The 57671-nt window shown below is 32.6% G+C and carries 57 protein-coding genes (2 of these 57 cut by a window edge); 36 read left to right on the top strand and 21 right to left on the bottom strand.

The window, feature by feature from the left end:
- From ACXAFS_RS13760 to ACXAFS_RS13750, 3 genes are all read right to left on the bottom strand, one after another.
- Nucleotides 1-140: the start of an SPFH domain-containing protein gene (locus ACXAFS_RS13760; RefSeq protein WP_475307657.1), read on the bottom strand. Its footprint begins 721 nt before the window's first position; only the first 140 of its 861 coding nucleotides appear in the window; the start codon lies at nt 138-140; its stop codon lies off the left edge, out of view.
- Between the two features lie 292 nt (nt 141-432).
- Nucleotides 433-1359, bottom strand: a complete 927-nt coding sequence (locus tag ACXAFS_RS13755) for an alpha/beta hydrolase family protein (RefSeq protein ID WP_475307656.1) — start codon at nt 1357-1359, stop codon at nt 433-435.
- A 376-nt stretch (nt 1360-1735) separates the two neighbouring features.
- Nucleotides 1736-2341 (bottom strand): alpha-ketoglutarate-dependent dioxygenase AlkB family protein, encoded by a 606-nt coding sequence (locus ACXAFS_RS13750; protein ID WP_475307655.1) that lies wholly within the window; start codon nt 2339-2341, stop codon nt 1736-1738.
- Between the two features lie 32 nt (nt 2342-2373).
- On the opposite strand from ACXAFS_RS13750, the gene ACXAFS_RS13745 reads away from it, so the two are divergent.
- On the top strand, nt 2374-3054 hold the full coding sequence (locus tag ACXAFS_RS13745) for a M15 family metallopeptidase (RefSeq protein ID WP_475307653.1): 681 nt from the start codon (nt 2374-2376) through the stop codon (nt 3052-3054).
- Here the strand turns inward: ACXAFS_RS13745 and ACXAFS_RS13740 are convergent, their stop codons facing one another.
- From ACXAFS_RS13740 to ACXAFS_RS13725, 4 genes are all read right to left on the bottom strand, one after another.
- Nucleotides 3055-3417: a DoxX family protein gene (locus tag ACXAFS_RS13740; protein ID WP_475307652.1), complete on the bottom strand. Its 363-nt coding sequence runs from the start codon at nt 3415-3417 to the stop codon at nt 3055-3057.
- Nucleotides 3410-4387: a peptidase associated/transthyretin-like domain-containing protein gene (locus tag ACXAFS_RS13735; RefSeq protein ID WP_475307651.1), complete on the bottom strand. Its 978-nt coding sequence runs from the start codon at nt 4385-4387 to the stop codon at nt 3410-3412. Before ACXAFS_RS13735 ends, ACXAFS_RS13740 begins: the two co-directional genes overlap by 8 nt.
- Before the next feature lie 48 nt (nt 4388-4435).
- Nucleotides 4436-4993 (bottom strand): hypothetical protein, encoded by a 558-nt coding sequence (locus ACXAFS_RS13730; RefSeq protein ID WP_475307649.1) that lies wholly within the window; start codon nt 4991-4993, stop codon nt 4436-4438.
- A 62-nt stretch (nt 4994-5055) separates the two neighbouring features.
- Nucleotides 5056-5403 carry a DUF6249 domain-containing protein gene (locus ACXAFS_RS13725; protein WP_076617054.1) on the bottom strand — a complete coding sequence of 116 codons (348 nt, stop codon included), beginning with the start codon at nt 5401-5403 and terminating at the stop codon, nt 5056-5058.
- A gap of 140 nt (nt 5404-5543) precedes the next feature.
- On the opposite strand from ACXAFS_RS13725, the gene ACXAFS_RS13720 reads away from it, so the two are divergent.
- Both ACXAFS_RS13720 and ACXAFS_RS13715 read left to right on the top strand, forming a co-directional pair.
- Complete coding sequence (locus ACXAFS_RS13720; RefSeq protein ID WP_475307648.1) at nt 5544-6110, top strand: RNA polymerase sigma factor; 567 nt, start codon at nt 5544-5546, stop codon at nt 6108-6110.
- The gene (locus ACXAFS_RS13715) at nt 6111-6518 is read left to right on the top strand and encodes a hypothetical protein (RefSeq protein ID WP_475307646.1); all 408 of its coding nucleotides are present in this window, start codon (nt 6111-6113) and stop codon (nt 6516-6518) included.
- Here the strand turns inward: ACXAFS_RS13715 and ACXAFS_RS13710 are convergent.
- The gene (locus ACXAFS_RS13710) at nt 6515-7831 is read right to left on the bottom strand and encodes a hypothetical protein (protein WP_475307645.1); all 1317 of its coding nucleotides are present in this window, start codon (nt 7829-7831) and stop codon (nt 6515-6517) included. The genes ACXAFS_RS13715 and ACXAFS_RS13710 overlap by 4 nt on opposite strands.
- Before the next feature lie 128 nt (nt 7832-7959).
- On the opposite strand from ACXAFS_RS13710, the gene ACXAFS_RS13705 reads away from it, so the two are divergent.
- From ACXAFS_RS13705 to ACXAFS_RS13695, 3 genes are read left to right on the top strand one after another with little or no spacing between them, the layout of a single operon-like run.
- Entirely contained in the window at nt 7960-8508 is a 549-nt protein-coding gene (locus ACXAFS_RS13705) for an RNA polymerase sigma factor (RefSeq protein ID WP_475307644.1), read from the top strand.
- Nucleotides 8492-9004: a hypothetical protein gene (locus tag ACXAFS_RS13700; protein WP_475307642.1), complete on the top strand. Its 513-nt coding sequence runs from the start codon at nt 8492-8494 to the stop codon at nt 9002-9004. Before ACXAFS_RS13705 ends, ACXAFS_RS13700 begins: the two co-directional genes overlap by 17 nt.
- The gene (locus tag ACXAFS_RS13695; protein ID WP_475307641.1) at nt 8988-10145 is read left to right on the top strand and encodes a hypothetical protein; all 1158 of its coding nucleotides are present in this window, start codon (nt 8988-8990) and stop codon (nt 10143-10145) included. Before ACXAFS_RS13700 ends, ACXAFS_RS13695 begins: the two co-directional genes overlap by 17 nt.
- Before the next feature lie 29 nt (nt 10146-10174).
- Here the strand turns inward: ACXAFS_RS13695 and ACXAFS_RS13690 are convergent, their stop codons facing one another.
- The 4 genes from ACXAFS_RS13690 to htpG form a co-directional block, all read right to left on the bottom strand.
- On the bottom strand, nt 10175-11341 hold the full coding sequence (locus ACXAFS_RS13690) for an NAD-dependent epimerase/dehydratase family protein (RefSeq protein WP_475307639.1): 1167 nt from the start codon (nt 11339-11341) through the stop codon (nt 10175-10177).
- Between the two features lie 166 nt (nt 11342-11507).
- Complete coding sequence (locus ACXAFS_RS13685) at nt 11508-12083, bottom strand: Crp/Fnr family transcriptional regulator (protein WP_475307638.1); 576 nt, start codon at nt 12081-12083, stop codon at nt 11508-11510.
- Between the two features lie 157 nt (nt 12084-12240).
- Nucleotides 12241-13893, bottom strand: coding sequence for a serine hydrolase (locus ACXAFS_RS13680; RefSeq protein ID WP_475307637.1), 1653 nt, complete (start codon nt 13891-13893; stop codon nt 12241-12243).
- Nucleotides 13894-14021: 128 nt separating this feature from the next.
- A complete protein-coding gene (gene htpG / locus ACXAFS_RS13675) occupies nt 14022-15929 on the bottom strand; it encodes a molecular chaperone HtpG (RefSeq protein ID WP_475307635.1) in 1908 nt (635 codons plus the stop codon).
- A gap of 247 nt (nt 15930-16176) precedes the next feature.
- Between htpG and ACXAFS_RS13670 the strand changes: the two genes are divergently transcribed.
- From ACXAFS_RS13670 to ACXAFS_RS13655, 4 genes are all read left to right on the top strand, one after another.
- A complete protein-coding gene (locus ACXAFS_RS13670; RefSeq protein WP_475307634.1) occupies nt 16177-17187 on the top strand; it encodes a 3-oxoacyl-ACP synthase III family protein in 1011 nt (336 codons plus the stop codon).
- Between the two features lie 16 nt (nt 17188-17203).
- Nucleotides 17204-18490: a serine hydrolase domain-containing protein gene (locus ACXAFS_RS13665; protein WP_475307632.1), complete on the top strand. Its 1287-nt coding sequence runs from the start codon at nt 17204-17206 to the stop codon at nt 18488-18490.
- Nucleotides 18491-18626: 136 nt separating this feature from the next.
- Nucleotides 18627-19241: a hypothetical protein gene (locus ACXAFS_RS13660; protein WP_475307631.1), complete on the top strand. Its 615-nt coding sequence runs from the start codon at nt 18627-18629 to the stop codon at nt 19239-19241.
- A gap of 52 nt (nt 19242-19293) precedes the next feature.
- On the top strand, nt 19294-19749 hold the full coding sequence (locus ACXAFS_RS13655; RefSeq protein WP_475307629.1) for a hypothetical protein: 456 nt from the start codon (nt 19294-19296) through the stop codon (nt 19747-19749).
- A gap of 383 nt (nt 19750-20132) precedes the next feature.
- Here ACXAFS_RS13655 and ACXAFS_RS13650 read toward each other — a convergent pair whose 3' ends face one another.
- Complete coding sequence (locus ACXAFS_RS13650; protein ID WP_475307628.1) at nt 20133-22577, bottom strand: TonB-dependent receptor; 2445 nt, start codon at nt 22575-22577, stop codon at nt 20133-20135.
- 101 nt (nt 22578-22678) lie between these two features.
- On the opposite strand from ACXAFS_RS13650, the gene ACXAFS_RS13645 reads away from it, so the two are divergent.
- Nucleotides 22679-23041 carry a CoA-binding protein gene (locus tag ACXAFS_RS13645; RefSeq protein ID WP_475307626.1) on the top strand — a complete coding sequence of 121 codons (363 nt, stop codon included), beginning with the start codon at nt 22679-22681 and terminating at the stop codon, nt 23039-23041.
- Here the strand turns inward: ACXAFS_RS13645 and ACXAFS_RS13640 are convergent, their stop codons facing one another.
- The 3 genes from ACXAFS_RS13640 to ACXAFS_RS13630 form a co-directional block, all read right to left on the bottom strand.
- Nucleotides 23042-24370: a vanadium-dependent haloperoxidase gene (locus ACXAFS_RS13640; RefSeq protein WP_475307625.1), complete on the bottom strand. Its 1329-nt coding sequence runs from the start codon at nt 24368-24370 to the stop codon at nt 23042-23044.
- A 3-nt stretch (nt 24371-24373) separates the two neighbouring features.
- On the bottom strand, nt 24374-27631 hold the full coding sequence (locus tag ACXAFS_RS13635; RefSeq protein WP_475307623.1) for a VCBS repeat-containing protein: 3258 nt from the start codon (nt 27629-27631) through the stop codon (nt 24374-24376).
- A gap of 96 nt (nt 27632-27727) precedes the next feature.
- Nucleotides 27728-29173 (bottom strand): sodium:solute symporter, encoded by a 1446-nt coding sequence (locus tag ACXAFS_RS13630; protein WP_475307621.1) that lies wholly within the window; start codon nt 29171-29173, stop codon nt 27728-27730.
- A 75-nt stretch (nt 29174-29248) separates the two neighbouring features.
- Between ACXAFS_RS13630 and ACXAFS_RS13625 the strand changes: the two genes are divergently transcribed.
- From ACXAFS_RS13625 to ACXAFS_RS13610, 4 genes are all read left to right on the top strand, one after another.
- Complete coding sequence (locus ACXAFS_RS13625) at nt 29249-31783, top strand: T9SS type A sorting domain-containing protein (protein ID WP_475307620.1); 2535 nt, start codon at nt 29249-29251, stop codon at nt 31781-31783.
- 83 nt (nt 31784-31866) lie between these two features.
- Nucleotides 31867-32484 carry a recombination mediator RecR gene (recR, locus tag ACXAFS_RS13620; protein WP_475307619.1) on the top strand — a complete coding sequence of 206 codons (618 nt, stop codon included), beginning with the start codon at nt 31867-31869 and terminating at the stop codon, nt 32482-32484.
- Between the two features lie 7 nt (nt 32485-32491).
- The gene (locus tag ACXAFS_RS13615; protein WP_475307617.1) at nt 32492-33589 is read left to right on the top strand and encodes a glycosyltransferase family 2 protein; all 1098 of its coding nucleotides are present in this window, start codon (nt 32492-32494) and stop codon (nt 33587-33589) included.
- Between the two features lie 86 nt (nt 33590-33675).
- On the top strand, nt 33676-35025 hold the full coding sequence (locus ACXAFS_RS13610; protein WP_475307616.1) for a dihydrolipoamide acetyltransferase family protein: 1350 nt from the start codon (nt 33676-33678) through the stop codon (nt 35023-35025).
- A 254-nt stretch (nt 35026-35279) separates the two neighbouring features.
- On the opposite strand, the gene ACXAFS_RS13605 is transcribed toward ACXAFS_RS13610, so the two are convergent.
- The gene (locus ACXAFS_RS13605) at nt 35280-36203 is read right to left on the bottom strand and encodes a hypothetical protein (RefSeq protein ID WP_475307615.1); all 924 of its coding nucleotides are present in this window, start codon (nt 36201-36203) and stop codon (nt 35280-35282) included.
- Between the two features lie 280 nt (nt 36204-36483).
- On the opposite strand from ACXAFS_RS13605, the gene ACXAFS_RS13600 reads away from it, so the two are divergent.
- The 10 genes from ACXAFS_RS13600 to ACXAFS_RS13555 all read left to right on the top strand — a co-directional run bounded on the left by ACXAFS_RS13600 (nt 36484) and on the right by ACXAFS_RS13555 (nt 44434).
- A complete protein-coding gene (locus ACXAFS_RS13600) occupies nt 36484-37260 on the top strand; it encodes an exonuclease domain-containing protein (protein ID WP_475307613.1) in 777 nt (258 codons plus the stop codon).
- 124 nt (nt 37261-37384) lie between these two features.
- Nucleotides 37385-38305, top strand: coding sequence for a carboxypeptidase-like regulatory domain-containing protein (locus ACXAFS_RS13595; RefSeq protein ID WP_475307612.1), 921 nt, complete (start codon nt 37385-37387; stop codon nt 38303-38305).
- Between the two features lie 31 nt (nt 38306-38336).
- A complete protein-coding gene (locus ACXAFS_RS13590) occupies nt 38337-38948 on the top strand; it encodes a fumarylacetoacetate hydrolase family protein (protein ID WP_475307610.1) in 612 nt (203 codons plus the stop codon).
- Nucleotides 38949-39290 carry an Hpt domain-containing protein gene (locus ACXAFS_RS13585; RefSeq protein WP_475307609.1) on the top strand — a complete coding sequence of 114 codons (342 nt, stop codon included), beginning with the start codon at nt 38949-38951 and terminating at the stop codon, nt 39288-39290. It begins immediately after the preceding gene.
- Nucleotides 39291-40538, top strand: a complete 1248-nt coding sequence (locus tag ACXAFS_RS13580; protein WP_475307608.1) for a competence/damage-inducible protein A — start codon at nt 39291-39293, stop codon at nt 40536-40538.
- A gap of 79 nt (nt 40539-40617) precedes the next feature.
- On the top strand, nt 40618-40854 hold the full coding sequence (rpmB, locus tag ACXAFS_RS13575) for a 50S ribosomal protein L28 (protein ID WP_138434594.1): 237 nt from the start codon (nt 40618-40620) through the stop codon (nt 40852-40854).
- A gap of 25 nt (nt 40855-40879) precedes the next feature.
- Nucleotides 40880-41062: a 50S ribosomal protein L33 gene (rpmG, locus tag ACXAFS_RS13570; protein WP_076616981.1), complete on the top strand. Its 183-nt coding sequence runs from the start codon at nt 40880-40882 to the stop codon at nt 41060-41062.
- Nucleotides 41063-41068: 6 nt separating this feature from the next.
- Nucleotides 41069-41221 carry a DUF4295 domain-containing protein gene (locus ACXAFS_RS13565; RefSeq protein ID WP_008271041.1) on the top strand — a complete coding sequence of 51 codons (153 nt, stop codon included), beginning with the start codon at nt 41069-41071 and terminating at the stop codon, nt 41219-41221.
- Between the two features lie 141 nt (nt 41222-41362).
- Nucleotides 41363-42337 carry a signal recognition particle-docking protein FtsY gene (ftsY, locus tag ACXAFS_RS13560; RefSeq protein ID WP_475307606.1) on the top strand — a complete coding sequence of 325 codons (975 nt, stop codon included), beginning with the start codon at nt 41363-41365 and terminating at the stop codon, nt 42335-42337.
- 414 nt (nt 42338-42751) lie between these two features.
- Nucleotides 42752-44434, top strand: a complete 1683-nt coding sequence (locus ACXAFS_RS13555) for an amidase family protein (protein ID WP_475307605.1) — start codon at nt 42752-42754, stop codon at nt 44432-44434.
- Here the strand turns inward: ACXAFS_RS13555 and ACXAFS_RS13550 are convergent.
- Nucleotides 44431-45510 (bottom strand): serine hydrolase domain-containing protein, encoded by a 1080-nt coding sequence (locus ACXAFS_RS13550; protein ID WP_475307604.1) that lies wholly within the window; start codon nt 45508-45510, stop codon nt 44431-44433. The two genes, ACXAFS_RS13555 and ACXAFS_RS13550, sit on opposite strands and share 4 nt — an antisense overlap.
- Nucleotides 45511-45592: 82 nt before the next feature.
- Between ACXAFS_RS13550 and rimO the strand changes: the two genes are divergently transcribed.
- The 11 genes from rimO (at nt 45593) to ACXAFS_RS13495 (ending at nt 56303) form a co-directional block, all read left to right on the top strand.
- On the top strand, nt 45593-46897 hold the full coding sequence (gene rimO, locus ACXAFS_RS13545; RefSeq protein WP_475307602.1) for a 30S ribosomal protein S12 methylthiotransferase RimO: 1305 nt from the start codon (nt 45593-45595) through the stop codon (nt 46895-46897).
- Nucleotides 46898-47313: 416 nt separating this feature from the next.
- A complete protein-coding gene (locus ACXAFS_RS13540; RefSeq protein WP_475307601.1) occupies nt 47314-49500 on the top strand; it encodes a tetratricopeptide repeat-containing sensor histidine kinase in 2187 nt (728 codons plus the stop codon).
- Complete coding sequence (locus ACXAFS_RS13535) at nt 49500-50237, top strand: LytR/AlgR family response regulator transcription factor (RefSeq protein WP_475307600.1); 738 nt, start codon at nt 49500-49502, stop codon at nt 50235-50237. Before ACXAFS_RS13540 ends, ACXAFS_RS13535 begins: the two co-directional genes overlap by 1 nt.
- 242 nt (nt 50238-50479) lie before the next feature.
- Nucleotides 50480-51070: a hypothetical protein gene (locus ACXAFS_RS13530; RefSeq protein WP_475307598.1), complete on the top strand. Its 591-nt coding sequence runs from the start codon at nt 50480-50482 to the stop codon at nt 51068-51070.
- 40 nt (nt 51071-51110) lie between these two features.
- On the top strand, nt 51111-53036 hold the full coding sequence (locus ACXAFS_RS13525; protein WP_475307597.1) for a leucine-rich repeat protein: 1926 nt from the start codon (nt 51111-51113) through the stop codon (nt 53034-53036).
- Between the two features lie 234 nt (nt 53037-53270).
- Complete coding sequence (locus ACXAFS_RS13520; RefSeq protein WP_475307596.1) at nt 53271-53609, top strand: avidin-fold protein; 339 nt, start codon at nt 53271-53273, stop codon at nt 53607-53609.
- 12 nt (nt 53610-53621) lie between these two features.
- The gene (locus ACXAFS_RS13515; protein ID WP_475307594.1) at nt 53622-54086 is read left to right on the top strand and encodes a GNAT family N-acetyltransferase; all 465 of its coding nucleotides are present in this window, start codon (nt 53622-53624) and stop codon (nt 54084-54086) included.
- Nucleotides 54087-54134: 48 nt separating this feature from the next.
- Nucleotides 54135-54542 carry a GNAT family N-acetyltransferase gene (locus tag ACXAFS_RS13510; RefSeq protein ID WP_475307593.1) on the top strand — a complete coding sequence of 136 codons (408 nt, stop codon included), beginning with the start codon at nt 54135-54137 and terminating at the stop codon, nt 54540-54542.
- Nucleotides 54542-54961 carry a GNAT family N-acetyltransferase gene (locus ACXAFS_RS13505; RefSeq protein WP_475307592.1) on the top strand — a complete coding sequence of 140 codons (420 nt, stop codon included), beginning with the start codon at nt 54542-54544 and terminating at the stop codon, nt 54959-54961. Before ACXAFS_RS13510 ends, ACXAFS_RS13505 begins: the two co-directional genes overlap by 1 nt.
- A 13-nt stretch (nt 54962-54974) precedes the next feature.
- Nucleotides 54975-55316, top strand: a complete 342-nt coding sequence (locus ACXAFS_RS13500) for a hypothetical protein (protein ID WP_475307590.1) — start codon at nt 54975-54977, stop codon at nt 55314-55316.
- A 6-nt stretch (nt 55317-55322) separates the two neighbouring features.
- The gene (locus tag ACXAFS_RS13495; protein WP_475307676.1) at nt 55323-56303 is read left to right on the top strand and encodes a gliding motility protein GldB-related protein; all 981 of its coding nucleotides are present in this window, start codon (nt 55323-55325) and stop codon (nt 56301-56303) included.
- 274 nt (nt 56304-56577) lie between these two features.
- Here ACXAFS_RS13495 and ACXAFS_RS13490 read toward each other — a convergent pair whose 3' ends face one another.
- From ACXAFS_RS13490 to ACXAFS_RS13480, 3 genes are all read right to left on the bottom strand, one after another.
- Entirely contained in the window at nt 56578-56904 is a 327-nt protein-coding gene (locus ACXAFS_RS13490) for a hypothetical protein (protein ID WP_475307589.1), read from the bottom strand.
- Between the two features lie 163 nt (nt 56905-57067).
- Nucleotides 57068-57439, bottom strand: a complete 372-nt coding sequence (locus tag ACXAFS_RS13485; RefSeq protein WP_475307588.1) for a VOC family protein — start codon at nt 57437-57439, stop codon at nt 57068-57070.
- 14 nt (nt 57440-57453) lie between these two features.
- Nucleotides 57454-57671 carry the final stretch of a M16 family metallopeptidase gene (locus tag ACXAFS_RS13480; RefSeq protein WP_475307586.1) on the bottom strand. 2626 nt of this gene lie beyond the right edge of the window, so only the last 218 of its 2844 coding nucleotides appear in the window; its start codon lies beyond the right edge, outside the window; its stop codon occupies nt 57454-57456.

Below are 57671 nucleotides of genomic sequence, written 5' to 3'. Positions count from 1 at the left end.
ACTAGTGATGCTACAATTGTAACAATTGGCCAAGGTGTTTTTAAAATAATCATAGTAGCTATGCTTCCAAAAAATAACACTAAAAAGACAAATAACATAAAGTAGCCATTTGCTGGAATGATAATCTTCTCTTCTTTCATAATTAAAAATTTAATTGGTTAATCATTTAAAATTCAATATGATATTAAAATGATATCATAAAGATATATAATGTTAGTGTGTTAAACCAAATATTTGTTACAATATTTATGAAAAAAAATAAAAATTTGAGTTTGGCACGCGGTTTGTTATATACTAAGTGTAATGGTTACAGCGATAGTTACAATCGTAACAACACTACAAAATCGCGACATTACATTTTGGTTGGTTAGTTAGTAAAAAAGCATCTCAATTTTGAGATGCTTTTTTAATTTTGTTATGTTATAAAAGTTTTCAGGAACCTATAAACTCTACAATACTCTCAACAAGTTCAGTTGAAATTTCTCTGAAAGCTTCATTGTAAGATTTTGAATTTTCTAAATCATCACCTTTAATTTCGAAGAAGACATGGTTCATGTTTTCAATAATCTGTAATTGAGCTTTTTCGTTTGCTTCTTTAAGTAGTTTTGCCTCATCTTCTGATACTTGAAGATCTTTAGTACCATTAACAATAAGTACAGGAATCTTTAATTCGTTAATAACTTCGGTAGGATTGTATTGCATCCAATTCATCATAAATGGTTGAATATCTATGCTGAAAACCGAAGCTAGTGCTTGTGGATACTCAGTAGTGGTTTCCCCTTTTTTTAGTTTATCGACTACTTTTTGCGCTTCTTCACCAAGTTTGGGTGCCATGTTTGTAACCTGATCTACGATAACATCTCCAATGTTTTGGCCTGCGCCAGCTAATGATATAAAGCCGTCTGTATTCTCCTTTGCAGCTAGCATACCAACTAAGCTTCCTTGACTATGACCAATAACATAGATTTTAGAGTATGTTTCTTTCTCCTTAAAATAATTTATGACATCTTTTGCATCATTCACAAAATCATCAAACATCATATCTTTATCTACATTACCTTGACGTATTTGTTTCACCACACGCTTGTCGTATCTAAAAGTGGCTATACCGTTGTTAGTTAAATTCTCAGCAAGTTTTTTAAGCGAATTATTTTTTAAAAAGTTCTGATTTCCATTTCTGTCTGTAGGGCCAGAACCAGCTATGATAATAGCTAAAGCTGATTTTTGGTTATCATTTGGGATTAGTAAAGTCCCATCAATAAATTTAGAAACAGAAACTTCTTCTTCTGTATATTTTTTTTCTTGGCTAAAAGAAATGCAAGAAATCAATATAAAAACTATTGCTATATAATGCTTCATTGTTAACAAGGTTTTGTGTTGTAAAGTTAACGGATAATGTTTTTAATAATTTTGTTTTTCAACTTTTTTGCAATCATTTTATTATAATTTTCTATACAATTTTATTTTTTACAATCGTGCATTTTATCGACGAAATGCACGTTTTTGTCTTTAAATGTTAAAATTAAATGCATTTCATCGATTAATAGTGTTTTTAAGCGACAAAATTAAAACCTAATTATATATTTGAAGTGTACTAAAATTTAGTTTTTAGTTCAATGGATTAATTAATTAATATTTGCATTATGTTATGTTGACTTAGAGACCCTAAATCTACTTGCATAATAAAAAAAGCAAATTAGAAAAACCGGGTTTGAGGGAACCCGGTTTTTTGTTTTTACACTTGTACAAGTCTTCTAAATGTTAAGTTTATTCTTGGTTGTATTTGTCGTTTAGTTTTGGCAATTTGATGCAACCAATAATGTTGCATTTCGCCTTTCATTAGTAGTAAACTACCATGTTCTAATTGTAATTTATGCCGTTCGGTCTTTATGGTTCTATGTTTAAAGTGAAATGGTCGTTCTTCACCAAAACTAACAGACGCAATGATTGGATTTTTTCCTAATTCTTTTTCGTTATCTGCATGCCAACCATTACTGTCACTACCATCACGATACAAATTGATTAACAACGTATTGAATTTTTCATCTGAGAATTTTTCAACCTTAGATTTAATATCCAATAGATCTTTAGTAAAAGCTTCAGGATGCATGGTTATGTTAGAGTAACTGTAGGTTTGGTTTGTTTCGCCAAAAAGTGCTGTTAACCTAGGCTGTTCATACGTTTTTCCAAAAACTGTAATATCATCGTGTTGCCAGTTGGTTTGGTCTTTTATAATTCTATAATAGTTGTCGGCTTCCTGAGAATTGAAAAATTCTGGTACATAGATAAGCTCAGCGTTAGGTAAAATAAAATGTTGTTTCTCTGAAGAAAACAAGTTCATAGCATAATTTTTCTCTAAATTAGTGCATCGTCATGAAAAATAAAATTCTCATATCAATAATTGCTTTGGGTCTTTTGTGCTTTGGTTTTTACCAGAAGCAAGAGTTACCAGAAGGGTTTGTGTACGTTAAGTCTGTAATACCAGATTTAGATGTAAAGTTAAAGTACTACACAACAAACAACTTTGTTGGTGATACTATTGATGGATATAAGTCTAATACACTCATACTTACCAAAGCTGCTGCTGAAAAATTAAAGTTAGTGCAAGAAGAACTGCAAGAACAAAATTTATGTTTGCTGGTTCATGATGGTTACAGACCACAGCGTGCTGTAAACCATTTTGTGCGTTGGGCAAGAGTGTTGAATGACACAGTGAATAAGTCTATTTTTTATCCTGATGTAAAAAAGCGGAATTTATTTAAGGCTGGTTACATAGCTTCTAAATCTGGACATAGCAGAGGAAGCACAATTGATCTTACTGTTATAGATGGCAATACTGGTAAACCCTTAGATATGGGAAGTCCTTTTGATTTTTTTGGTGAACAGTCTTGGGTAGATTATCCTAATATTACAGAGCAACAGAAAAAGAATCGTCAGATACTACAACGTGTAATGTTAAAACATAATTTTAGAAATTACCCTAAAGAGTGGTGGCATTTTACCTTGCGTTGGGAGCCTTTCCCGAAAACTTATTTTGATTTTGAGGTTGAGTGATTAGTGGTACTCTAAATAAACCCAAGCCCAATACATCAAGAAAAATTGAAGTGGAATTCTTAAAATTAATATCCATTTAGGGATGCCAGCAGAAGCTTTTTCACCTGATAGCATATAAAAGTGAACTAAAAGAAAAACTACTAACATGGTAATAATACCATAAATAGCAAATGCTTTTGTTTCAGGAAATAATAGAGCAATTCCCAAAATAACTTCGGCAATACCACTCAGTAGCACAAGAAATTTGTGGTTTGGTAAATACCTTGGCATAATGCGCATATACATTTTGGGTTTAACAAAGTGCATAAGGCCTGCTAAAATATACATGCCAGCCATTATATATAATCCAATAGGGTTACTCATCCTTAAATGTTTTATAGGTTATCCCAACACCATAATTAAAGAGGTTCTTGTCTAATAAGCTAGATTTAAAGCCGTTGCCTTTATCAAACTTCACCCAATTATTACCACTTATAAAAATACGTTTTATGTAAGTGTTTTTACTTTCAATCTCATCAGTAAAGGGTAGAAGTGGTCTAAAGTTAGTTGGGATTTTTACTATACCAGTTTTAGTTTTTATTTCCTTGTATTTTTTGTTAGGTAGAAGCTTGCCTTCTTTATTGGTGTAGCCCATCACTTGAATTGACACAAAAAAACCACCTTCAGGAATATAAATATCATAGTCTTCAACATTCAACTCATAAGCATCTCCGTTTTTTTCTGTAGCTCTAAAAACTATGGTTTCATAAGTAAGTACTTTACCAGGTTTGCCATTGTCATTGGCATAAAATTGTACTTTAAATAAGGTTGAAAATTTCTTTTTATCGCTATTAGCACGTTTTCGCTTTTTCCAATCTTTAGACTCCAAAGCAATAGGAAACGTAACACTAGTTAATTTTTGATCTTGCTCTGAAGATTTAGAGAAATAAACTGCAATTTCAGATTCTATAGTTGGTAACCAACAGTTGTAATAATCATCATCGAGATATGGTTTTAAAGCCTCTTCTTTAAATTTTCGATTTAGTTTAGTGCTAAGCACTACTTCATCTAAGGCATCTGCTTGAGGCTGTAATAATAACTGGTTAGGTAAATTTTCTGCAGAAATGTTAAGGTTTTTAAAACCTATTGCAGAAATATATAGTGAGTCTACATCTGGATATATTTTTTTGTTGAAATAAAACATACCGTCATCATCTGCAAAAATACCTTGTCCATTTCCAAACGATACCGTTGCATAGCTAACAGGAGTTTGTGAAATACTATCTAAGACTTTGATTTGAGAAAAAGAAAATTGAAAAAAAATTAATACTAGTAAAACTAAAACAGATCGCATATTTATTCCAAAAAATTAAAGATACGATTTAAAAGACATAGATTTTTATTAATGACCTAAAAAGAAAATACACAATTGTTCTACACCAAAAATTGTTGCCATTATTAAAGACACTACTAATGCGGTTAAACCAAATTCTTTGAGCTTGTAATTCCTGATATTTTTGAAGTTTGTAAGTTCTTTAACTGCTTTTGTAATTTGCTTTTTATTAAAAATCATTATAATCAACAATAGTAAAAAGTATATCATAGCACTAGCTAGAGCACCATAAGTTTCAAAAAAAATAGCATCAAAAACGATAATATTAATTAAGATAGGTACGAGAATTAAAACACCTAATAGTTTGGTTTTGTTGAATAATAAAAACCATGCGCCAATAACCTGAGATAGACCAATAAATAAAATATAAGAATACGAGTATCCCATAAAAGTCCAGGCTAAATCAAAACCATTTACTTCACCAAGTGTTTGTTGTGCAATTTCTTTTGGTAATTCACTTCGCTTGTAAAATTGGCCTCCAGCTATTTTGCCTAAACCATATATGTTCAACATCAAGAATACATGACATCTAGCTGCTAACTCCAAATATTTTTTGTGATTTTTCATAGTGTACAATAATAAAAAACGTCTCATATGAGACGTTTTGAGTTTTGCTGATTAAAATGTTTTTATTCCGAATCCAGTGCTTTCTTGGTTTGTGTATAGCCTACATACAAACCAATACCTGCCATTAAGAATATCATTGAAGGATATACTGCATCATCATCTAGCACTGTATATGTGTCTAAAATGTTGGCAATAAACACGCCTAAACCTATACCCATTAATAGAAATGCTAAGTTTAGTACTATAACTTTCCATGAAGATCCAGAGCGTTTACCAATATTAAATATACTGGCATCTGCACCTTTTTCAATAAGGGCTAGACGTTCTTTGTTTCTGGTAGAAAAGTATAAGTATACCATTCCAAAGATTGCTGCAAAAAGACTGATAGGTATTAATATTTCTTCGTCCATGTTGTTTGTTTTTTAATTGATTAATTTTATTTGTTTTAAGCTTATGACGACATGTTTTTGATTTAGGTTACAGTTTTTCAAAAAATTTTTTTCAAAAACAAGTGTAACCTATTTTATCTAAGTGTCGTCTTAATTACAAAATGACCACCAACGACGAAAACATATTAATTGCTGCTATTAAAAATGGCGATACTAAGGCATATGCACAATTAGTAGATCGTTATAAGGATTTGGTGTACACTTTAGCTTTTCGTATGCTAAAGCACAGGGAAGAGGCTGAAGAAGTTGCACAAGATACGTTCATTAAAGTGTTTAAGTCTTTAGACAAGTTTAAAGGAGATTCAAAATTCTCTACATGGATATATAGAGTTGCCTATAATACCTGTTTAGATACTATTAAAAAGAATAAAAAGCATCTTAATAATGTTGCCATAGACGAGTTTACATTTAATAAGTTAGATACTATAGATAATGCATTAGACAATATTATTAAAGAGGAAAAAAACGATTTAATTAAAAAATGCATTAACAAATTGCCAGAGGACAGTAGCGCCTTATTAACGTTATTTTATTTTGAAGAGTTATCTTTAGAAGAAATATCAAAAATTATAAATATTGAATCCAATACGGTAAAAGTGAAGCTTTTTAGAGCTCGAAAGAAATTAGCCGTAATTTTAGAACAGTATTTTCAACCCAAAACAGCTTGAATGATGGAAAATGAAGATAAAAGAATAGAAGATTTAGTCAATAAATTAATGGAGAATGATAGTTTAGAAAAAGCTCCGGCTAATTTCACCAATGATGTAATGTCTAAAATTGAAATGCTTTCAGAAACTAAAACTATTGCTTATAAACCATTAATTCCTAAATATGTTTGGTGGTTATTAGGCTTAGGTTTTGTGGCTTTAATTTTCAATATAATTTTTAATAAACCTAATGATTCATCTAGTCTGTCTGAGCGATATAATTTACCAGAAGTATCATTTGATTTATTTAGTAACCTATCTGTAGATTTTTCAAATACGTTAATGTATGCTACAGTATTATTGGCTTTAATGGTAGCGATTCAAATTCCATTGTTAAAGCAGTATTTTAATCAAAGGTTGACCTATTAATTAGGGTAGTACCAAAACGGTATTCTTTCAAAATAAACATTCATGGTGTCTTGTTTTCTAATCCGTTTTCTTAAAATATTTAGTAAATGTTTTCCTTCGGGTAAATCTTTAAGGCTCACGTAGGTCTCAAATCCTTTTTGGTTTTTAAGACTTTCTCCAAGTATAAATTCGCTTTCAAAATCAGTAGAATCGATACGTACAGTAAAGATATCGTTTAAGGTTTTCATGTAAACACGTCTTATGCTATCGCGTTTATTCCATGATATCTCATTAAAAACAATAATGTCAGAACTTAAGCCTCTAATATCCTTTTCAGGTTTTAAACTTGGCTTAAAAGAGAAAATATAGTCATCAAAATCATCATCAAAGACTAAAAAAACTTTCAAGAAGTTTTTTGTAATAACCTTAGAAGATATTGCAACATCCTTAACAAATTCATCTTCTTCAAGTGCATCTTCATAGTTTTTACTGGCAGCAATAATACTGCTAGAATCAAGATCCTTATCAAAAAAGTTAGAGTTTTTGTATTTAAAACTAGTACTCACCAAAATTGCTATGTAAATAGGTACAAGTATTAAACTAATGCGTCTTCCGAACTTATTGTCTAAAAAATTATAAACCAAAGGACGGTACAAAAAGGCTAATGTAATCTTGCTAAATACCCAATAAATAGGAAAGTATATTTTGCTCAGCCATTTCTTCTTTTTTAGAAAACCTTGGGTTAAAAAATCAATAAATGTGAATAGCATTCCAATAACAATGAATAGGAGTAGAGGTATACCAATAAAAGGACCATAAGAGTTACCAATAGTCTCATTGTCTAGAAATGTTATAATTATTAAAGCAATTGATATAATTGTGAAGGTAAACGCAAGTACATAAAAAATTAAAAGAAAAGATATAGCGAAAATAACACTACAATAATTCTCTAATCTACCGATATACCTATCAAAAGAGCCTACTTTTTTCTTAAGATATTTGGTAAACTTTTGACTGTATTTAAGTTCTTCATAGTCAATGTCTCCAGATACATATCTTAAGCCTAAAGCACCAATCCATAGACCTCTTAAAACAACATGCAACAATAGGTTGAAAATTAAAATAGCGCAAGAAACATAGGCAACAATAAAAATGATGAAAGAGTAAATTTTCTGATCATTTTGAGCCGCTTTTGCTGCAATTTCTATGTGAGGAAACGCAGTAAACAAACCAAATATGGCAAAACCAGATATAAGTAACTCTAACTGCCAGCTTTCTTCTTGTAATTTTTGTAGTAATTTTTTAAACGCAGGATTGTTATAATCTTGACTCATTGGCATTTAGTTGGTGTTAATTGAGTCTAAAGTTAATTATATTCAATTAATTTTTACTTTTTTATCAAAAATTTGAAACCCTTATCAATTTTCTTCGTTTTTAAATACATAGACGCTAACCAATATTAATGCATCAGCAAACAAACAAATTAATACGAGCATGTAAAAAAGGAAATCAAGTTGCACAAATGCAGCTATACGATATGTATTGCGATGCCATGTTTACAGTTGCAAGTAGATATCTTAATAATGATGAAGATGCCAAAGATGCAATGCAAGAAGGGTTTTTAAAAGCCTTTACGAGTTTAGATAATTATAAGCCAGAATACACTTTTGGCGCGTGGTTAAAGCGTATTGTCATCAATCAGTGCTTAGATGTTTTAAAGAAAAGAAAAATTGAATTTTCAGAAGTTGCAGTTTCAGAATTACAAATAACTAATGAAAATGATTGGAATTTTGATAGCAACATCAATAAAAATGACATTCTAAATGCTATAGAACAACTTAATGAAAAACATAAAATAGTCATTAAGCTTTATCTCATTGAAGGATATGACCATACCGAAATTTCAGAGATATTGGATATACCAGTAAAAACATCCAGAACACATCTTAGACGAGGCAAACTAAAATTACAAAAACTCTTAAAACCAAAGTATAATGAAGCAAGATATTAGAGATTTATTTAAGGAGGAAGAGCACTTAAAGACACCTCCACAGAATCACAGAAATGAGTTTTTAGACAAGTTGAAAAAGAAAAACCAATCTAAAAAAGTGGATTACACATGGTTAAAAATAGTAGCAATAGTGATTATAACGTTAGCAGTAGGCTTTACAATACTCTACAGACAGCCAGCAGAAAATGTGTCACCAATAGTAGCACAAGTAGAAGCCGTTGAGGCAGAGTATTTAAAAGAGATAAATGCCGAGTGGAAAAACTTTGTTTCCATAGCAAATGATGAGGTTTTGGTTGAACGCTTCAAGAAAAAACTAGATGAGTTAGATAATGATTATAAAATAATCTCAAAGCAATTCAAAAGTGATGCTAATAACATACAGGTTGTGGAGGCTTTGGTTGAGAACTTGCAAACAAGACTTCAGATATTAAAGGATATACAAGAGCACATCAAAATCTTAAATCAAAAAAACGAACAGTATGAAAAATCAATTTAAAATCTTATTACTGATGCTCATCACATCAACAATAAGTAGCGCACAAGTAAAGGAAATTTTTAAGAAAAGTTATGATATCAAAGATTTAAAATCCATTAATCTTCAACTTAATGGAACTTATGTAGAGTTTTCATTATCTGAGGATAATAAAGTACATTTTGATTACACATTAGAATTTGAAAACTATCCTAAAAAAGAAATGGAAAGTAAGCTTGATGAAATTAAAACCGAAGCAACAATAAAAGATGGTGTGCTGGAGTTTAAAACGAGCGGTAGTGAAGTCAAAAGTGATGTTTCCTATAGTTTAGAAACACTATACGGTATTACTTTTGAAGGCGATTTTATAAATTTTAAGGAAAAGTCAAACCGAGAGTTCAGAAAATCTAAGCAGTATTTTTTAGACATAAATAGTAGCTCTAGAGGTAAGAGCCTTAAGGAATATTTAAAGAATTTACGAGAAGTAGATAAGCAGGGAAACAAGAAAAAAATTAATACTAGAAATGTTAAGATTCTAAAAACTAAGTTTTTTATAAAACTGCCACCGGAAATAATGCTGCGTGTGATGGCAGAAAACTCTAATTTAATCTTTAAAGATGATATAAAAAACCAACTGGTTTTTAATACCAGAACCACAAAACTAAAGTTTCAGAATATCCAAAACTCATTTAATGTCCTAGATGTTGTAAATGGGAGTTTTAGAGCAAATTTTTTAGAAGGCGGAACTTATAAGTTTACACACGTAGATGAAGTGCAAGTAGCTCAGTTAAAAAGGGTAGATGTTGATACAGAGTTTAGTAATATTAAAGTTGGTGAAATAGCCGAAAAAGTGAGAATTGTAGACTTTAATAGTAAGTTTTGGTTTCATAATTTTTCACAAAACTTTAGAGAGTTCCAAATGGCATCAGATTATTCAGAAATTAATTTGTTTTTTCCAGAAAAGTCAGAATATTTAATCGAAACGTTTGGTTACAATACAGTACATTATTGGGCAAAATTGATAACTGAAATTCCACCAAGTCGTAACAAGGAGCATTCAAAAATGATGGTCATTGGAAAAAAAGAAAATCCCAATAAAATAAAAATTCATATTACCAATGGTATAGTAAGGTTTGGTGAAGATTTTATAGAGGTTAAGCCTTAGCTGTAAAAAGGCTTTATGTTTTTGTTAGATCAATCTTGTCGTTTTTTCCACTCAGCAATTACCTCTTTTTCTTTAGAAATCATAGCTTCGAGATTAGTGTTGAATTTTGCTTTTCTATCTACATCAACTTTATCAGATTTCCACCATACTAATAAATCTTTAACAGTGTTTTCTAAAGATCTAAATGATAGTCCAGCTTCGATAGATTTTTTATTTGAAATTCTAGCTGATCCATAATGTTGTTCATCTGGCATAATCCAGGGAATAGAGTAATAAATTTCGTTTTCTTTCAAAAAGTCATAATCATCAATTTCAACAAAAGACGATTTGGAATCAAAAGAACTTGAGGCTTCTTTAATAAACTCTTGCATGGTCTGATTTGTTTTTGGCCCAACACCATTATAAGTACCATGTTGTTTGTTTTCAGCTAATCTAATAAACCATTCTGCAATATCTCTAACGTCTACGTATTGCACCAAATCGGTAGACTTACCAGGAAGTAAATGTTCGCCACCATTTGCCAATCGCACTGGCCAGTGAATAAATCTATCTGTTCGGTCGCCAGGTCCAAGCATGTAAGTTGGTCTAATAACAACAGTTCTGTCTTTACCAAAAGCTTTTATTGCAGCAAGTTCTGAGTTGGCCTTCATAACTCCATAGTCCATTTCGTATTTTTCATTTTCAGTAAGACCTTCGGGTACCTGTAAGGCTACTTTGCTTTCCTCAGTTAAGTTTCCGTTAATGTATGGATAATAAACACCTGTAGAAGAGGTGTACATATACAAGCCAACATTATCTTTCAACAGTTCTGCTGTTGCTTTGGTCCATTCTACCTTACGACCAGAATTATCAATTACTACATCCCATTTTCTGTTTTCTAATGCTTTAAGATTATCTTCTCTGTCACCAATAAGTTGCTCTACTTTATCAAAAAGATTGGCATGTATCCTGGGTTTTGTTTTCCCTCTGGTAAATGTAGTTATAGAATGATTTCTGGAAAGCGCGTAAGCAATTTGATGAGGTCCTAAGTAGCTAGTACCACCCAGAATTAAGATATTTAGTTTCTTATTAGTTAGGTCAGTTTTAGTTTTTGTTTCAGATTTACAGTTTACTAGACTACTACCAAGTAAAGGGAAGGCAATTCCAGCAAAGACACTTTTTTTTATAAAGGATCTTCTTGAGTTTGATTTTTTCATTCTAACTACTTTAGAATCTAAAGTTATAAAAAAAAGCGCAGGTCGATTAAACCTGCGCTTTTTGGCTATTAATCCTTAGGGATCACTTAAAAATAATGTTAGGGTATGCAATAATAGGATTAAAAAAGCAATAAAAAATTGATGTATGTTAATAAATGTTTGGTTTTCACATTTCTTTTCTAATTCTACTTAGACTTTCTGTAGTAATGCCCAAAAATGAAGCAATATGATAATTTTTTAAATGTTTTTCAATATCAGGATAAGTAGCTAAAAAGTTATGATAACGTTCTTTAGCAGATTTAGAAATACCAGCTAATATTCTTTTTTGAAAAGCGGCAAATGCACGCTCTAATTTTATTCTGAAAAAGCGATCTATTTTTGGGATTTCATTGTATAGGTATTCCTTGTCTTGTCTGTTTATTTTATAAATAATGGAATCTTCAAGAGCTTCTACTGTTAATATTGCCTTTTCGCCAGAGAAAAAAGCCGTAAAGTCACTCATCCACCAATCCTTTATCCCAAACTGGATAGTATATTCTTTTCCTTGTTTATCTGTGTGGAAAGCCCTTAAGCAACCTTCTAAAATGTAATATTGTGAGTCAACTTTATCTCCTGGCTGAATAAGAATCTCACCTTTTTTAACAACAACTTTGTGAAAAACAGACTCTATGAACTTTATTTCGTCTTCAGAAAAAGTCAGCCCTTTGAAGATTTCTTTGATTTTAGAATTATCTGATTTCACCTTTTTTTGATTGATAGTTGCATGAAATTAAATAAAAGAATAACTAAAAAATGTAAAATTCGATATTTGAAAAATAAAAGAAGTTAAAACGTTTCTTTCTATAAGAAAAAACCACTTAGATTATTCTAAGTGGTTTGTATTTTACGAAGCGTTATTGCTATTCAATTTTTTTAGCAATGGTTTCTTGTCCGCCTTGATGCAACGTAAAGCTCTCTACTTCTCCTGAGGCATCTTTATTAAATACCACCTTTAAGGCTGTAACTTTTGCATAAAAGGAGGTTTCATTTTCAGCAAAAAGCTGAAATTGTCCTTGTCCTGTAGCTTGTGCATAAATTTCATTTCCTTTTACAGTAATAACAACGTTAAAGTTTGGTGCCAATTCGTAAGTCCCTACATACTTATTTATAATATCTGAAGCTAAGGTTACTACTTCTTTTTCTTTTGGCATTGGTTTATCGGTTTCAATACCTTTGTTTTCATTACCTGCTATAAAAATCGCTTCTTTTTTGCCGTCTTTGTTAATAGAAAATTTGTATTCAATGTTACCTTCTTCAAACATAAAACGGTTTTCAGACAGTGGGAAAATATCAAAAACAGTATTTGTTTCTGATTCTCTCATACTTTTTAATGATCCATCCTTAAAGAATATATGTCTTATGGCACCATCTTCAAACTCATAAGCACCAACCCATTTTTTTAGTTGATCTTCTTTTAGTTGTACTACATCCTTCATCGTAGGGAAAGGTTTGCCAATGGCAGCAGCTGCCAATTGTGTAGTTACTGAGCCTATATCATTACAGCTACAATTACTTAAACCAATAACATAAACATCTTCGTCTATCAAATAAATACCATCTGTTGAGGTGCCAAAAATACCACCACTGTGCGTATAACCTTTAGAACCCTTGAGTGTTAGTTCGCCTAATCCGTAGCCATAATCAATGTGTTCGCCATTATTTAATTTAGAACCATTAATTGCTTTTTGTAATGTAGAAGCTTTTATTAATGTGTTATTTGCTAAGGCATTTTGCCATTTTAGCATATCGTCGATAGTTGAGGTAAGTGCACCTGCAGCATGTGGTAAAGACATGCTAAGGTAACTTGCATTAATGTAACCATTGTCTGTTTCTTCATAAGGCATAGCTCTGTTTTTAATGAGTTTGCTGTGACTACCATATTGTGAAGCTTTCATACCTAAGGGTTGAAAAATGTGATTATCAATAAAATCTGAATAAGGCTCTCCAGACAATACTTCTATAATTTTACCGAGTAATACATAGCCAGAATTATTATAACGATAATCTTCGCCTGGATCAAAATCCATTGGTTCATTTTTAAAGAAATCTATGAGCTCGTCTAAGGTTTTGTCTTGCCTGGCAACATGTCTTAAATCTCCAATACTAGTGTAGCTTTTAATACCAGAGGTGTGGTTAAGAAGGTGATGCACAGTTATGGTTTTGCCTTGGGTAGGATAATCTGGAATAAACTTAGTAATAGGATCGTTTAAGCTCAGCTTTCCTTGTTCTTCTAACATTAAAATAGAAACTGCTGTAAACTGTTTTGTGATAGAAGCCAGCATAAATACGTTTTCTGGAATCATATCTACATCTAGTTCCAAATTAGATTTACCAACAGCCTTTCTATAAATAGCTTTTCCATTTTTTGCAACTAAAACCGTTGCTCCAGGTGCATTAGAATCATTGTAGTATTGGGCTACAATATCATCGAATTGTTGGGTTAAATTTTGATTTTGAGCTGTTGTAAAAAGGAAGCAAAATACAACAACAATTAGTGAAATCTTTGTTTTCATTGAATGTTTTGATTGATTGTTATTTTAATAAGACGACGTCTCAGTTTTAAAGTTACAAAAAAACCACTTAGAAAGTTCTAAGTGGTTTTTGCAATTAATTTTGAGATTCCTGCTTTTGCAGGAATTAATTACTTTATCATCTCGTAGCTACGCTTAATGAAGTTTGTTAACTCTTCACCTTTAAGAAGTCCTTGAGACAAACGTGCTAAGTCTAAACTTTGATTTATTAAACGTTCTTGCTTTTTCTTGGTTTTGGTATTTAAAATTTCACTTACCAAGTCGTGGTTTGTGTTCACCACCAAGTTGTACATTTCTGGCATATTACCCATGCCAAACATGCCACCTCCAGTCTGTTGCATCTCTTTCATACGACGCATAAACTCTGGTTGTGTAATCATAAATGGCGACGCATTGCTGTCCATAGCTTCTAATTGTACCATAAATTTCTCTGAAGGCACAACTTCTTTTAAAAGCTCATCTAACTTAGTTTTTTCGTCTTCAGATAACTTGGAAATTGTAGTGTCGTCTTTTTTGATAAGGTTATCAATATGATCTGCATCTACACGTGCAAAAGAAATATTTTCTTTAGTGGTTTCTAACTTTTGCATTAAGTGACTCACAATTGGTGAATCTAATAATAACACTTCGTAATCTTTATCTTTAGCTGCCTGGATGTAAGCATGCTGTTCATCTTTGTTAGATGCATAAAGAATTACCATTTTATCATCCTTATCAGTCTGCTTAGCTTTAATAGCATTGGTTAATTCTTCAAACGTAAAGTATTTACCATCAACCGTTGGGTATAATGCGAATGCATCTGCCTTTTCAAAGAATTTTTCTTCAGAAAGCATTCCGTATTCAATTACAATTTTAATGTCGTCCCATTTCTTTTCGAAATCTTCACGATTACTATTGAAAAGCGATTTTAACTTATCAGCAACCTTACGTGTAATGTAAGATGAAATCTTTTTCACTGCACCATCAGCCTGTAAGTAACTACGAGAAACGTTTAGCGGAATATCTGGCGAATCGATAACACCTCTTAACATGGTTAAGAATTCAGGAACGATACCTTCAACATTATCGGTTACAAAAACCTGATTTTGATACAGTTGAATTTTGTCTTTTTGAATGTTAAGATCATTCCTCATTTTTGGGAAATACAAGATTCCTGTTAAGTTAAACGGATAATCTACATTAAGATGAATGTGGAAAAGCGGCTCTTCAAACTGCATTGGGTACAGCTCTCTGTAGAAGTTTTTGTAATCTTGGTCCTCTAATTCAGCAGGTTGTTTAGTCCATGCAGGATTAGGGTTATTGATAATATCGTCTACAGTAATTTGTTTGTGAGGCTCGGTGGTTTCTTTCCCGTCTTTATCTTTTGTGGTTTTTGGTGTAAAATCAGGGTCATTTACTTCCTTAGTTCCAAACTTAATTGGAATAGGCATGAACTTGTTGTACTTAGTTAACAACTCACGGATTCTACCTTCTACTAAGAATTCTTCTTCACCTTCAGCTATGTGCAGAATAATCTCGGTACCTCTATCTGTTTTATCTGCTTCTTCTAAAGTAAATTCAGGAGAACCATCGCAAGTCCAATGAGCAGCAGGTGCATCAGTGTGCGATTTTGTTATAATTTCTACTTTATCTGCTACCATAAACGCAGAGTAGAACCCAAGACCAAAATGTCCAATAATACCAGCATCTTTAGCCGAATCTTCGTATTTATTTAAGAATTCTTCAGCACCAGAAAATGCTACTTGGTTAATGTATTTTTCAACCTCTTCGGCTGTCATACCCAAACCTTGATCTATAATATGAAGCTTTTTACCTTCCTTATCAATTTTTACTTCAATTTTTGGCTCACCATATTCAGATTTAGATTCGCCAATGCTAGTTAAGTGCTTTAGTTTTAAAGTTGCATCAGTTGCATTACTGATAAGCTCACGTAAAAAGATTTCGTGATCTGAGTACAAGAATTTTTTAATTAACGGAAAGATATTTTCTACCGATACATTAATACTTCCTTTTGCCATTTTATTAAAAGTTTAATGTCAGTTCAAGTTGAGACGAAGTCGAAGTATCGAGGACTTCTCGATACATTTCGAAACACTCGAAGTGACGTTGTTAGTCAATTTATTTCTTCACAACTTCATTCAAATAAAATACCAATTGAAGAATTGTGACAAGATGACATAACTTAAACTATTATGCATGCATAACGAATTGGAGTTAGTTTCTTTAGAAATGGGTTAAATTTGCAGTTCTAACTATTATATAAACATGTACAATTCGAGAATAACAGGTTTAGGAAAGTACGTTCCTGAGAACGTAGTGACTAATAATGATTTAAAACAATGGATGGATACCAGTGATGAGTGGATACAAGAGCGTACTGGTATAAAAGAACGTCGATGGATAGACCCAAAAACAAGTGATGATACAACATCTTTAATGGGAGCTAAGGCTGCCAAAATAGCTATAGAACGTGCAGGATTAACTAAAGATGATATTGATTTTATCATTTTTGCGACATTAAGTCCAGATATGTACTTTCCTGGTGGTGGAGTACGAGTGCAAGAACTTTTAGAAATGGATACTATTGGTGCTTTAGATGTACGTAATCAATGTTCTGGTTTTATTTATGGATTATCTGTGGCAGACCAATTTATTAAAACTGGTATGTACAAAAATATATTGGTGATTGGTAGTGAAAATCATTCTGGTGGTTTAGAGCGCTCTACACGAGGTAGAGGCGTAACTGTTATTTTTGGTGATGGAGCAGGAGCAGTTGTATTGAGTAGAGAAGAAGATAACACCAAAGGTATTTTATCTACACATTTACATTCTGAAGGTAAGTATGCCAAAGAATTAGCCTTAGAAGGTCCTAGTACTGGCCGTTGGGTAGATACCATAATGGAAGAAAACGACCCAGACGATGTGTCTTATTACCCTTATATGAATGGCCAGTTTGTATTTAAGCATGCAGTGGTACGTTTTAGTGAAGCGATTATTGAAGGCTTAACAACTAACAAATTGCAAAAGGAAGATATAGATATGTTAATTCCGCACCAAGCCAACTTAAGAATCTCTCAGTTTATACAAAAGAAGTTTGGTCTTAGTGACGACCAAGTTTATAATAATATTATGCGCTACGGAAACACCACTGCAGCCTCCATACCAATAGCTCTAACCGAAGCATGGGAAGAAGGTAAAATAAAAGAAGGTGACAATGTAGTCTTGGCAGCATTTGGTAGTGGTTTTACATGGGGAAGCGCAATTATAAAATGGTAAATAAATTTTTGCCAATATGAAGCTAACACTCTCTATTGTCATTACTTTTTGTTTTTTTGTTAGTACTTCGCAAACTAAATCTACAAAGAGATCTTTACCGCTTACAGAAGCTAACGCAGCCAATGTTGGTATGTCTGAAGAACGTTTGGCACGTATAGATTCGGTTTGTCTTGAAGCTATTGAAAAATCCCAGATTCCAGGAGCAGTTGCTTTGGTGGCTAGAAACGGTAAAATAGTTTATCATAAAGCCTTTGGTTATGCTGATAATGATTCAGGTAGAAAACTAAAAAAAGATGATATCTTTAGAATAGCGTCACAAACTAAAGCCATTACATCTACAGCTGTTATGATGCTCTGGGAAGAAGGGAAATTTGGTTTAGATGAACCAATTTCTAAATACATTCCCGAATTTGAAAATGCTCAAGTTTTAGATACATTGTATGCTGATGGCACTTATAAAACCATACCAGCTAAAAATCCAATTACTATAAGACACTTACTGACTCATACATCTGGAATAGGATATGGTGTAATTGATGGTGATGAAAGATTCCGAAAAATATATGAAGACGCAGGTATAACAGATTTATTTACTATTGAGAATATAACAATTGGTGAGAATGTAAAGAAGCTAGCCAAGCTTCCTTTACATCATAATCCTGGTGAAAAATTCACTTACAGTGAAGGTTTGGATGTGTTGGGTTATTTTATAGAAGTAATTTCGGAAAAACCTTTAGACCAGTTTTTTAGAGAGCATATTTTTGATCCCTTAGGAATGGATGACACCTGGTTTTATTTGCCAAAGGAAAAACATGACCGGTTGGTAAGTCTTCAAACCCGAAAGGATGGTAAGTGGACTAACTATGCTGAAGATTTTTATGACTCAAATTATCCAATAAAAGGGGCAAAAACATTTTTTTCGGGAGGAGCAGGTTTATCGAGTACGGCAAAAGACTATGCAACGTTTTTACAGATGTATCTTAATAATGGTGAGTTGAATGGTGTACGTATTTTAAGTAGAACGACAATTGAGAGTATGATGGCTAATCAGATTGGCGATTTATGGAAAGGTTCTGGCGCTTATTACGGATTGGCTTTTGGTGTGCTTAATGAAAACGGACAAGCTAAAGGTGGAAAAGGTAGTGTAGGTACATTTGATTGGGGAGGTTACTTCAATACCCAGTATTTTGCAGACCCAAAAGAGAACATCATCGGTATCATAATGAAACAAACCGCAAACACCAGCGATGACGAAACTGGTTGGAAGTTTAGGCAAGTTGTTGGCCAAGCTGTTGATGATTAATCTTGCGAAAGCAGGATTTTTTTTTGATTAGAATTAAGTAAAATAAAGGTTAGTTTTTGTTATCCTTAAAATATGATGGGATAATGGTTATATTTATTGTCATTTAACAAGTTATCTGCAATAAAAAACGTAACGAATGAAACAAAAACTAATTACTTTATTAATAATCCTAACTTGTAAATTGGGATTTGGTCAAGTAAGTCCAGAAGACATAATTGTAGTTTATGATTCTCTAAATCCAAAAGGCAAAGTTCTATTAAAAAGTGAAATGTCTAAAAATTTAGATTCTATCAATATGTATATTTTGGAAGATACAAGATTGGAATTGTTAACTAAAAAGGACAGTTTATTAATTAATAAAGATATAATCGGAATTTGGAATTTGAACAGTGTTAAAACATCGAATGGAAAACCATACAACTTACAAGTTTTTGAGAAAATTGAAATAACGAATGACGGAAAATTTAACATTTTAGACAACAAAGAGATTATAAGTGGAACATGGGAAATAAACAAAGGAGAACTAACCTTAAATTATGACGAACCTCAATGTCAAATCAAAGACAAAGCTTTATTGAAAATTCTGCCCAAAGATCAAATAGAATCCTTAACATACAGTTCGAACATTATTAGTATTCGAAAAGTTGACAATAAGAATATTGTATTTATGCATTTCTTACCTGAAAATACAGAAAATATTAATGAGATGTTTTATGTTTTAGTATTGTCCAATTATGTAAAAATTGAATAAAAAAGATTGCAGATAACAATGCGTAATCGCAATCAAAAGCCAAACTATTCGAATGAAAAAACTGAATTTACTATCTACAATTTTATTAGGTTTTATGATTTTATCTTGTTCATCTGACAATGATAATGATACTATAGATTTATCTCAATTTCAAGATTATATATTTGATTTTGAGGTTGTAATTTCTGGTGTTAATCAAGTTGAACTATATGAATATCAAGTTACTCTTATTACAACAGATGGTGATGACCAAATAGTTGAAGAAACCGAAACAGTTTCAGGGGAATTAAACGGAACTTTATCAATATTGACAGAAAAACTTGTAAAAGGATATAAAGTTGTTGGAATAAGAGTTGAAGAAGTTACTAATAATATAAACCATTTCATCGTTAGATTATATAATGCATCTGACCAAAATGAAGTTATTAACGTTTTTTCACTTATTCCAAATTCAGCGACAATTACATATGATTTTGAAACTGGAACGGAAACAATTACATCTGAATAAAAACTGTTAGTAACTACTTGTGTAGCTATTGCGACTAAATAACTATAACTAAAAAAGCCCAAACAATCTAAATTGTCTGGGCTTTTCAGCTATTAACCAATTTAACTAACACTCAATTATAAAATTTAAAAAAATCTTATAACAACTATTACTTAAAACTTATCTCACATACTTAGACGTAATAGGCTTATAATTATTTCAGAGATTAACATATTTAACGTGTATTTAACAAAAACCCTGACCAGTATTAAACTGTCAGGGTTTTCTATCTAATAGTTAAACATTAACACTAACCATCAACTATTTATGTAAACTATTAAATTTGTTTTAAGTCTTTCTTTTATAAAGACTATGTGACTTCGGTATTGTGACACTTTTGAGTGTTAAAATATGCCACCACCACTTTGTTTAACATCATTATCTCTTTGCTTACGCGATTTTGCTCTGTACTTACCACCACCAAATCGGTAAGATAATCTACCTGATATTTGTTGACTCTCCCAGTTAAATTGTCCTCTCTGTAAAAAAGGTCGCTGTCCGTTAAATTGCGCAAACATGGTGTCAAAAATATCATTGTAGTTAAGACTAAAGCTGGCTTTACCTTCCATAAAGGTGTAACGCATACCAAGGTTAACCATAAGCATGTCTTCCATTTCAAACTGAATGTTTTTGTTTTTTCCTCTATACATTCCAAAGGCAGAAAAACTTAAACTATTACTCACTTTAAAGTTGTTAAAGGCTCTAAAATTCCAAGCCACGTTATCTACTTCAACCGAGTTTAATACAATATCTCCATTGGTGTCAAACGATTCAGCAATACTTTTTTGCTTTTGTGAAAATAAATCGAAACTAGCATTGATACTCCACCATTTTGTTGGTCTGTAATTAGAGGATAACTCAACTCCGTAAGACGATGTGTTGTCAAAGTTAAGATTGGTAAGTATTAAACGGTTAGTATCTGCTCTGTCTATTAATATGGCTTGTTGTATTTCGTCTTCTATAATTCTGTAAAACACTCCTGCTGTAACACTTCCCTTTTTTAATTGTCTAGTATAGTTTACTTCCATTGAGTTGGTAAACTGAGGTAATAATTCTTGGTTACCAAACTGTGAAATTAAAGCGGTATTAAACTGAGGTAATGGATTTACCTGGCCAATACCTGGTCGGTCAATACGTCTGCTGTAACTTAATTGGTACGAATTTTTTTCTGATGGTGTATACGTAAAGAATGCTGAAGGATACAACTCAAAATAATCGTTCTCAAAAGGAATTTCTAAGTCTGTATTGGCATCTAAGTCTCTTCTAAAAGCATCAGAATCTACAGTAACATTCTCTGCTCTTATGCCTATTTGGTAAGACCATTTTTCTAATTTTTTACCATAAGTAGCATATGCAGAATAGATATCTCTTGAGTAGTCAAAAAGCGTAGTAGTTGGAATATATTGACCAGATTCATTCTGTTCTCGTCCATCTGATTCATAGAAAATACTATTCTCAAACAAGCGTGCTTGTAATCCTAATTCTAATTTTGCAGTTTCAGAAAGTGGATTTACATAATCTAGATTAATAGTAGTACGTGTTCTGTCAGTTTCTGTCTCTTCCATAAAGTTAGGACGCTGAGAACTAAAGAAGGTGTTTTGTGTGCCTCCATTATCTCCAAAAACATTGTGATCTACTTCTAATTCTATATTGTGCCCATCAGCAAAATCGTGCTTATAGTTGAAGTTGTATTGCTGAGAGTCATTTTCGTTTTCTGCAAAAATAGCTTGCGATTCGTCTAATGATGGATCTGCGAGGTAGTTTATAAACGTATTTACATCTACCGTATTATCAAAGGTGTTCTGATTGGTAAATACAGAAATTGTGTTTTTGTCATCTAAGTAAAAATCTAAACCTACCTTAAACAAGTGTGATTGGTTGTCGTCTAGAATATTAAAATCCTGAGTGATTTGCTGTTCAACTCTATTGATACGACCATAGTTGTAATTTTTTATAATTCCATTACTGTAAGAACCATAAAAATTAAACTTTCCGTTTCTGTAATTAGCATCTATAGAACTATTAAATTTTGGTTCTATGTCGTTTGCCAAGCTTATATTTAGGTTGCCATTAAAACCTATCATAGTATTTTTATGAAGTACTATGTTTATAATGCCACTCATACCTTCTGGGTTATACTTAGCAGATGGATTTGTAATAAGCTCTATACTTTTTATAGAAGTAGATGGGATTTGCTTTAATAACTGATCTGCAGGTATGTTAGATAGTTTTCCATCTACCATAACACGCACATTTTGATTTCCACGCAAACTTATAGCACCACTTTGTTGATCTACGCTTACTGATGGTAAATTATTCATAATCTCACTGGCTGTAGCACCAGCAGTTTGTAAATCTTTACCAATTGTAATTACTTTTCTGTCTACTTTTTGTTGAATAGTAGAGGTTTCTGCAACAACTGTAACTTCATCTAGACTTTCAGAATCTTCTTCTAAGAGAATATCTCCCATCTTAATATTATAGTTGCCTTTTCCGATAGTTTCATTTTTTAAGATGGTTTTATATCCTATAAATGTAATCTCTACTTGTATATTACCTTCAGGAATTTTATCGATTGTAAAATTTCCTTCATTATCGGTAATACCTCCTGTAAGAACTTTGCTTGTGGCATCTTTTACAACAATATTTACATAAGGTAATGGCTCATTAAGACTAGCATCTAGTACACGACCAGATATAGAACCATTTTTAATGTCTTTGTTGGAATTGGGTTGGGCGCTTAAAATGGTTGATGAAACCAAAATAAGCATTAATAAGAACTGCTTCATTTTTTGATTGAAATTTGATTGATTGATAGTTTCTTAATGTCTAGACGACTATTTTTACATCATGTTACTTTAATTAACACTACTTAACATTCTTTTAACATATGAGTAAAAAAACATTGGTTCTTGGTACGTCTTTAAAAGCAGACAGATATTCTAATATTGCCGTTAATAGGTTGAGACAGAAAAATCATGATGTTGTGGCATTTGGTTTAAAGCAAGGAGATGTAAGCGATGTTACAATAGACACAGATTTTAAATCTTATGAAGATTTAGATACTATTACTTTATATCTTAATCCTAAACACCAAGAGGCTTATTACGACTATATTTTAGATCTAAAACCTAAGCGCGTAATTTTTAACCCAGGAACTGAAAATCCAGAACTTTATAAAATTCTAAGAGAGAATAATATTGAATTTGAAGTGGCTTGTACTTTGGTTTTATTAGCTACTGATCAGTATTAGTTATTTTAAAAAGCTGAGTTTGTCGTTTACTAATGTGCCTACTTTAATCCCTTGATCAATTCCGATCTCTACAGCAGCTCTGTAGTGAATGCTGCCGTACATTCTGCTTATGGCTGCTTCTTGTGCTGCTAATCTAAAGGATTTAAATTGACGCATGGGTAATCCGTATGGAAGTTCGGTTGTGTCATCAAAAGCAAAGTTATCACTGAAAATTGATGTTAATACTTCAGAAGAAGCACCTGATACTACTGAATGTCCACTAGTGTATTCAGGAAAAGGAGGTGTTTGTAAAACTGGAGTCCATTCGGTATCGATGTATTTGTTTATCAGTGTTTCGGGTCTAATAAGATTACTCCTGTATTTTTCGTCCCAACAACTTATAAAAGCATCAGCGATAGCAATAGATGTTTTGGTGTATGCATATACTGTTTTTTCGAAGTCTGCGTTGGTTTGTTTGCAAGCAATTTTACAGATGCCTATCCAATGTGCACCTGGTGTTATTTTTTTCTCAGCAAACATAAAATGACCCTTGTTTACAGAAACGAAAGGATTGCAATCCCAAAAACGAGCAATTTGAATTTCTTCACTTTCATCCCCTTTTTCTCTTATATCATTAGTGATGTTATAGACTTCCATTAACTCGTTATGAAACGCTGAACCTTCTTCTAGAGAAAATTCTGGGTGTGGTATGGGTATAAACTGATCTGCTGAGTCTAGTACGAATGTTCTAAGCTTGTTCCAATGTGGCTCTATACCTTTCATATAGGCAGGTGGAGTAGGTTCCCATTGCGAAGGGTCTTTTGTATAGATATTGTAATCTGGCATTGTGCGTGTTTCAGCATAATTATCAGAGTTCATCCAAGTAATTATCTGGTCTGAGATTGCAATACCGTAATCTTTTGCATTATTAAACTCTTTAGGATTTTTAGTTTCCCAAATCGTATATAAACTGTCTCTATATGTTGTGATTTTTTCTCTTGTAAACACTAACTCTTTGGCTACATTAATGTATGCGATAATAGCAGATAATCTTAAGTTAGAACTTTCAGCTTTTTTAGATTCTATATGGTCTAATCCATTTAGTTGATTAACAAGTGAATTATAGGTTTTATTGTTCTGGTTTAAGGTTTCATAAGCTGCTATATTTGGGTACACATATATTCTACTCGCAACTGGTGGTGAAAATATATCGTGCACCATTACTTCAGTAAGTTTGTCTATTGTAGTATGGTAATCTTCACTAGAAATAGCAATAGGAGTCTCTTCTTGTTGACATGAAAAAAAACAAGAAAACAAGACGATTAATAAGGGAAGCAGTTTAATTTTCATAATTTACTTCTGATATGAATAAACTTTTAAAGCATCATTGTTTGAAACTATTATAACCAGATTTTTAGTTTTCATTTCTACAGTTTCAATGTGTTTAATTTGACCATTAAATGGATCTATGCCATAATCTGAAATACTACCATAATTGGTTTCATCTTTGAGCCAAAGGCCTTTTAAAGCTGTATAAGAGCCGTGATATGTATTAACTTTATAAGAATTACCGCCAATTAGTAATTGAGGACTTCCTTCTATTGAAACTTTAGAAAACACATTGATTGGTGCCATTTGAAAATCGTCTTCAAATGTTACAAATTCATTAAAACTTCCGTTATCATTTCTTAAGTAGCCTGATGCTAAAATATCAACTTGATACTTATTTGAATTTTCTAAATACTCAGGACCAATAATTTCATTAATTGTCTTACCTGCAAAACTTTTATGATTTGTATAGACTTTATTTACAACATTCATTTGTCCTGCAAGTTCGTCCTTAGAATTTAGAGGATAGTATTTTCCGTTTTTATTATACGATAATAAGGTTTCTGGTCTTCCGTTTTCATCAAAATCATTATGATACATCATTAATGGTCCATCAAAGTTGAGGCTGAACTTAGTGTTAGTTCCCCAATTCCCTAGTAATATATCCTCATCACCATCTTTATCAATGTCATAAGTGGTAACAGTTTGCCAAAGTCCATTGATGTTTTCTGGTAAACTCATAGGTTTTAGAGTACTGTTACCATTGTTCATATAAATCATTGGCTTGTTCCATTCAGAAGTGATTAGTAAATCATCATAACCATCATTATCAATATCTCTCCATAATGCATTTGTTACTTTTGAAGTTACTTCGAAATTCGGTGCTTTTGAAAAGTTACCTTTACCATCATTAACTAGTAGATATGAAGAAACAGGTTTGCCAAAATCAGTAACATCTGCCAGGTTTCCTACAAATAAATCGATATCTCCATCTTTATCGTAGTCATTTGCAGCAATGGTTGAGGTCACCAAGTTGTTATTTGGGATTTTATTTTTAGACTTTGTAAATGTTCCTTGGTCATTTACATATAACCTATCGTTTTGTAATTCTGTAAATTTTACTTCATTGACACCAGAGGCAACATAAAGGTCTAAATCACCATCGTTATCTATGTCAAAAAACACAGCATCATTATCTTCAAAAGGCGCATCTTCTTTGAAGGCGTTTTGTTGTGATAATTTAAAGTTAGTTCCAGTATTGAGATATAATTCAGCTGGTTTTCCAGAAGCATTTCCTATATAGAGATCTTCAAATCCATTACCATCTACATCTGCTTTGGCTGTCGCAGGACCTTGCATTGAGATTTTATATGGAATTAGTTTTTCTTGTGCAAAGTCGTTATAACTATCTTCTTTGTGCGTATAGCCTAATAAGGATTCTTTTTTGAAATACGAAGGTTTAGAAGAAGCATCCTTATAGTTATAAGTAATATTGGTTGGTGTGTATTTAATCTTTAACAGTTTGTTAGATTCAGGATTTACTATTGTTTGCAATTCGTTGTTTGGCCAGATGACTTCTATGGAATCTATTTTAGTTCCATCTCCTAAACCAAAATGTAATTTGCTTTCTATGGATGATAAAAAACCTCTAGATTTAAAAAGTTGTTTAAGTTGCGATTTACCATCAGTATAGACTAAGGCCTTAGTGCCGATACCTTCTTTATTTAAGCTTTTATATTCAAAATCTAGACTGATATAGTTATTAGCAGTATTTGTTGTGTTTTTGAAAAGACAAGCGCTTTCTCCAAAGTTATTGGTAACAAGATCTAAATCTCCATCTAGATCTAAGTCTACGTAAATAGAGCCATTTGATAAGTTGGGTTGATTTTCTATCCAATTACCTGTCTTATTTTCAAAAGTTTTAGAATTTCCTTTAAAAATTTGGTTTGCTACTTTACCACTTCCCATCTCATTCACAGAGTTGTATAGCCTCTCTAATCCTTCTGCTTCAGAACGCCCTTTAAAAGCACTTGATATATATTTTTTAAAGTCTAAGCCGTTAGGTCGTCTTAAAATTCCATTAGAGATAAATAAATCTTGATGACCATCATTATTATAATCTGCAAATAAAGGCGACCAGCTCCAATCTGTATCTGCTACATTATTCATAAATGCAGTTTCTGTAAAATAATCTCCAAATTGATTAATTTGAAGCATATTACGAGAGTATTGATCTTTGTAACCTAATTTGCTGAGGCGCGTTTGTAGATTAAACATAGAATCATCACCTTCTGTTTCTTTTATAACTTTTTCATCAAAAGGAAGCATGTCTAAAGTTATAAGGTCTTGATAACCATCACCATTGATATCCGCAACATCACTTCCCATGGAAAATCGGCTTATAGTTGTAAATGAATTCCCTAATTGTTCTGTGAAAGTTCCATTTTTGTTATTGATGTAGTAGTAGTCGTCTTCATGAAAATCATTACATACATAGATATCGTCCCAGCCATCATTGTTAAAATCCGCCACAGATGCACTTAGTCCATAACCATTTCCACCACCATATATATTGGCTTCTTTGCTAACATCAATAAATTTGTTATTGTCGTTTCTAAGTAAAACATCTCCAACAAGTGGTTCTCGTTTATTTCTCATGTCTGCTTTACCATGCGAAAGAGAGGTGTGTACAGCATGGTTTACAAGGTAAACGTCAAGGTCATCATCCTTGTCATAATCCAAAAAATAGGCTTGAGTGGAATATCCTTTAAAATCTAATCCAAACTCCCTAGAGCGTTCAGTAAATGTATTGTCACCATTGTTTATGTATAGTTCATTATGACCTTCAAAATCTAATAACTCAGAAACAGCACACACATATATGTCTAAAAAACCGTCATTATTAATATCTACCATTGATACACCAGTTTGCCAACTGGCTTTACCAGAAATGTTCGCTTTTTCAGAAATATCTTCAAACTGTAAATCTCCTTTATTGAGGTAGAGTTTGTTTTCTCCTGTATTTGCCACAAAGTAAAGATCTGGAAGTCCATCATTGTTAACATCTCCAGTAGCAATTCCACCTCCATTATAATAATAAATATAACTTATGATATTGTGTTGAGGATCCTCGCTTACCAGATTAACAAAGTCCAAACCAGTATCTTCGGTTGATATCTTTGAGAGAAGATAAGACTTATTAATGTTTTTATCCTTTTCTCCGTTATTGTTACAATTATAAATTAACAACAAAGCTAAGAAAGCAATGTAATAGTTTTTCATTAAGGGTAGAGGGTTAGTCAACTTAACAAAAATAATAATAATTTAACAATAAATTAACAATTACAATTATTTTTGAACAGGCTTAAAATTAAAAAGTTAGTTTTTCTGTTTTAGTAATAATAATCCAAAAAACATTAAAAGACCATTGATAATTAAAATTTCAAAACCAATTTCATATCCATTAAAAAGTTCTTTAGAGTAAAGATTTAAGATATAAGAAAGAATAGGTGCAATAATGGCGATAATCCAAACAAGTTTGTCTTTTATTTGGTAATTGGTAAAGAGTCCAAAAGCAAACAGTCCTAATAATGGTCCGTAGGTATAGCCAGCGGCTTTAAAAAGCTTCCAGATGACAGATATATCTTTAAAAATTAAATAAAAGAGAATGATTACTATAACCAATACAGCACTAAAGCCAATGTGAGTTCTTTTGCGTATACCCTTTTTAGATGTTTCAGGTTTGTTTTCGATATCTAAAATGTCAAAACAAAAAGATGTGGTTAAAGATGTTAGTGCAGAATCTGCACTAGAATAAGCTGCAGCTATTAATCCCAATAAAAAGAAAGCAGAGGTGACAACTCCTATTTCTGGTAGCATAGCAATAGTTGGGAACAAATCATCCTTAGTTGCAGTAATTCCGTTTTTAGCTGCATAATCAGTAAGCATTAACCCAAGGATAAGGAATAATATGTTCACAAAAATGAGAACCACACTAAAAGAAAGCATGTTTTTTTGAGCGTCTTTTAAGCTTCTACAGGTCAGGTTTTTTTGCATCATATCTTGATCTAGACCTGTCATGGTAATGGTAATAAAAATTCCAGATAAAAAGCTTTTCCAAAAGTATTGTGGGTCATTACCATCATTGAAAAAGAAAACCTTACTCAGATTGCTTTCTTTGGTGTAATCAACAATTTCTTTTACACTATTTAAATCTAAAGCAGAAGCTAAAAACACTATAGTCACAACTACAGATATAAGCATAAATAAAGTCTGTAATGTATCCGTAAATATTATAGTTTTTATACCTCCTCTAAATGTGTAGAGCCAAATTAGCGCAATGGTGATAATTACAGTGATAACAAATGGAATATCAAAAAGATCAAAAACCAAAAGCTGAAGTACTTTAGCAACTAAGAACAATCTAAAAGCAGCACCTATAGTCCTAGAAATAAGGAAAGCTACCGACCCTGTTTTATAACTTATCTTACCAAATCGATCTCTAAGGTAGGTGTAAATAGAGGTTAAGTTTAACTTGTAATAAAGTGGAAGTAGAATATATGCTATGATCAAATACCCAAAAAAATAGCCAAAAACTACTTGAAGATACCCAAATTGTTTTGCTTCTACAGCACCTGGTACTGATATAAAGGTAACACCAGAAAGAGAGGCACCAATCATCCCAAAAGCTACGAGATACCATGGTGCAGATTTATTAGCCTTAAAAAAGGCGGCGTTAGAATCTTCTTTTCCGGTGAAATAGGAAATCAATACCAATATTGTAAAATAACAAGCTATTAAAATTAAAATCGAAGTTGGGCTCATAAATGATATTCTTTGCTCAAAAATTTATGAAAAATAGTACATTTGAAAAAAATAGCTATTTAATTTCAAATTTTTATGAAAAAGACATTTTTACTGGTTGTATTAGGACTCTTTGTTTTTAATGCTTCTGGGCAAGACTATCGTAAACTTATCACAGAAGGAAATCATACTGTACAATACATTTCTGAAGTTGCTGAACGCCATTTCGATTCTATAGGAACAGGAAGAGGAACAGGTTTTAAGATTTTTAAGAGATGGCAGTATTTTGCAGAACGTGCTATGGACGAAACAGGTAGATTAAAATCGCCTGAATTTTATTATGCAGAAATAGAAAATTATAATGCAAGTGCTAATAATGAAGGATTAGCAGCTAGAACTACGGTTGGTACTTGGGAAGAAATGGGGCCAACTTACTGGGACGCTACCTCAGGATGGAATCCTGGTGTTGGAAGAATTACTTCTTTAGCTGTAGATGAGTCTAATTTAGATCATATTCTCGCTGGGAGCGAAACAGGTGGTGTATGGAAAAGTATGGATGGCGGTTCAACCTGGACAGTGCTCTCTGACAATCTTTCTAATATAGATGTATATGCTCTCGCCATTGATCCTTCTGATAGTAACACTTATTTTTGGGGCTCTACAAGTGGCACAATTTTTAAATCTACAAATGGCGGTTCAACTTGGTCTCCATTGACAGATCTTGGTGGTGGAACTGTTAATAAAATATTGATAGACCCTACAAATGCAATGAAAATCTATGCAAGTGTTCAAGGAAATGGACTATATAAGTCAACAAATGGAGGAGTAACTTGGAATTCAATATATTTTATTCCGCCAAATACTGGCTACGATTTTGAGTTTAAACCAGGTAATCCTAATACTGTGTATGCTTCAGGAAATGAATTTTATGTTTCGGTAGATGGTGGTAATAACTTTAGCCAAATAACAGGTACAGGTATTAATCAGTTCTCTGGAGGCCCAAAAATGATTGGCGTTTCTGCGGCTAACTCTAATATCGTATATGTAGTTGAGGCAAATGGTGGTATTTTTGGTGGATTATATGTGTCTAATGATAGCGGAAATTCTTTTCTGAAACGAAATTTAAGTCAAAACTTTTTTGGATACGATTCAAATGGTAATGATGCTCTTGGTCAAGCGCCAAGAGATATGGATATTACTGTAAATCCTAATGATGCTAATGATGTTCATATAGCAGGTATAAACACTTGGAGATCAACAAATGGCGGAACTAGCTTTAGTATTACTTCGCAATGGGTGCCAAGTAATGCAAATAACTTAGGCATAGGATATTGTCATGCAGATGTGGATATATTGCATTTTGCAGGAACAGGAACAAATGCGAAACTATACGTAGGTACTGATGGAGGTATTTTTAGAACAGATGATCCAATCAGTGTTAGTGCCAATTATTATACCGATTTAACTCCAGGTTTAGGTATAAGACAATTTTATAAAATAGGAGTAAGCCAAACAGATCCTGTTGTTGTTACTGGTGGCTCACAAGATAATGGTACGTCAACATTAAGAGAAGATGGACTTTGGACAGATTGGTTAGGGGCTGATGGTATGGAAGGTTTTGTGGATAAAAATGATGCTTCTATAATGTATGGAACTACGCAGTTCGGATCACTATACAGAACCCAATATAATATTTTTGGTAGTAACGTAGTAGGTTTAACACAGCCCGAGGGAAAAGGCGGTCAAAGTAATTGGAATTGGGTAGTGCCATTTGAACAAGACCCAATTATTCAAAATACAGTATATGTCGCTTTTGATGAAATATATAAGTCTGATGACAGCGGTAACACTTGGGTTTCTGTTTCTCCAAATTTTAGTGCAGATATAGATCATTTTAAGATTGCACCAAGTAACAATCAAATAATGTATTGTGCAATTAATGGAGTTTTAAGATATACGACAAATGGTGGAACAAATTGGACTGTTGCTCCTCTAAGTATAGGTACATCTATAATAAACGAAATAGCTGTACACCCTTCAGATCCTAATAAAGTAGCTGTTGCAACTACTGATAGTGAGAAAGTTTATTTAAGTACTGACGGAGGTCTAACATGGACATCTATGCGTAATAATTTACCCAACTTTGTAGCTCAAGCACTTGCTTGGCAAGACAATGGTGATGATGGTTTGTATGTTGGTATGAACTATGGGGTTTTCTACACTGATAACACACGCTCTAGATGGGTAGCATTTAGCAATGGTTTACCAAACGTTAGAATTAATGAGCTAGAAATTAATACTGTTGATAATAAAATTTATGCAGCTACTTATGGTAGAGGATTATGGAGATCAGATGTTTTTGATGCTTCTCTGAGTGTTGAAGATTTTGAGTTTAGTGATTTTACATTGTTTCCAAATCCAGCTAAAGATGAGATTAACTTAAAATGGAATAAAACAGAAGATGCCAGTATCAGAATTTTTGATACTCAGGGTAAAATTATGTTTTATGGTAAGAAAGTAAATCTGTATAACGGACTTAAAGTAGATGTATCCTCTTTTAATAGTGGAATTTATTTTGTGAAGCTTAATAGTGATAATGGTGAAATTACTAAAAAGCTGATTCTAAACTAATAATTAAACAGACTTAAAAGAGCCCAATTGTTACACTTATCAATTGGGCTTTTTTTAGCTCTAAAATCTGTACCTTAGCGCCTATGGAATTTTCTTCTAAACTTTTGGAAAATGCAGTAAACGAAATGTCGCAATTACCAGGTGTTGGTAAGCGTACTGCATTGCGCTTGGTTTTACATTTATTAAGACAGCCAGAGCATCAAACGTTTCAGTTGGCTGAAGCACTCTCTAAAGTTAGGGCAGAAATTAAGTTTTGTAAATCTTGTCATAATATTAGTGATAAAGAACTTTGCGAGATATGCGAAAATCCTAATCGCAATGAGCAGTTAATTTGTGTTGTTGAGGATATAAGAGATGTCATGGCTATCGAAAATACAAGCTCTTTTAAAGGATTGTACCATGTTTTGGGAGGAAAAATATCACCAATGGATGGTATTGGACCTCAAGATTTAAATATTACTTCTTTGGTCGAAAAGGTAAAATCAGGTAAAGTAAAGGAGCTCATTTTTGCCATGAGTCCTACAATGGAAGGAGATACAACTAACTTCTATATTTTCAAGCAAATACAAGATTATAATATTCAGACCTCTACTATAGCTAGGGGTGTTGCTGCAGGTAATGAACTAGAATACACGGATGAGATTACATTAGGCAGAAGTATTGTAGATCGTATTCCGTTTGAAGCGTCTTTAAAATCATAATCTCATTTTGAAGCTTTCCGTTGTCATACTCAATTATAATGTACGTTACTTTTTAGAGCTGTGCTTAAGAAGTGTAGAAGCTGCTATCAAAAATATTGATGCAGAAATTATAGTTGTGGATAACAATTCGTCCGATGATAGTTGTGCTATGGTAAGGCTACAGTTTCCTAATGTGAAACTGATAGAGAATAAGGAAAATCATGGCTTCTCAAAAGGCAATAACATTGGTGTTGCACAAGCTAAAGGAGAATATTTGTGTATTCTTAATCCAGATACTGTAGTAGCAGAAGATACGTTTACTAAAGCTGTAAATTTTACTGAAAGCCAAACTAACATTGGAATTGTTGGATGTCAGCTAATCGATGGAAGAGGTAATTTTTTACCAGAAAGCAAACGTCACATTCCCACTCCAAAAGTGGCACTTCAAAAATTAATAGGAAACTCAAAAAATTATTATACTAATAATCTAAAGCCAGATGATGTTGGAAAAACTGACATACTAGTTGGTGCTTTTATGCTACTAAAACGAGATGTTTATAATGAAGTAGGTGGCTTTGATGAAGATTATTTTATGTATGGTGAAGATATTGATTTATCCTATAAAGTTTTAAAGGCAGGTTATAGCAATTATTACTTTGGTGAAACTTCTGTAATCCATTATAAAGGTGAGAGCACATTAAAAGACAAAGTGTACGCTAAACGTTTTTATGGTGCTATGGAAATTTTTTACAAAAAACATTTCAAAAAGAATATACTTATATCTGCTTTGGTGAAAATTGTGTTGACTTTAGCATCAAAGAGACGTTCTGTAAAGCAATCAGAAGTGTTACATTCAAAAGGAGCTATAGTAATATCTAAGTCTGTCGATGAGCAACTAAAACATAAAATTGGTAATGCTGTTACGGTTTCAGAAAAGTTAGAGGACATACCAAGTGAAGCACAAGTTGTTTTCGATACAGAATTTTTGAGTTACAAAACTATTATTGAGTTTATGAAATCACATAATGTTACAAAACAAAACACCTATAGAATATGGTTAAAAAGTAGTAATTTTATGCTCGGAAGCGATAGTAGTACAGGTAGAGGAGAAGTTGTAAGCTTCTAATTTTTATTGAATAAAAATCAGTAAAACAGACTGTTTTTTATTAATTTTGCATTCGATTTTAAAATAAAGACCTTCAAATTATAGATATGGCAAAGTTTGAACTTAAGTTACCTAAAATGGGAGAGAGTGTTGCAGAAGCAACGATAACTTCTTGGCTTAAAGACGTTGGCGACACTATTGAAGCCGATGAGGCCGTTTTAGAAATAGCAACAGATAAGGTAGATAGTGAAGTACCAAGTGAAGTTGATGGTGTATTACTAGAAAAGCTTTTTGATGTTGATGACGTTGTACAAGTAGGTCAAACTATTGCAGTAATAGAAACTGAAGGAGGCGATACGGTTGAGGTAAAAGCGCCAGCGACTGAACCTAAACAAGAGGAAGCTCCAAAAGCAGTAGCAGAAGTAGCTCAAACCGTTGTAGCTGCAAAAGAAACTACACAGCCAGTAATTTCATCAGGCGATCGTTTTTATTCACCTTTAGTTAAAAACATTGCTAAACAAGAAGGCATTTCTCAAGCAGAACTAGATACCATACCAGGAACTGGTAAGGATGGTCGTGTTACTAAAAATGATATTAAATCGTATTTGCAATCACGAAGTTCAGCACCAGTTGAAACTCCTAAAAGTCAACCTAAAGAGGATGTCACACTGAGCGCAGTCGAAGTGCAAAAAGAGAAGGCACCTAAATCTCCTGAAAAACCAGCTTCTACACCAGTAGTTGCTTCAGGTGACGATGAAATTATAGAAATGACCAGAATGGGTAAACTCATTTCTAAGCACATGGTAGATTCTGTACAAACTTCTGCTCATGTACAGTCTTTTATTGAAGCAGACGTAACTGAAATCTGGAATTGGAGAAACAAGTATAAAGACAGCTTTAAAAAGCGCGAGGGAGAAAACCTAACTTTCACTCCTATATTTATGGAAGCAGTTGCAAAAGCATTGCGCGATTTTCCAATGATGAATATCTCAGTACAAGGAGATAGTATCATTAAAAAGAAACATATCAACTTAGGTATGGCTGCAGCACTACCAGATGGTAACTTAATTGTACCTGTAATAAAAGATGCAGATCAATTAAATCTTTTGGGTATGGCTAAAAAAGTAAATGATTTAGCCAATAGAGCTAGAGAAAATAAGTTGAGTCCAGATGATATACAAGGTGGAACTTACACAGTAACAAATGTTGGTACATTTGGTAGTATTATGGGTACGCCAATTATTAATCAACCACAGGTTGGTATTTTGGCATTAGGTGCTATAAGAAAAGTGCCAGCAGTTATAGAAACGCCTCAAGGTGATTTTATTGGTATTAGATACAAAATGTTTATGTCTCACTCATACGACCACAGAGTAGTCAATGGAGCTTTAGGTGGGCAGTTTGTAAAAGCGGTTAAAGATTATCTTGAAGCTTGGGATTCTGATAGGGAAATTTAATTAATGCTTGTCATGTTGAACTGTCACACTGAGCGTGTCGAAGTGTTGATTCAGCATCTCACATATATTGAAAAGCACAGTTTTAGAATTGTGCTTTTTTATTTTTTGAAGTTCACTTAACCGTTGGTGTATGATTTCGTTGCGGAAAAATCTGCAGGATTCTTTCCGTCAAAGCTGACAGATAGTAAATTGCAATGAAATTCTAATAAGTAATTTCAGTCGCAATGAGGTATATACGTCTTAACCACTGGTATTTATTCCCAGTATTCTATTTTTCTAGTTTCGACATAAACTGGTTTAAAATTTTGTTTTTCTAAAGAATCGCTTGATAGTGTGATTTTCTTAATCCAATTGCCCATTTTGTCAAACTCGTAGTCATACTTGTGGATAGTTAAGAGTTCGAAATTCGAGTAGCCGAGATAATATGTTTCATTTTTGTCTTCATCGTAACCGGTAATCCGTTGCCATTGATATGGCATTGCCATTAAACTCTGTTTGCTTATTTCTTTAATTTTTCCATCTTCATATTTAATATCCTTTTTATAACGATAGAATTCATAATCCTCTATTTCTTCAATAGGTTTGTTATTTAGGTTGTATTTGTACTGATATGTATTAGTGTAACTTTTGGTAACTTCCTCCTTTAATATAACATTATTGTTCGAGTCGTATTCATAGTTGAATACGATAAAAGTGCTGTCTTTTTTCGATTGAGGTTCGTTAATTGTTATTTTCCTTTTAATTAGATTAAACTCGTTATATTCTTTGATGACCTTGAATTTTATAAAATCGTTGATAGTAAAGTTTTCAATTTCCTTTTTATTCAGCGTGTCTTTTGTTCTACATAGAACTTCATTTTCATTAGTATAAATGGTTTTTATACAATTCTCATAATAATGCTTTTTTGTTGTTTCAACGGAATTTCCTGAGTAGTCAAAATATTCTATGGAGATTACCTGACCCTTTCTGTTAAATTCTTCTTTTAATGTAGTTGTGAATTTGTCAGTTTGGTTTAAATCGAAGTTGCGAATTTTTGCGTCAAATTTCAAATAGGATTTTACATTGCCAAGTAAATTTCTTTCTTCCAAATCAGATGATAAAAATGATATATCTTTCACATCTTTTTTGCAGGAAAACAGAAAAGCAATCAAAATAACAATACAGATTTTCTTTTTCAAAGTAATGTTGTTTGTATTTGTGGCTAACTTTAAGGATATAAGGCCATTTATATGCCTTACGTCAGATGTTATTAAAGCAAGTTCAGCACACGTAAACGAAGTTAGTCTTTTAGGTTTACAAAGTCAAGTCTGTTTAACATAGACAATTAAGGTTTTTAAATCCTAGCAGGTCTTTTTCAAACAATCTCACTACTTTTGTCGTTGTTATTCCTGCGCAAGCAGGAATCTGATATAAAACATAGTCTAATTTAAAAGATTCCTGCTTGCGCAGGAAATGAATATGCAACTCAACCTTAACAAACCCATCTGTTTTTTCGATTTAGAAACTACAGGAATCAATATTTCAAAAGACAGAATTGTAGAAATTTCAATATTAAAAGTGCATCCAAATGGAAAGGAAGAAACCTATACCAAATTGGTAAATCCAACGATTCCTATTCCACCAGAAGTGACTAAAGTTCATGGAATCTCAGATGCTGATGTAGTAGACGCACCAACCTTTAAAGAAATTTCTAAAGAAGTACATAACTTAATCAAAGATTCAGATTTAGGTGGATTTAATTCTAACCGATTTGATATTCCGCTTTTAGCAGAAGAAATGTTACGTGCTGAGGTAGACTTTGATATGAAAAATCGTTTAGCTGTTGATGTGCAAACCATTTTTCACAAAATGGAGCAACGCACACTAAGCGCAGCTTATAAGTTTTATTGCGATAAAAGTTTAGACGATGCGCATAGTGCAGAAGCTGACACTAAGGCAACGTACGAGGTTTTAAAAGCGCAGCTAGAGCGCTATGAAGAACTAGAAAATGACACTAAATTCTTAGCAGAATTCAGCTCGCGCAAAAAGTTTGCAGATTTTGCAGGATTTTTAATTTTCAACAAAGAAGGTGAAGAATGTTTTTCTTTTGGTAAGCATAAAGGTAAGCGTGTTGTAGATGTTATGGAGCAAGAGCCAGGTTACTTTGGTTGGTTGTTAAATGCAGATTTTCCTTTGTATACTAAAAAAGTGTTAACCGCAATTAAGTTACGACAGTTTAATAATAAATTGAGCTAAATTCCTGCGAATGCAGGAATCTTTTTCTTAGTTCATATGAAACACCTATGACTAATTTATAGACAAATAGCGGAATGTTAATTGGGTGTTCCATGTGACCCTTGAAAAAGATAAATATTAATATATGAAAGTATTCTTTTTATTATTTCCATTTCTGGTATTCTCACAACAACAAGTAGCAAAAGGTGTTGTTAAAGACAAAGACACGAATTCACCAGTAGCATATGTAAATATTTCTATTCTAGAGTCTACTGTTGGTGCCTCTAGTGATGATGATGGGAGTTATGTTCTCAGCATAAAAGATGAAGATGTAGATAAGAATGTACATTTATCGTCACTTGGTTATAAAGATACGACGCTAACAGTGACATCATTTACAAAGTTGAAAACCATTTATTTGCAGCCATTAGCAGAAGAACTTGATGAGGTAGTGATTACTGAAAAGTTTGAGGAAGAGTTCTTAGAGATTAATCCTATCAAAAAAAGAGATGTTATTAGTGGTTTTGGCGGTTTCAAAGATCATCCATATATTTTTGCGTTGTATTTACCGTTTAAAGAAGATTATTCTGATTTATTTTTTATAGATAAAGTCAAAGTATTTCTAAATAAAGTTAATGTATTAGGAGGAAGGAAATCAATGTCGTCAAAATTTAGATTTAGAATGTTTTCCGTTGGAAAGGATAGTTTACCAGACAAAGATTTAATATCTGAAAACATAATTGTTACAACTACTAAAAAACAACGAGATGTTGAAATTGATTTGTCTGAGTTTAGTATAATATTTCCTAAAGAAGGTGTTTTTGTTGCTATAGAATGGTTGCATATTCCTTTCAATGAATATAAATTTACATATACAAAAGGGAAAGTAATAAAGAAAAAAGTTACTGAAATAAGATACGCACCAAGACTTTCGTGGATAAAACAAAAAGATCAAAATAATAAATTAGCTGTATTTGCAGTTGGTAAATGGTTTAATCAAATTCTACCTTATACAAATAAAGAAGAATATATAATTCCTGCAATATCCTTAACCTTATCTAACTAATCCCTAAAAACTAATACCTAATTCCTATTTCATGAAACTAATCTGCATAGGTCGTAATTACACAGACCACATTAAAGAATTGGAAAACGAAAAACCGACAGATCCTGCAGTGTTTTTAAAGCCAGATACCTCAATCTTACTAAAAAAGCAACCGTTTTTTATTCCAGATTTTTCTGATGAAGTCCATCACGAGGTTGAAGTTTTGGTAAAGATTAAAAAAGTAGGGAAGTACATCGATAAAAAATTTGCTCATAAATATTATGATGAAATAGGACTTGGTATAGACTTTACAGCAAGAGATCTTCAAGCCCAATTAAAAGCAAAAGGCTTACCATGGGAAAAAGCAAAAGCCTTTGATGGTGCTGCTGTGATAGGAAAGTGGTTGCCAAAATCAAACTTCAAAAATGTAGATAATATCAATTTTAGTTTAGAGAAAAATGATGAAGTTGTACAATCAGGTAATACAGAACTTATGCTTTGGAAGATTGATGAGCTTATAGAATATGTGTCAAAATATTTTACTTTAAAAATTGGAGATATTATATTTACGGGAACACCTTCCGGAGTTGGTAAGGTTTTTGCAAACGATGAATTAAAAGGATATATTGAAGACCAAGAAATGTTTTCAATCAAAATAAAATAAATGGCAGAACATTATAAATTAGATCGCGTACGCGATATGGCAGATAACGACGAAGATTTCGTTATGGCTTTGGCAGCAGCCTTTATAGAAGAAGTTCCAGAAGATGCGGAGCGCTTAAGAAAAGCTGTTCCAGAAGGAGATTATTACGAAACATATCAGGCTGCTCACAAAATGAAACCAACTATCGAATTGTTTGAGTTAGGTGTTTATGATGAATTGATTGAGGTGCAGGATTGGGGAAAATTTGAACAAGCAGATAAAAATATTGATGCCCAACTACAAAAGGTTCTCACTGCTGTAGAGAATGCTACAAACGAGATAAAAGCTGATTTCGGATTATAAATGCAAGCAGAAATTATAACAATTGGTGACGAAATCCTCATTGGCCAAATTGTAGATACGAATTCAGCATTTTTAGGTAAGGAATTCAATAAGATAGGCGTTTCAGTCTATCAGATTACTTCTGTACAAGACGATAAGGAGCATATCCTCAAAGCTTTAAAAGAAGCCGAAGAAAATGCAGATATCATAATTATTACAGGTGGCTTAGGACCTACTAAAGATGATATTACCAAGCATACCATTTGCGAATACTTTGATGATACTTTGGTTGAAAATGAAGATGTGCTAAAACATGTAGAGCATTTGTTTTCTAAGTATATCAGTACACCAATTTCAGATTTAAATCGCCAACAAGCATTAGTACCTTCAAAAGCAAAAGTGCTTAAAAACGAATTTGGCACAGCACCAGGAATGTGGCTAGAAAAGAACGGAAAAGTTTTTGTTTCACTTCCAGGTGTGCCTTATGAGATGAAGGCATTAATAAAAACTGAAGTGCTTCCCGCTTTACGAGCAAAATTCAAGTTTCCATATATAAAGCATAAAACCTTATTAACCTATGGTTTGGGTGAGAGTGCCATAGCAGAAAGAATTGAAACTTGGGAAGATAATCTACCAGATTTTATTAAACTGGCTTATTTGCCCAATTTAGGTAAAGTTCGTTTACGTTTGTCTGGGAAAGCTATGGATAAGGATGTTGTTGAAGCTGAATTGCAAAAGCAAATACAATTATTAATTCCACAAATTGAAGATATTTTTGTTGGGTTTGAAGACGATTTATCCTTGGAGGCTATCATTGGTAAGCAATTAACTCATTTAGGAAAAACAATCTCAATTGCCGAAAGTTGTACAGGAGGGCAAATTGCAAAAGCCATTACTGCAAATGCAGGTGCTTCAAAATATTTTAAAGGTAGTATTGTAAGCTATGCCACAGATTCTAAAGTAAATATTCTAAATGTTTCAGAAGAGGATATTTCTTCAAAATCTGTAGTAAGTAAAGTGGTTGCGGAATCTATGGCTATTAATGTACGAAAGTTGTTTAATTCTGATTACGGAATAAGTACCACAGGAAATGCAGGTCCTACAAAAGGAGATTCCGATGCAGAAGTTGGTACAGTATGGATTGCTATTGCTTCTAAGGAAGGTGTTAAAGCAGAAGTTTTTAATTTTGGTAACCATCGCGATAAGGTAATAATGAAGGCAACAAACAAAGCCTTTGAAATGCTTCAAAAAGAAATTTTAAAAAAGTAGAGTTTTATGTTTGTTGAAACGTAAAGTTTTACTAAATTTGCACCCTGTTTTAAAATAACATACCTAAAGAAAGAATACAATGTCAAGAGTTTGTGAACTTACTGGGAAAAAAGCGATGGTTGGAAACAATGTTTCTCACGCGATGAATAAAACAAAACGCAAGTTTAACGCAAACTTGATTAAGAAGCGTTTTTACATTCCTGAAGAAGATAAGTGGGTAACATTAAAAGTTTCTACATCTGCATTAAAGACCATCAATAAAATTGGTATTACTGCAGCATTAAAAGAAGCTAGAGCAAAAGGATTTTACAAATAAAAGCATACGCTAAAGTCAATTTACAATGGCAAAGAAAGGAAATAGAATACAAGTTATCTTAGAGTGCACAGAGCACAAAGCTTCTGGTATGCCAGGAACTTCTAGATATATTACAACAAAGAATAAGAAAAATACGCCAGATCGTATGGAGATTAAGAAATTTAATCCAATACTTAAGCGTATGACAGTTCATAAAGAGATAAAATAATAAATCATGGCAAAGAAATCAGTAGCGTCTTTACAGACAGGATCAAAAAGATTGACAAAAGCTATTAAGATGGTGAAATCACCAAAAACTGGCGCATACATGTTTGTAGAATCAGTAATGGCACCAGAATTTGTCAATGACTTTTTAAACAAAAAATAATCTTTATTATATACAGATTTATAGAACTGCTTTCATATTTGAAAGCAGTTTTTTTATGTCTATATTTGGGAAAATCTGACAACTTTGCAGTTACTAATTAAAGGCAAGGTTGTTGCTATTAGCTAAGCAAATAGAAATTAAATGAGTTTTTTTAAAAAAATATTTTCTTCTGAAAAGAAGGAAACCTTAGATAAAGGTTTAGAAAAATCTAAATCCTCTTTCTTTACAAAGTTAAATAAAGCTGTTGCTGGTAAATCTAAAGTCGATGATGATGTTTTAGATAACCTTGAAGAAGTTTTGGTAACTAGTGATGTAGGTGTAAATACTACTCTTAAAGTCATTGAGCGTATAGAAGAGCGCGTGGCAAGAGACAAGTATTTAGGAACATCAGAACTTAATAAAATTCTAAGAGAAGAGATTGCAGGTTTATTATCCGAAACCAACTCTGGTGAAGAGACCGATTATACAGTTCCTAATCTACCAACACAAGATAACGGTAAAAAAACACCTTATGTACTTATGGTTGTAGGTGTTAATGGTGTGGGTAAAACAACAACTATAGGTAAGTTGGCATACCAGTTTAAGAAAAAAGGGTTAAAAGTGGTTCTTGGTGCTGCTGATACATTTAGAGCTGCTGCGATTGACCAATTACAAGTTTGGGCAGACAGAGTAGAAGTTCCAATGATAAAGCAAGAAATGGGAAGCGATCCTGCTTCCGTTGCTTTTGATGCTTTACAATCTGGTGTTAACCAAGATGCAGATGTTATTATTATAGATACTGCTGGTCGTTTACATAACAAAGTAAACTTAATGAACGAGCTTTCTAAAGTAAAGCGTGTGATGCAAAAAGTAGTTGGCGATGCTCCTCATGATGTACTTTTAGTTTTAGATGGTTCTACAGGACAAAATGCGTTTGAACAAGCGAAGCAGTTTACTGCAGCTACAGAAGTAACATCTTTGGCAGTTACTAAGTTAGACGGAACTGCAAAAGGAGGTGTTGTTATTGGTATTAGCGATCAATTTAAAATTCCTGTAAAGTATATTGGAGTAGGCGAAGGTATTGAGGATTTGCAAGTATTTAATAAGTACGAGTTTGTGGATTCGTTTTTTAAGTAGCAATTACATTATATTTATGTTTTTAAGGTGTCAAATAAATTTAAAATAAATCAAGACAGGATTTTACGTAACCTGACTTATACTACCTTAATCATTTGTATTTTAGCCTTCATAGGTAATTTATCTAGTATTATTTCTAATTTTGTTTCGGCCTCTAGAAATCCACTTATACCTGATTACCAATTTTACTATGCGTCATTTGCATCTTTCATAAGCACTCTATTCTTTGCGATTATTGGATATTTAAGTTACAGAGATTTAGTTAATAAAAAATTCAAACTTCACTCGGTGACCTTTTTATTTGGTTTAATCATCCTATATATCATTAATTCTAGTGATATTCATTGGTTGTTGATGCAAATCAATCCGTTTCAAGATTGATTACATTTCGTATTTTTATAAAAAATACTTCCAATGCGTCATTTCCTATTCATTTTTGTTTTTCTATTTACAATTTCATGTAAAGATGAAAAGGCTCGCGAAGCCAGAGCGCCAATTTCAAAATCAGAAACAGTAGAAACTATAAAAGCAACTGATGGTGATTCAGGATTAAGTGCCATTTCTACTAAAGATTTTAGAGAGTTTAAGGTTTTGGATTCAAAAAATCTAACTAAAGCTGAAATTTGGGCAGAAATCAATCCGCAAATGGAAGATTTTACTGAAGCTGACTATAATCGCTTAAAGCCTTATATCTTAGAACGAGATATACCAACGCTTCAAAAAAATATTGCAATTGGAGATCTTAATTATGAAAAATTAGTAAAATTCTATTTATACCGAATAAGAAAATTTGATAGAGAAAATTCGTTGTCATTAAACTCAGTAATTTCTATTAATCCAGATGTAATAGTTGAGGCTAAGAGATTAGATGAAGAGGATGATTATTCCTTAGAAACTATTCACCCAATTTATGGCATGCCAATTCTATTAAAAGATAATATAAATGCCAAAGGATTAGCAACTACAGCTGGAGCAGTTGCACTAAAAGATAATGTTACTGATGATGCATTTATTGTGAAACAACTAAAATCTAAAGGTGCTTTAATTTTGGGTAAAGCTAATCTTAGCGAATGGGCTTATTTCTTTTGTGGTGAATGTCCTAGTGGATATTCTGCGATTGGTGGTCAAACTTTAAATCCTTATGGAAGACGCACAATAGACACTGGTGGCTCAAGTTCTGGTAGTGGAGTGGCAGCTTCTGCAAATTTTGCGGCAGCTACAATAGGTAGTGAAACCGCAGGTTCTATATTGTCGCCAGCAAGTCAGAACTCCGTAGTAGGTTTAAAACCAACGATTGGTTTGGTAAGTCGTAGTGGAATTGTGCCAATTTCTTCAACTTTGGATACTGCAGGTCCAATCACCAGAACAGTTACAGACAACGCTATAGTTTTAGATGCAATATATGGAGAAGACAAGTCTGATTATAAGTCAATCTATGCGTTATGGGAGCCAGGATTTTATACCAAAGATTTAAAGAATGCAACTATAAGAGGTAAACGCTTTGGTGCTCCAAAACGCTTGTTGGAGGATTCTTTGTATTTGAAAGCTCTAGATGTTTTAAAGGAACAAGGTGCTGAAATTGTTGAGATAGATGAAGAACAATTAGGTTTACCAAACTTTATAAACCTTCTTAATCTCGATATGAAAAAGGATTTGCCAGCGTATGTAGATGCTCATGCTAATAAAAATATTACAATTAGAACAGTTTCTGATGTCATAGAATTCAACCTAAAAGACTCTATTAAAACCATGCCTTATGGACAAAGTTTATTTAAAGGTATTGTTGCTGATAAAGGTAATGCAGAATACTTAGCGCGAATTAAAGACACTTTAAGTCGAAATGGTAAACAATATTTTAACCTACCAATGCAGAAACACAATCTAGATGGCTTTTTATCTATCAATAATAGACATGCGGCATTTGCTGCTGTTGCAGAATATCCAGCTATTACAGTACCAATGGGTTATACAGATAAAGGTGTGCCAAAGGGTTTAACGTTTATAGCTAAAAGACTTCAGGAAAAGCAATTATTAGAATGGGCTTACGTCTATGAGCAAGCCTCTAAAGCGCGAGTTGCACCAAAAAAGTATAATTAATTGGTTAAGGCATTTATCTTTTCCCACAACTCATTATCAAAATTTGAGAGTGCAAAGTTTTCATCATCGGCAGCATCTCCCATTCTTATAACAACGAGTTTTTTACTTGGTACTACATAAATTTTTTGATCATTTTTTCCAAGTGCAGCGTACATATCATCAGGTGCATTGGGAATAAGTTCACCAGGAAATTGAATTTGAGATTGTGGCAATCTGTAAGAAGATTTTCCGTTTAACCACCACATATAACCATAAGACTCATTAAGGTTTTGGGAAGTGTTTACAGCATCATTTAAAAAGCTTTCGGGTATTATTTGTTCATTTTCCCATTTTCCATCTGCATAGACTAACAATCCAAATCTAGCCATACTTCGTGTTGTACTCCAATAGACACTAAAATCACCAGTTTGAATCCATGCACCAGACATACCAATTCTGTTTTTCAATTTACTATCAAAATAAGTTGACCAATCTTGGTTGCTAGCTGTTGCTACAATATCTTGAAGTTTTACATAAACATTATGATAAGCCCAACGTGTACCAGCATCAGCTATGTATTGTAAATTTTCAGGTTCCACACCATCACCTTCACTGTCATCCAAACCGGATGACATTGATAATAAATGCTTGCAGGTAATCAGATTTTCTTTTTCTAAAGGTGCATTTGTCCATCCTGTGCCTAAATAATCAGAGGCTTTATCATTTATATCTAATAAACCTTCATTTTCAGCAATACCAGTCATAGCTGTAGTTAATGTTTTTCCAGCACTTGCCCAATACCATGGTGATGTACTGGAGTGTCCATCAAAATAAGCTTCAATCACTATTTTTCCTTCGTATAATACCATAAAGCTTTTAGTATTCTTATCTTCTAGGTAATCAAAAAGTGGTTGTAATTCTGCATCATTCCAGTCGAGTTCTGATATAGATTTTGTTTCCCAAGTATCAGAATTTAAAGGTGGAAAATAAATAGCTTCATTTTGAGGGTCAGAATCGTTAGGCGAGTCATTGTCACTAGAACAAGATACTACAGTTAATAAACCAAATAATACTAGTACTATTTTTGGTAATTTCATGGTTAAGTTTTTATATAAGACACATAAATATACAAAAGGTTTAATTTCGTTGTATCTTTGCAAACTGATTTTACGATAAGGCATGAGAACTAAAACACTGAAGAAGAATAGAATTAATGTTGTAACACTTGGTTGTAGTAAGAATGTTTACGACAGCGAAGTCTTAATGGGACAGCTTAAAGCTAGCGGTAAAGATGTAGTGCACGAGCAAGAAGGGAATGTGGTTGTTATAAATACTTGCGGTTTTATAAACAACGCTAAAGAAGAGAGCGTGAACACGATTCTGGAATTCATGCAAAAAAAGGAAGCTGGTGAAGTTGATAAAGTGTTTGTAACAGGTTGTTTAAGTGAGCGTTATAAGCCAGATTTGGAGAAAGAAATTCCAAACGTAGATCAGTATTTTGGTACAACAGAATTACCAGGTTTACTTAAAGCGTTGGGAGCAGATTATAAGCACGAATTAATAGGTGAGCGTTTAACCACAACACCAAAGAACTATGCTTATTTAAAAATTGCAGAAGGCTGTGACAGACCTTGTAGTTTTTGTGCTATTCCTTTAATGCGTGGGAAACATAAAAGTACACCAATTGAAGATTTGGTTATTGAAGCAGAAAAATTAGCGGCTTCTGGTGTAAAGGAATTGATTCTTATTGCACAAGATTTAACCTATTACGGACTCGATTTATACAAAAAACGAAACCTTGCTGAATTACTTGAAAATCTTGCAAAAGTAGAAGGCATAGAATGGATACGCTTGCATTACGCATTCCCAACAGGTTTTCCGATGGATGTGTTAGATATTATGAAGCGTGAGCCTAAGATTTGTAATTATCTAGACATTCCGTTGCAGCACATTTCAGATTCCATTTTAAAAAGCATGCGTCGTGGTACAACACAGGCAAAAACTACAAAACTATTGGAAGATTTTAGAGCTAGAGTGCCTGAAATGACTATAAGAACAACCTTAATTGTTGGTTATCCTGGAGAAACAGAAGAGGATTTTCAAACTTTAAAACAGTGGGTAAAAGATATGCGCTTTGAGCGTTTGGGTTGCTTCACTTATTCTCATGAGGAAAATACACATGCCTATAACCTTGAAGACGATGTGCCAGAAGATGTAAAACTTCAACGTGCTAATGAGATTATGGAAATTCAATCTCAGATTTCGTGGGAACTTAATCAGGCAAAAATAGGCCAAGAGTTTAAAGTGGTCATTGACAGAAAAGAAGGTAATTACTTTGTTGGTCGTACCGAATTTGATTCGCCAGATGTAGATAACGAAGTCTTGATTGATGCTTCAAAAATCTATCTAAAAACAGGCGAATTTACGACTGTAAAAATCATTGAAGCTGAAGACTTTGATTTATACGGCGAAGTTGTGTCTTAGCGCATAGACACCTTTGTTCTACTTTTTCTATACCATTCTACAAACTTATATACTAAGAGTATCGTCATATTTTGTAATTAAGCTTTCGTAGCGACTTGCAACTGGTAGTCTGCAGCCAAAACCAGTGCAAGGCACCACAAAACTGGTTGTCATTTTATAATGACGCTTCAAAAATATAGCCTTATATTCTCAATAAGAAAAAAGGAGTGCGGACAAATGGTGGACACTGCTTTTTATTTACTTTACAGAATGGTTCAATCTTGAATAATTGCAAATATTTAATCTGCATTAACGAATATAGCTTAAAACAAAACGAATATTTATTCTTGTGGTTGAGTTATACATAATATCACTATTTTGATTATTTATGCGTATTATTAAAATCAATTAGTCTAAAATCACTAGTTACACCTTCTATGAAAAGGAAATTCGTTGTTAGTCTTCTCTTTTTTTTATTGCTGCCAGTGATTGGGTTTTCACAAAATTCTAAGGTAGATAGTCTAAAAACTGAATTGCAGAATCACAAGAATAGAGATACGATAAGAGTTAATTTGTTATATGATTTAGCATTTTCTCTATACAATAAAAACGTTGGCTTAACCAATGAATATATAAATGAAGGTGAGACCATCTCAGAAGAATTAGATTATACTAAAGGCAAGGCAAATATTTTGTCATTAAAAGGGATTATGGAGAGTAGGAAGTCTAATTACGATCTAGGTCTTAGTTATTTTCAACAATCCTTGAAATTATTTGAATCTATAAATGATAAAAAAGGTATAGCATCCTCTTATAATTCAATAGGAGTAAATTATTTGTTGAGATCTAAGAACAACGAAGCCTTAAATTATCTAGAAAAATCGTTAAAACTTTATGAGAAGTTGGGAGATAAAGACCAGTTAGTTGCTGGTTACCTTAATATTGGTAATATTTATGCAAAAACTGGTACGTACCCTAAAGCCATTTTATACTATAAAAAAACATTAAAACTAAGTAAAGAAATAAATCACGAATATGGTACGCCTTATGCACTTAATGGTTTAGGGCATATTTATAGTGACCAAGGCAATTATCATCAAGCATTAGAATATTACCATCAAGCTTATGATTATAAAGAAAAGTTGGGAGACACTCTAGGGATGTCTAACACACTAAATAGTCTAGGAAATAATTATAGAGGCATTGATAAACTTGATAAGTCATTGGAGTATCATAAAAAATCAATTCATTTTGCAGAAATAATTGAAAACAAGGATCTTATTGCTGTTAATAAAGGTAATATAGGTCGTATTTATAAAGAAAAAAAAGCTTACAACAAAGCATTAGAATATATTAACGAATCTCTAGAGTTAAGTAGAGAGATTAATGACCTTGGACAAATTGCCAATTGTTTGTACAGTATTGGCGAAATTAATTTGCTACTCAAAAAATCCAAAAAAGCTCGAGAGAGTTTTGAAAAATCAATTGAAATAAGTTTAGAAAACAACAACCGATATTCACTGGCTGTTAATTATTTAGGTGTTGCAGAATCTTATTACGATGAAGAAGAGTTTCAAAAAGCGCTATCTTATACGTTGAAAGGAAAAAGAATTGCAGATGAATTGAATCTTCTTGAAGGTAAAAACAAGGTTTCAGAAATGCTTTCTGCTATTTATGAAAACTTAGGTAATTACAAGGAGGCATTGCAGGAACACAAAAAGTTCAAGACGTTAAGTGATAGCCTCTTTAGTAAAGATAATATTAAGAAAATTTCCGAATTAGAATACGAGTACAAATATAAACAAGCTCTAGATTCAGCTAACATAAGAGAATTAAAGTTGACAAAAACAGTATTGACAACCTCTCAGGATTTAGAAAAATCAAAAAGAAATTTGTTTTTGGGTGTTATAGCGTTTTTAGTTAGTGCTATTATTTTAGGCGGCATCATTTTCTCATTAAAGTTGAGACATCAAAAAGCAAAAACACAAAATATTGCTATAGAACAGAAACTATTACGTTCACAGATGACGCCACATTTCATTTTTAATTCATTATCAGTTTTACAAGGAATGATACTGAATAAGGAAAATAAAAAATCGGTGTTTTATTTGTCTAAATTTTCAAAACTATTGCGGATTACATTGGAAAATTCTAGGGACAAATTAGTGCCACTCAGCCAAGAATTAGAAGCAGTAAACAACTATTTAGAGCTTCAGAATTTAGAAGATAGTCAATCCTATGATTATACAATTTTGGTAGATAAAACTATTGATGAAGAATTGTTTAAAATTCCACCAATGCTCATTCAGCCATTTATTGAAAATGCTATTGAGCACGCCTTTGAAGGCAGAAAAGAAAATAGAAAAATTGATATTCAATTAAAATATATAAAGGAAGAATTAATTTGTACCATTACGGATAATGGTATTGGTATAGATACACCAAATGGTCATAAACGAAAGGATAAAAAGTCATTAGCGACGACTATTACATCGGAACGATTAAAAATGTTATCTAAAGATTTTAACATCAATGGTTCCGTAAAAATTGAAGATAGAAAACACCATAACGAGCAAGGTACTATTGTAACTTTGGTAATTCCTTATAAAAAAGATGTAGCCTAATGCAATCAATTATAGTAGAAGATAAAGCTTATATAAGAAAAGGATTGCTCAATCTGCTAGAGCTTATTGAAACTGATGTTAAAGTTGTTGGTGAGTGCGAGTCCGTTAAAGAGGCAGTCATAGTTGCAAATGCTTGTAAGCCTGAACTTATTTTTCTGGACATTAATCTTACAGACGGTAATGCTTTTGAATTTTTAGAACAAACTGAGCACCTCAATTTCAAAGTGATTTTTATAACCGCTTACGAAGAGTTTGCCTTAAAGGCTCTAAAAATGGGAGTTGTGGATTACCTATTAAAACCTGTTGATGTTGAAGAGTTAAAAATTGCATTAGATAAGGTAAAACAACTTTCGGTCACTGAGCAAAAGCAAAAGATAAGTGTAGCTAAAAAGGTATGGCAAAATCAGGATGACAAGCTGATACTTTCGCTTCAGGATAGTTTTCAGGTAGTAGATTTAAATGAGTTGATGTTCTGTGAATCAGACAAAGGCTATACTACCTTTTATTGCAATGATGGTAAAAAGCATTTAGTCTCAAAAACACTAAAAGAGTTTGAAGAACGACTTATAGATGCCAATTTTACAAGACCGCATCAATCATTTATGGTCAATCTAAAATTCATTGATAAATATGACAAATCTGGAGTTATCCATTTAAAAAATGGAAAAAAAATCCCAGTGTCTTCCCGAAAAAAAGAACAGTTTGTAACTGCTTTTTTAAATAGAGATTCTAAGTAAATCAATTGTTCTTTTTTAATATTCAATTAGTTTACAATGTCAGTTCGAGTGATTTTGAGTGTTTATTGAGCTTGTCGAAGTAGAGGGAGAAATTGTATCGAGAACTTTTGATAAGTGAAATTCTCAGTTTCACGAATATTCTCTAAAACATCACGCTTATTGATTCGTAGATATTAGAAATAATTTCGGTATTTCTTTCTTCGCCATTGAGATATACATTTATTCTATTAAATCTAAATAGAATGAAAAACAAGACCCCAAAATTCAATACCCTAGGCTTATTTTTTGTAGTTATGGTCTTAGTAAAACTGGTTACCTCTTGTAGTAACTCAAGTAGTACTCAACCAGCTACAAAAGTAGGCTTTACAGAGATAGAAAACGAACTTACGAGCAAGTTTGGTAAGGATGCTTATTATACAGATCTTACTGTAACTTATAATGCGTCTATAGGTAATATCGTTGGTGTTACCGTTACTGAAGACCCAGAGTCCTTAAAAATGGGACAATGGAATCTTACTCAAGACACTTGGCAACAAAATTCAGATATCACAATAGAAGTTCCTGCTGGGACTAAAGCTTCTGATTACATGTTTCAACTCGGCGAAATCCTAAACTTATCTACACTAGGTGGTTTGGTTGAGAAATCCGTAGAAAAACTAAAAGAGGAAAAGAAGCTAGAAAATCTAACCTTAAGTACAGCTAGTGTTTTTTTTCCAGACAATGGAGATATCTCAAAGGCGGAATACTTTGTTAATCTTCAACCAGAAAACGGAGGAACAACCTTCAGGTTTAGATATAGCTTAGATGGAGACTTAATTTCAATGAATTACTAAATACAAATCAAATTTACCATAACCTTTAATCTTTTATATTATGAAAAATTTTACACGCTTTCACGAACACTTAAGTAATAGATGTTACGTGAGTAAAAAACAGCTACTTCTTTTAATGACACTTTGTTTATCTGCAATTGGTTTTTCCCAAACAGTTGGTGATCAATTTATAGATAATTTTATAACCTATGAGATTACTTCAATAACACCAAATACTGTTAGGACTATGAATTATGACACTACTGGTGGTACTGAGGTTGATATACCAGAAACAGTAAGCAACAATTCGTTTAGTTTTACTGTTACTAGAATAGAGGCTAGTTCTTTTTCAAGTAACCAACTAACAAAAGTAACCATTCCAAATACAGTTACATCTATTGCTGGTTCTGCATTTTTTAACAACCAGCTTGCAAGTGTTGTTATCCCTAGTAGTGTTACATTAATTCAAGCTCAAGCCTTTGGAGGTAATAATTCTTTGACTTGTGTAATTTCTGAAGCGACCACTCCTCCAACTATTTTTGATGGAGGTGCTGATTCTTTTGGAACAAGAAGTAATATAAATGTGGTCGTACCTAACGGGACAAGTACAGCTTATGCAAATGCTACTTGGACAGGTTTTCAATCACTTACAGAAGAATTAAGTGTTAATGACACCTTCGTTACTGATTACATAACTTACACTGTTACTTCAGGAAATCCTGCTATTGTAGAGGTTACAGATTATGATACCTCTGGTGGCACTGTTGTAGATATTCCTGAGACAGTTACTGCAAGTTGTAGTAAAGAGTACACGGTTACGGAAATTGGTGCTGGTGCTTTTTCGCAGAAGCAATTAACAAGTGTTACTATCCCTAATAGCATTACCAATATAAAATATAACGCGTTTAATAATAATCTATTCACAAGTATTATAATACCAGAGAGTGTTACCAATATAGGTAATCTGGCTTTTGGTGTGAATAATTTAAGTACAATTATTGTGTTAGGGATTACACCACCTACTATAACCACAGGTGGTGGTCAAGATACTTTTGCAAACTCTAGCCGTAGCAATATTAATCTAGTTGTAATTAATAACGCTACAGATGAGTACGTTACAGACGCTGGCGCATTATGGACGGGATTTAAAATGGTTTTTGAAGCAACGTCTCCGACAACTGTAGAAGTTTCTCATTACGACCCAGCAAATGGTACTAATGTGGTTATACCAGCAACTGTTACCGCAGGTTCTAATGTTTTTGATGTGAATAGAATTGATGATTCAGCTTTTGAAAACATTGGTTTAACTGATGTTACAATACCTAATAGTGTTACTGAAATTGGAATATCAGCATTCGAGTTGAATAGCTTAACAAGTGTAACTATACCAGATAGCATTACACTTATTGGTACAGCTGCCTTTGCAACTAATTCTATATCAAATCTAACATTAGGTGCTAATGTTACGGATATTGGTATTGGAGCTTTTATAGGTAATAGTTTAACTGATGTTACTATTCCTAGTAATGTTACTTTTATTGGCTTGTTAGCATTTGGTAATAATCCATTAGCTAGTGTAACGTCATTTGCAGCAACACCACCAACCATTACTACTGGTACTAACGATACATTTGCTTTTGATAGAAGTAACATACACTTACACATTCCACCTGGTACAATGGGAGCATATGTTACTGATCCTGGAGCTTTATGGACTGGTTTTAACCCAGTAACTGAAGACGCTTTAAGTATAGATGACTTTGAATTGTCAAATACCGTAAAAGTTATTACTTCAACTGATGCTCTAGAAATTATTTCAGATAATAGCTTGCAACTTCAAAATTATACTGTGTATTCAATTTCAGGAATGGAAATAGTGAGAGGAAAAGAAAGTAATATACCTACAAACGCTTTTGCCAAAGGTGTTTATATATTAAGAATCAATTTTAATATAGGAACAGTGACTAAAAAAGTAATTATAAACTAATTGAAATTTATTTTGAAATATAAGTTAGAATTGTTCTTGCTGATATTCTACACTATAATTTTCCTATGGTTTGTTTTGTAGTGTTGTTAGTTAGTTAAACGAGAGATTGAGCAGTAATGTTAGGGTTATTTACTGCTCTTCTTTTTTTAATCTATAATATTTTCAATTGTTTACTTAAGAATTGTTTAAAAAAACTAAATTGTTAAATGAATATCAATCTGCACTAACCAAAAAATGATAAACTACAATAAAAAAACCTTTGTGCCTGTTATTAATTCAGAAAATGGTGAGACCTCTAGCGAAACCTTTTTTCTTTACAAACAGGTAGGCAACATTATAACCTCAGAGTATTCAGGCGGAAAAATAAAGAAAGGACACCTTATTGGACTTGTAGATGAATTCGGAAACATAGAAATGCGTTACCATCAAATTAATGAAAATGGAGAATTGATGACCGGAAAATGTAAATCAAAACCAGAAATTCTAGAGAATGGAAAAATTCGATTGTACGAAAGCTGGCAATGGACATCTGGTGATAAATCAAAAGGAGAATCTGTAATTGAAGAAGTTTAGCTATTATTTAAAATGAAAATTGAAAGATGTACAACTTTTGACTACAATCAAATACTTGAAAACATAGTAGGGTTTTGGGGAAGTGACAGGACTTTGTGTATGCATCATCCTATGTTCGTACAAGAATTTGGTAATACAGCTTATGTAATAAGAGAAAAAGATAAGGTGATTGCCTATTTGTTCGGGTTCTTGTCACAAACATCTTCAACTGCTTATGTACATCTAATAGGTGTTCTCAAATCAAAACAAAACAGGGGAATTGGTACAAAACTTTATAATAACTACATAAGTTATGCTAAACTCAAAGGTTGTTCTAAACTCAAAGCCATTACAACACCAACCAATGTGTCTTCAATTAATTTTCATAAAAAAATAGGAATGAGTCTTGTCGGTAATAAAAACTCTGATGGTATTGAGGTCGTAAAAAATTATTCTGGAAATGGACAAGACAGGATAATATTTTTAATGGATATATAATTGAAACTAAGAATGCCTGTTTTAAAATTGAAAAAATAACCGCTCATTATGATTACGTATCAAAACGAAATTAATTTATCTGCTCTTGAGTTTAAAGAGCTACTCATTAATTCAACACTTGGTGAAAGACGACCAGTTAAAGATTTCTCAAGGATAAAAGCAATGGTCCAAAATGCTAATCTAATTATTACAGCTAGAGATGGAAACAAATTAGTTGGTGTAGCAAGATCAGTAACAGATGTTGTGTATTGCACATACCTTTCAGATTTGGCAGTAGATTTAAAGTATCAAAAACGAGGCATTGGTAAAGAATTGATTAGGCTAACCAAACAAGCTACACCACAAGCCACAACTATTCTTTTGGCAGCACCAAAGGCGGTCGATTATTATCCTCATATAGGAATGACGCAACACAATGCCTGTTTTTTGTTAACTGATGAAACCGATTTAAAATAATGGAAGTACAAATAAATCCTGATTTAAACACCATTAACTGGAAAGACATTTCAGCACTGTTCCAATTTGTAAATTGGGGAATCCGACAGCCAGAAGATATCAAAAACGCATTTAAAAAAAGCTCTGTAAGCTGTTTTATAAAAGATAAAAGCAGAGTAGTTGGGTTTGGGAGAACAGTAGATGATGGAAAATATTATGCATTGTTAGTAGATGTGGTTGTTCATCCAGAATACCAAAAAAACGGCATAGGAACACAAATAGTTAATGAAATAAAAAATAGATTAAACGATTATAATTTTATCACCTTAACAGCTGCACCAAACAAGGAAGGTTTTTATGAGAAACTAGGATGGAAAAAGCAGAAATCGGCTTACATCTTTCCTAAAGATGAAAAGCAACGTTTAGAACATTGCGAGTAATAAAAATCTGAATATGAAAAACCAATTCGTCATTATAATCTTAGTACTAGCTGTGTTTTCTGCGTGTCATAATGCTTCAAAAGAAAAGCAAAAAGAAAATAATGTCATTACAACAGACATTACTAACTTTTGGAATGCTTATGACCAAATCATCACAACCCAAGATTCTGTATTACAATATAAGTATTTAGATAGTTTGTATTTAGATAAGGGAACTGTAGGTTTAGAAGGTATTATAGAAGCAAGAAGATATACAGCAGAAGAATATATAAATGCCATTAATACCTATCCGATATTTTGGAACTCAATTAGAGAAAATACATTACAAGCAGATAATATTAGCACACAATTGTAAACTGGTATTGAAAAACTAAAAACTATCTATCCAGAACTAAAACCCGCAAAAATCTATTTCTCTATCGGTGCATTCCGTACACCAGGAACAACCGTAGATAGTTTGGTACTTATTGGTTCTGAATTAGCCATGGCAGATGCTAATACCATAACAAGTGAATTTCCTAAAAATCTGGCACATTTAAAACCCTATTTTGCTACAGACCCCAACAAGAATTTAGTGTTTTTAAATATCCACGAGTATGTGCATACCCAACAAAAACCTAGAGTTTATAATTTACTGTCTTCTGTAATATATGAAGGTGTTGCAGAGTTTGTAACAGTAAAAGCATTAAACCAACCATCACCTAATCCACAAATTGAATTTGGAAAATACAATGCTAAACGAATTAGGGAAGTCTTTGAAGATGAAATGTTTTATGTAGCTAATTTTAATAAATGGCTAAATAGTGACGCACCTAATGAATTTGGAATGCGAGATTTAGGCTACTATGTTGGCTATCAAATTTGTGAAAACTATTATAACCAAGCAGAAGATAAAAAAGCAGCTATAAAAACGATGATAGAGCTCGATTACGAAAACGAATCCGAAATTGAAACGTTTGTAAAAAAATCTAATTTTTTTTCAATGTCTTTAGATGAATTAGAGCAAAATTTTGAAGACACAAGACCAACAGTCGTCGGCATTAAGCAATTTGAGAATAATAGCCAAAATGTTAATCCAAAACTAAAAGCCATAACCATAAAGTTTTCAGAAGCTTTAGATGGCTATCGCACTAGTGTAGATTTGGGTAGTTTAGGAAGAGATGCATTTCCAAAAGGAACTTTAAATGGCAGAAAATGGGCAAAAGATAACAGGTCTTGGACAATTCCTGTTGAGTTAGAACCCAATAAAACCTATCAAATATTTATAACTAATAACTTTAGGACACCAGACAATAGGCCTTTAAAACCTTATCTCATTGAGTTTAAAACAAGAAATAGATAAAATAACTTCTATATGAAAAAAGTATTACCAATTTAATATTTATCATAGTTCGTTGTAGTAATACAGATAAAGCCTTTAAGGTAGAAAGCGATGAAGTTATTAAGTTATTTAATGGAAAAGATGCTATCTAAAAAATTAAAAACTGAAGTGACATTTTCATGTTTTATGTTTCTTATAAATATGAAGGATGCCATAAAACATAATAAACTACAGATTTTCTTATTGACTTTTTACTCTTTTATTTTAGGTGTGATTTGGTATTTTATCTTTTAACTTATTTAGGAGGAAGGCTGTTGACATAAGAGAAACTTTGTTCAAAATACTTAACCATTAGACCTTTTTTGCCCCAAAGTAATTCAGGAACTAAAACATAGTCTCTCATTTTAGCACCATAGGAATAATAATGACCTGTATTATATTGTTCCATAAATTTAACAGCTTCTTCCTTGGGTAAGCGAATACCAATTTCACCAGCTTTGTTTAGTAAGGTAAACATATAACCGTTGGACGAGGTGTAAATCATCTTTTTGCCTTTGCGCTCAAAACCATTGCAGGCTTCTACTATATCATCATATATTTTTAATGTGTCTTCCCAGTTCATTATTCGTTTTTCAATTTAATAGAGTTTGTCACTTCGAGTGATTCCGAATTATGAGGAATTGTATCGAGAAGCATTTAGTTAAGTTGTTCTCGATACAAATTTTTCTCATTCTAATCGAAAAATCCACTCGAACTGACGTCTGAAATTATATTGAATATACAATTTAAATATGTTGATCTACTAAAATAGCATTACCATCAGGATCTAAAACTACAAAACTTGCAGGTCCAGTTGTAGATTCGTCGGCTTCACTGGTAAAAGAAATCCCGTTAGATTTTAAATGTTTTTGAATATCACGAACATCATCATGCTCCTCTAATGTTTTAGCATCTTGATCCCAACCAGGATTAAAGGTGAGGATATTATTTTCAAACATACCTTGAAACAAACCTATAAGTGTAGATTCATTTTTCATAATGAGGTAGTTTTTATCCAAATCTCCAGCAAAAACTTTAAATCCTAAGGTTTCGTAAAACGCTTTTGAGGCTTTAATGTCTTTTACAGAAAGACTAACAGAGAACGCACCTAATTTCATATTTTAATATTTTTTTATTCTAAATTTTCTTTACTTTCATTTAGCAATACTGGCTTTCCAAAACCTAAATCTTCTAGTCTATCTAATTGTGTAGCTGCATCACCAACAATTAAGTAAATCATTTGGTTAGGCTTAATATAGTTTTCAATTAATGCTTTAACGTCTTCAACGGTCATGTTTTTTACTATAGCTTCACGTTGTTTAGCGTAGTCATCAGATAGACCATAATTAC

Source organism: Winogradskyella sp. ABM4_392 (assembly GCF_056160445.1).
The sequence above is the reverse complement of the archived record's forward strand: the minus strand, read 5'-3'. Positions and strand labels throughout refer to the sequence as shown.

Coding starts and splice junctions, on each gene's coding strand:
- ACXAFS_RS13755 (WP_475307656.1), bottom strand. CDS start 1,359: ATGAAGCATTATATAGCAATAGTTTTTATATTGATTTCTTGCATTTCT.
- ACXAFS_RS13750 (WP_475307655.1), bottom strand. CDS start 2,341: ATGAACTTGTTTTCTTCAGAGAAACAACATTTTATTTTACCTAACGCT.
- ACXAFS_RS13745 (WP_475307653.1), top strand. CDS start 2,374: ATGAAAAATAAAATTCTCATATCAATAATTGCTTTGGGTCTTTTGTGC.
- ACXAFS_RS13740 (WP_475307652.1), bottom strand. CDS start 3,417: ATGAGTAACCCTATTGGATTATATATAATGGCTGGCATGTATATTTTA.
- ACXAFS_RS13735 (WP_475307651.1), bottom strand. CDS start 4,387: ATGCGATCTGTTTTAGTTTTACTAGTATTAATTTTTTTTCAATTTTCT.
- ACXAFS_RS13730 (WP_475307649.1), bottom strand. CDS start 4,993: ATGAAAAATCACAAAAAATATTTGGAGTTAGCAGCTAGATGTCATGTA.
- ACXAFS_RS13725 (WP_076617054.1), bottom strand. CDS start 5,403: ATGGACGAAGAAATATTAATACCTATCAGTCTTTTTGCAGCAATCTTT.
- ACXAFS_RS13720 (WP_475307648.1), top strand. CDS start 5,544: ATGACCACCAACGACGAAAACATATTAATTGCTGCTATTAAAAATGGC.
- ACXAFS_RS13715 (WP_475307646.1), top strand. CDS start 6,111: ATGATGGAAAATGAAGATAAAAGAATAGAAGATTTAGTCAATAAATTA.
- ACXAFS_RS13710 (WP_475307645.1), bottom strand. CDS start 7,831: ATGAGTCAAGATTATAACAATCCTGCGTTTAAAAAATTACTACAAAAA.
- ACXAFS_RS13705 (WP_475307644.1), top strand. CDS start 7,960: ATGCATCAGCAAACAAACAAATTAATACGAGCATGTAAAAAAGGAAAT.
- ACXAFS_RS13700 (WP_475307642.1), top strand. CDS start 8,492: ATGAAGCAAGATATTAGAGATTTATTTAAGGAGGAAGAGCACTTAAAG.
- ACXAFS_RS13695 (WP_475307641.1), top strand. CDS start 8,988: ATGAAAAATCAATTTAAAATCTTATTACTGATGCTCATCACATCAACA.
- ACXAFS_RS13690 (WP_475307639.1), bottom strand. CDS start 11,341: ATGAAAAAATCAAACTCAAGAAGATCCTTTATAAAAAAAAGTGTCTTT.
- ACXAFS_RS13680 (WP_475307637.1), bottom strand. CDS start 13,893: ATGAAAACAAAGATTTCACTAATTGTTGTTGTATTTTGCTTCCTTTTT.
- htpG (WP_475307635.1), bottom strand. CDS start 15,929: ATGGCAAAAGGAAGTATTAATGTATCGGTAGAAAATATCTTTCCGTTA.
- ACXAFS_RS13670 (WP_475307634.1), top strand. CDS start 16,177: ATGTACAATTCGAGAATAACAGGTTTAGGAAAGTACGTTCCTGAGAAC.
- ACXAFS_RS13665 (WP_475307632.1), top strand. CDS start 17,204: ATGAAGCTAACACTCTCTATTGTCATTACTTTTTGTTTTTTTGTTAGT.
- ACXAFS_RS13660 (WP_475307631.1), top strand. CDS start 18,627: ATGAAACAAAAACTAATTACTTTATTAATAATCCTAACTTGTAAATTG.
- ACXAFS_RS13655 (WP_475307629.1), top strand. CDS start 19,294: ATGAAAAAACTGAATTTACTATCTACAATTTTATTAGGTTTTATGATT.
- ACXAFS_RS13650 (WP_475307628.1), bottom strand. CDS start 22,577: ATGAAGCAGTTCTTATTAATGCTTATTTTGGTTTCATCAACCATTTTA.
- ACXAFS_RS13645 (WP_475307626.1), top strand. CDS start 22,679: ATGAGTAAAAAAACATTGGTTCTTGGTACGTCTTTAAAAGCAGACAGA.
- ACXAFS_RS13640 (WP_475307625.1), bottom strand. CDS start 24,370: ATGAAAATTAAACTGCTTCCCTTATTAATCGTCTTGTTTTCTTGTTTT.
- ACXAFS_RS13635 (WP_475307623.1), bottom strand. CDS start 27,631: ATGAAAAACTATTACATTGCTTTCTTAGCTTTGTTGTTAATTTATAAT.
- ACXAFS_RS13630 (WP_475307621.1), bottom strand. CDS start 29,173: ATGAGCCCAACTTCGATTTTAATTTTAATAGCTTGTTATTTTACAATA.
- ACXAFS_RS13625 (WP_475307620.1), top strand. CDS start 29,249: ATGAAAAAGACATTTTTACTGGTTGTATTAGGACTCTTTGTTTTTAAT.
- recR (WP_475307619.1), top strand. CDS start 31,867: ATGGAATTTTCTTCTAAACTTTTGGAAAATGCAGTAAACGAAATGTCG.
- ACXAFS_RS13610 (WP_475307616.1), top strand. CDS start 33,676: ATGGCAAAGTTTGAACTTAAGTTACCTAAAATGGGAGAGAGTGTTGCA.
- ACXAFS_RS13600 (WP_475307613.1), top strand. CDS start 36,484: ATGCAACTCAACCTTAACAAACCCATCTGTTTTTTCGATTTAGAAACT.
- ACXAFS_RS13595 (WP_475307612.1), top strand. CDS start 37,385: ATGAAAGTATTCTTTTTATTATTTCCATTTCTGGTATTCTCACAACAA.
- ACXAFS_RS13590 (WP_475307610.1), top strand. CDS start 38,337: ATGAAACTAATCTGCATAGGTCGTAATTACACAGACCACATTAAAGAA.
- ACXAFS_RS13585 (WP_475307609.1), top strand. CDS start 38,949: ATGGCAGAACATTATAAATTAGATCGCGTACGCGATATGGCAGATAAC.
- ACXAFS_RS13580 (WP_475307608.1), top strand. CDS start 39,291: ATGCAAGCAGAAATTATAACAATTGGTGACGAAATCCTCATTGGCCAA.
- rpmB (WP_138434594.1), top strand. CDS start 40,618: ATGTCAAGAGTTTGTGAACTTACTGGGAAAAAAGCGATGGTTGGAAAC.
- rpmG (WP_076616981.1), top strand. CDS start 40,880: ATGGCAAAGAAAGGAAATAGAATACAAGTTATCTTAGAGTGCACAGAG.
- ACXAFS_RS13565 (WP_008271041.1), top strand. CDS start 41,069: ATGGCAAAGAAATCAGTAGCGTCTTTACAGACAGGATCAAAAAGATTG.
- ftsY (WP_475307606.1), top strand. CDS start 41,363: ATGAGTTTTTTTAAAAAAATATTTTCTTCTGAAAAGAAGGAAACCTTA.
- ACXAFS_RS13555 (WP_475307605.1), top strand. CDS start 42,752: ATGCGTCATTTCCTATTCATTTTTGTTTTTCTATTTACAATTTCATGT.
- ACXAFS_RS13550 (WP_475307604.1), bottom strand. CDS start 45,510: ATGAAATTACCAAAAATAGTACTAGTATTATTTGGTTTATTAACTGTA.
- rimO (WP_475307602.1), top strand. CDS start 45,593: ATGAGAACTAAAACACTGAAGAAGAATAGAATTAATGTTGTAACACTT.
- ACXAFS_RS13540 (WP_475307601.1), top strand. CDS start 47,314: ATGAAAAGGAAATTCGTTGTTAGTCTTCTCTTTTTTTTATTGCTGCCA.
- ACXAFS_RS13535 (WP_475307600.1), top strand. CDS start 49,500: ATGCAATCAATTATAGTAGAAGATAAAGCTTATATAAGAAAAGGATTG.
- ACXAFS_RS13530 (WP_475307598.1), top strand. CDS start 50,480: ATGAAAAACAAGACCCCAAAATTCAATACCCTAGGCTTATTTTTTGTA.
- ACXAFS_RS13525 (WP_475307597.1), top strand. CDS start 51,111: ATGAAAAATTTTACACGCTTTCACGAACACTTAAGTAATAGATGTTAC.
- ACXAFS_RS13520 (WP_475307596.1), top strand. CDS start 53,271: ATGATAAACTACAATAAAAAAACCTTTGTGCCTGTTATTAATTCAGAA.
- ACXAFS_RS13515 (WP_475307594.1), top strand. CDS start 53,622: ATGAAAATTGAAAGATGTACAACTTTTGACTACAATCAAATACTTGAA.
- ACXAFS_RS13510 (WP_475307593.1), top strand. CDS start 54,135: ATGATTACGTATCAAAACGAAATTAATTTATCTGCTCTTGAGTTTAAA.
- ACXAFS_RS13505 (WP_475307592.1), top strand. CDS start 54,542: ATGGAAGTACAAATAAATCCTGATTTAAACACCATTAACTGGAAAGAC.
- ACXAFS_RS13500 (WP_475307590.1), top strand. CDS start 54,975: ATGAAAAACCAATTCGTCATTATAATCTTAGTACTAGCTGTGTTTTCT.
- ACXAFS_RS13490 (WP_475307589.1), bottom strand. CDS start 56,904: ATGAACTGGGAAGACACATTAAAAATATATGATGATATAGTAGAAGCC.
- ACXAFS_RS13485 (WP_475307588.1), bottom strand. CDS start 57,439: ATGAAATTAGGTGCGTTCTCTGTTAGTCTTTCTGTAAAAGACATTAAA.